The 57,671-nt window shown below is 41.8% G+C and carries 52 protein-coding genes and 1 tRNA gene (2 of these 53 cut by a window edge); 24 read left to right on the plus strand and 29 right to left on the minus strand.

Annotation, left to right across the window (positions count from 1 at the left end; genetic code table 11):
- From LU361_RS16160 to LU361_RS16185, 6 genes are all read left to right on the plus strand, one after another.
- A protein-coding gene (locus tag LU361_RS16160; protein ID WP_233089926.1) for a class II fumarate hydratase crosses the window boundary here: on the plus strand, nt 1-113 show its 3' portion. 1,264 nt of this gene lie to the left of the window's left edge; only the last 113 of its 1,377 coding nucleotides appear in the window; its start codon lies off the left edge, out of view; it ends in the stop codon at nt 111-113.
- Between the two features lie 237 nt (nt 114-350).
- Nucleotides 351-566, plus strand: coding sequence for a hypothetical protein (locus tag LU361_RS16165; RefSeq protein ID WP_233089927.1), 216 nt, complete (start codon nt 351-353; stop codon nt 564-566).
- A 1-nt stretch (nt 567) separates the two neighbouring features.
- Nucleotides 568-1,071 carry a superoxide dismutase, Ni gene (gene sodN / locus LU361_RS16170; protein ID WP_233089928.1) on the plus strand — a complete coding sequence of 168 codons (504 nt, stop codon included), beginning with the start codon at nt 568-570 and terminating at the stop codon, nt 1,069-1,071.
- Nucleotides 1,071-1,361 (plus strand): S24/S26 family peptidase, encoded by a 291-nt coding sequence (locus tag LU361_RS16175; protein WP_286206508.1) that lies wholly within the window; start codon nt 1,071-1,073, stop codon nt 1,359-1,361. Before sodN ends, LU361_RS16175 begins: the two co-directional genes overlap by 1 nt.
- A 267-nt stretch (nt 1,362-1,628) precedes the next feature.
- Nucleotides 1,629-2,273 carry an MOSC domain-containing protein gene (locus LU361_RS16180; RefSeq protein ID WP_233089930.1) on the plus strand — a complete coding sequence of 215 codons (645 nt, stop codon included), beginning with the start codon at nt 1,629-1,631 and terminating at the stop codon, nt 2,271-2,273.
- A 236-nt stretch (nt 2,274-2,509) separates the two neighbouring features.
- Nucleotides 2,510-3,163 (plus strand): SDR family oxidoreductase, encoded by a 654-nt coding sequence (locus LU361_RS16185; protein WP_233089931.1) that lies wholly within the window; start codon nt 2,510-2,512, stop codon nt 3,161-3,163.
- Between the two features lie 89 nt (nt 3,164-3,252).
- Here LU361_RS16185 and LU361_RS16190 read toward each other — a convergent pair whose 3' ends face one another.
- Both LU361_RS16190 and LU361_RS16195 read right to left on the minus strand, forming a co-directional pair.
- A complete protein-coding gene (locus LU361_RS16190) occupies nt 3,253-3,786 on the minus strand; it encodes a carboxymuconolactone decarboxylase family protein (protein WP_233089932.1) in 534 nt (177 codons plus the stop codon).
- Between the two features lie 131 nt (nt 3,787-3,917).
- Nucleotides 3,918-4,862, minus strand: coding sequence for a PDR/VanB family oxidoreductase (locus LU361_RS16195; protein WP_233089933.1), 945 nt, complete (start codon nt 4,860-4,862; stop codon nt 3,918-3,920).
- Nucleotides 4,863-5,460: 598 nt separating this feature from the next.
- Between LU361_RS16195 and LU361_RS16200 the strand changes: the two genes are divergently transcribed.
- Nucleotides 5,461-6,048 (plus strand): helix-turn-helix domain-containing protein, encoded by a 588-nt coding sequence (locus LU361_RS16200; RefSeq protein WP_233089934.1) that lies wholly within the window; start codon nt 5,461-5,463, stop codon nt 6,046-6,048.
- 141 nt (nt 6,049-6,189) lie between these two features.
- Here the strand turns inward: LU361_RS16200 and LU361_RS16205 are convergent, their stop codons facing one another.
- From LU361_RS16205 to LU361_RS16225, 5 genes are all read right to left on the minus strand, one after another.
- Nucleotides 6,190-8,769, minus strand: coding sequence for a TonB-dependent receptor plug domain-containing protein (locus LU361_RS16205; RefSeq protein WP_233089935.1), 2,580 nt, complete (start codon nt 8,767-8,769; stop codon nt 6,190-6,192).
- Nucleotides 8,770-9,435: 666 nt separating this feature from the next.
- The gene (locus LU361_RS16210) at nt 9,436-10,029 is read right to left on the minus strand and encodes a glutathione S-transferase family protein (protein ID WP_233089936.1); all 594 of its coding nucleotides are present in this window, start codon (nt 10,027-10,029) and stop codon (nt 9,436-9,438) included.
- A 432-nt stretch (nt 10,030-10,461) separates the two neighbouring features.
- Entirely contained in the window at nt 10,462-11,208 is a 747-nt protein-coding gene (locus LU361_RS16215) for a DUF1963 domain-containing protein (protein WP_233089937.1), read from the minus strand.
- A 475-nt stretch (nt 11,209-11,683) separates the two neighbouring features.
- Nucleotides 11,684-12,823, minus strand: a complete 1,140-nt coding sequence (locus LU361_RS16220) for a DUF6607 family protein (protein WP_233089938.1) — start codon at nt 12,821-12,823, stop codon at nt 11,684-11,686.
- Between the two features lie 71 nt (nt 12,824-12,894).
- The gene (locus LU361_RS16225; protein WP_233089939.1) at nt 12,895-14,190 is read right to left on the minus strand and encodes an MptA/MptB family glycosyltransferase; all 1,296 of its coding nucleotides are present in this window, start codon (nt 14,188-14,190) and stop codon (nt 12,895-12,897) included.
- A 550-nt stretch (nt 14,191-14,740) separates the two neighbouring features.
- On the opposite strand from LU361_RS16225, the gene LU361_RS16230 reads away from it, so the two are divergent.
- From LU361_RS16230 to LU361_RS16245, 4 genes are all read left to right on the plus strand, one after another.
- Nucleotides 14,741-15,067, plus strand: a complete 327-nt coding sequence (locus LU361_RS16230; RefSeq protein WP_233089940.1) for a hypothetical protein — start codon at nt 14,741-14,743, stop codon at nt 15,065-15,067.
- A 55-nt stretch (nt 15,068-15,122) separates the two neighbouring features.
- Entirely contained in the window at nt 15,123-15,938 is an 816-nt protein-coding gene (locus LU361_RS16235) for a porin family protein (RefSeq protein WP_233089941.1), read from the plus strand.
- Between the two features lie 111 nt (nt 15,939-16,049).
- Nucleotides 16,050-16,805, plus strand: coding sequence for a glycosyltransferase family 2 protein (locus LU361_RS16240; RefSeq protein ID WP_233089942.1), 756 nt, complete (start codon nt 16,050-16,052; stop codon nt 16,803-16,805).
- A gap of 60 nt (nt 16,806-16,865) precedes the next feature.
- Entirely contained in the window at nt 16,866-17,699 is an 834-nt protein-coding gene (locus LU361_RS16245) for a DUF547 domain-containing protein (RefSeq protein WP_233089943.1), read from the plus strand.
- A gap of 65 nt (nt 17,700-17,764) precedes the next feature.
- On the opposite strand, the gene LU361_RS16250 is transcribed toward LU361_RS16245, so the two are convergent.
- Nucleotides 17,765-18,640 (minus strand): CheR family methyltransferase, encoded by an 876-nt coding sequence (locus LU361_RS16250; protein ID WP_233089944.1) that lies wholly within the window; start codon nt 18,638-18,640, stop codon nt 17,765-17,767.
- Between the two features lie 98 nt (nt 18,641-18,738).
- Complete coding sequence (locus tag LU361_RS16255; RefSeq protein ID WP_233089945.1) at nt 18,739-19,695, minus strand: chemotaxis protein CheV; 957 nt, start codon at nt 19,693-19,695, stop codon at nt 18,739-18,741.
- Nucleotides 19,696-19,872: 177 nt separating this feature from the next.
- Here LU361_RS16255 and flgA point away from each other — a divergent pair, with 177 nt between their 5' ends.
- From flgA to LU361_RS20230, 6 genes are all read left to right on the plus strand, one after another.
- Nucleotides 19,873-20,637: a flagellar basal body P-ring formation chaperone FlgA gene (gene flgA, locus LU361_RS16260; RefSeq protein WP_233089946.1), complete on the plus strand. Its 765-nt coding sequence runs from the start codon at nt 19,873-19,875 to the stop codon at nt 20,635-20,637.
- 182 nt (nt 20,638-20,819) lie between these two features.
- Entirely contained in the window at nt 20,820-21,137 is a 318-nt protein-coding gene (flgM, locus tag LU361_RS16265) for a flagellar biosynthesis anti-sigma factor FlgM (protein WP_233089947.1), read from the plus strand.
- A gap of 265 nt (nt 21,138-21,402) precedes the next feature.
- The gene (locus LU361_RS16270) at nt 21,403-21,942 is read left to right on the plus strand and encodes a flagella synthesis protein FlgN (protein ID WP_233089948.1); all 540 of its coding nucleotides are present in this window, start codon (nt 21,403-21,405) and stop codon (nt 21,940-21,942) included.
- 48 nt (nt 21,943-21,990) lie between these two features.
- Nucleotides 21,991-22,066: transfer RNA gene (locus tag LU361_RS16275), tRNA-Arg, on the plus strand.
- 29 nt (nt 22,067-22,095) lie between these two features.
- The gene (locus LU361_RS16280; RefSeq protein ID WP_233089949.1) at nt 22,096-22,827 is read left to right on the plus strand and encodes a 16S rRNA (uracil(1498)-N(3))-methyltransferase; all 732 of its coding nucleotides are present in this window, start codon (nt 22,096-22,098) and stop codon (nt 22,825-22,827) included.
- Between the two features lie 173 nt (nt 22,828-23,000).
- The gene (locus LU361_RS20230) at nt 23,001-24,863 is read left to right on the plus strand and encodes a methyl-accepting chemotaxis protein (RefSeq protein ID WP_350338021.1); all 1,863 of its coding nucleotides are present in this window, start codon (nt 23,001-23,003) and stop codon (nt 24,861-24,863) included.
- An 85-nt stretch (nt 24,864-24,948) separates the two neighbouring features.
- Here the strand turns inward: LU361_RS20230 and hppD are convergent, their stop codons facing one another.
- Together hppD and LU361_RS16295 are read right to left on the minus strand one after the other, a co-directional pair.
- Nucleotides 24,949-25,974 carry a 4-hydroxyphenylpyruvate dioxygenase gene (gene hppD, locus LU361_RS16290; protein WP_233089950.1) on the minus strand — a complete coding sequence of 342 codons (1,026 nt, stop codon included), beginning with the start codon at nt 25,972-25,974 and terminating at the stop codon, nt 24,949-24,951.
- A 576-nt stretch (nt 25,975-26,550) separates the two neighbouring features.
- The gene (locus tag LU361_RS16295; RefSeq protein WP_233089951.1) at nt 26,551-27,120 is read right to left on the minus strand and encodes a GNAT family N-acetyltransferase; all 570 of its coding nucleotides are present in this window, start codon (nt 27,118-27,120) and stop codon (nt 26,551-26,553) included.
- 197 nt (nt 27,121-27,317) lie between these two features.
- On the opposite strand from LU361_RS16295, the gene LU361_RS16300 reads away from it, so the two are divergent.
- Nucleotides 27,318-27,800 carry an FKBP-type peptidyl-prolyl cis-trans isomerase gene (locus tag LU361_RS16300; RefSeq protein ID WP_233089952.1) on the plus strand — a complete coding sequence of 161 codons (483 nt, stop codon included), beginning with the start codon at nt 27,318-27,320 and terminating at the stop codon, nt 27,798-27,800.
- 111 nt (nt 27,801-27,911) lie between these two features.
- Here LU361_RS16300 and LU361_RS20405 read toward each other — a convergent pair whose 3' ends face one another.
- From LU361_RS20405 to LU361_RS16340, 8 genes are all read right to left on the minus strand, one after another.
- On the minus strand, nt 27,912-29,651 hold the full coding sequence (locus LU361_RS20405) for an EAL domain-containing protein (RefSeq protein ID WP_233089953.1): 1,740 nt from the start codon (nt 29,649-29,651) through the stop codon (nt 27,912-27,914).
- 350 nt (nt 29,652-30,001) lie between these two features.
- Nucleotides 30,002-32,161: a hybrid sensor histidine kinase/response regulator gene (locus LU361_RS16310; RefSeq protein WP_233089954.1), complete on the minus strand. Its 2,160-nt coding sequence runs from the start codon at nt 32,159-32,161 to the stop codon at nt 30,002-30,004.
- 38 nt (nt 32,162-32,199) lie between these two features.
- Complete coding sequence (locus tag LU361_RS16315; protein WP_233089955.1) at nt 32,200-32,400, minus strand: DUF2788 domain-containing protein; 201 nt, start codon at nt 32,398-32,400, stop codon at nt 32,200-32,202.
- A 575-nt stretch (nt 32,401-32,975) separates the two neighbouring features.
- Nucleotides 32,976-33,686, minus strand: a complete 711-nt coding sequence (gene trmH / locus LU361_RS16320) for a tRNA (guanosine(18)-2'-O)-methyltransferase TrmH (protein ID WP_233089956.1) — start codon at nt 33,684-33,686, stop codon at nt 32,976-32,978.
- A gap of 18 nt (nt 33,687-33,704) precedes the next feature.
- The gene (gene sohB, locus LU361_RS16325) at nt 33,705-34,760 is read right to left on the minus strand and encodes a protease SohB (RefSeq protein ID WP_233089957.1); all 1,056 of its coding nucleotides are present in this window, start codon (nt 34,758-34,760) and stop codon (nt 33,705-33,707) included.
- A 16-nt stretch (nt 34,761-34,776) separates the two neighbouring features.
- A complete protein-coding gene (locus LU361_RS16330; protein ID WP_233089958.1) occupies nt 34,777-35,430 on the minus strand; it encodes a cation/multidrug efflux pump in 654 nt (217 codons plus the stop codon).
- Nucleotides 35,431-35,440: 10 nt separating this feature from the next.
- Nucleotides 35,441-36,268 carry an NAD(+) diphosphatase gene (gene nudC, locus LU361_RS16335; RefSeq protein ID WP_233089959.1) on the minus strand — a complete coding sequence of 276 codons (828 nt, stop codon included), beginning with the start codon at nt 36,266-36,268 and terminating at the stop codon, nt 35,441-35,443.
- A gap of 12 nt (nt 36,269-36,280) precedes the next feature.
- Nucleotides 36,281-37,984, minus strand: a complete 1,704-nt coding sequence (locus LU361_RS16340; protein ID WP_233089960.1) for a FimL-related protein — start codon at nt 37,982-37,984, stop codon at nt 36,281-36,283.
- Nucleotides 37,985-38,534: 550 nt separating this feature from the next.
- On the opposite strand from LU361_RS16340, the gene nhaB reads away from it, so the two are divergent.
- Nucleotides 38,535-40,064 (plus strand): sodium/proton antiporter NhaB, encoded by a 1,530-nt coding sequence (nhaB, locus tag LU361_RS16345; RefSeq protein ID WP_233089961.1) that lies wholly within the window; start codon nt 38,535-38,537, stop codon nt 40,062-40,064.
- Nucleotides 40,065-40,249: 185 nt separating this feature from the next.
- Here nhaB and sthA read toward each other — a convergent pair whose 3' ends face one another.
- The 10 genes from sthA to LU361_RS16395 all read right to left on the minus strand — a co-directional run bounded on the left by sthA (nt 40,250) and on the right by LU361_RS16395 (nt 50,989).
- Entirely contained in the window at nt 40,250-41,656 is a 1,407-nt protein-coding gene (sthA, locus tag LU361_RS16350; protein ID WP_233089962.1) for a Si-specific NAD(P)(+) transhydrogenase, read from the minus strand.
- A 241-nt stretch (nt 41,657-41,897) separates the two neighbouring features.
- The gene (gene nqrM / locus LU361_RS16355) at nt 41,898-42,140 is read right to left on the minus strand and encodes a (Na+)-NQR maturation NqrM (protein WP_233089963.1); all 243 of its coding nucleotides are present in this window, start codon (nt 42,138-42,140) and stop codon (nt 41,898-41,900) included.
- 8 nt (nt 42,141-42,148) lie between these two features.
- Nucleotides 42,149-43,225, minus strand: coding sequence for an FAD:protein FMN transferase (locus tag LU361_RS16360; protein ID WP_233089964.1), 1,077 nt, complete (start codon nt 43,223-43,225; stop codon nt 42,149-42,151).
- Nucleotides 43,191-44,411 (minus strand): NADH:ubiquinone reductase (Na(+)-transporting) subunit F, encoded by a 1,221-nt coding sequence (nqrF, locus tag LU361_RS16365; RefSeq protein ID WP_233089965.1) that lies wholly within the window; start codon nt 44,409-44,411, stop codon nt 43,191-43,193. The genes LU361_RS16360 and nqrF overlap by 35 nt, the downstream gene beginning before the upstream one ends.
- Before the next feature lie 13 nt (nt 44,412-44,424).
- The gene (nqrE, locus tag LU361_RS16370) at nt 44,425-45,033 is read right to left on the minus strand and encodes an NADH:ubiquinone reductase (Na(+)-transporting) subunit E (protein ID WP_233089966.1); all 609 of its coding nucleotides are present in this window, start codon (nt 45,031-45,033) and stop codon (nt 44,425-44,427) included.
- Nucleotides 45,034-45,036: 3 nt separating this feature from the next.
- On the minus strand, nt 45,037-45,693 hold the full coding sequence (locus LU361_RS16375) for an NADH:ubiquinone reductase (Na(+)-transporting) subunit D (protein ID WP_233089967.1): 657 nt from the start codon (nt 45,691-45,693) through the stop codon (nt 45,037-45,039).
- Nucleotides 45,694-45,695: 2 nt separating this feature from the next.
- Complete coding sequence (locus LU361_RS16380) at nt 45,696-46,457, minus strand: Na(+)-translocating NADH-quinone reductase subunit C (RefSeq protein WP_233089968.1); 762 nt, start codon at nt 46,455-46,457, stop codon at nt 45,696-45,698.
- A complete protein-coding gene (locus LU361_RS16385) occupies nt 46,450-47,646 on the minus strand; it encodes an NADH:ubiquinone reductase (Na(+)-transporting) subunit B (protein WP_233089969.1) in 1,197 nt (398 codons plus the stop codon). The genes LU361_RS16380 and LU361_RS16385 overlap by 8 nt, the downstream gene beginning before the upstream one ends.
- A 3-nt stretch (nt 47,647-47,649) precedes the next feature.
- A complete protein-coding gene (locus LU361_RS16390; RefSeq protein WP_233089970.1) occupies nt 47,650-48,996 on the minus strand; it encodes a Na(+)-translocating NADH-quinone reductase subunit A in 1,347 nt (448 codons plus the stop codon).
- A 544-nt stretch (nt 48,997-49,540) separates the two neighbouring features.
- Nucleotides 49,541-50,989 carry a glyceraldehyde-3-phosphate dehydrogenase gene (locus LU361_RS16395; protein WP_233089971.1) on the minus strand — a complete coding sequence of 483 codons (1,449 nt, stop codon included), beginning with the start codon at nt 50,987-50,989 and terminating at the stop codon, nt 49,541-49,543.
- Nucleotides 50,990-51,262: 273 nt separating this feature from the next.
- Between LU361_RS16395 and mfd the strand changes: the two genes are divergently transcribed.
- The 5 genes from mfd to arsB all read left to right on the plus strand — a co-directional run.
- Nucleotides 51,263-54,709: a transcription-repair coupling factor gene (mfd, locus tag LU361_RS16400; protein ID WP_233089972.1), complete on the plus strand. Its 3,447-nt coding sequence runs from the start codon at nt 51,263-51,265 to the stop codon at nt 54,707-54,709.
- 20 nt (nt 54,710-54,729) lie between these two features.
- Nucleotides 54,730-55,794 carry a CsiV family protein gene (locus tag LU361_RS16405; protein WP_233089973.1) on the plus strand — a complete coding sequence of 355 codons (1,065 nt, stop codon included), beginning with the start codon at nt 54,730-54,732 and terminating at the stop codon, nt 55,792-55,794.
- A 107-nt stretch (nt 55,795-55,901) separates the two neighbouring features.
- Complete coding sequence (locus LU361_RS16410) at nt 55,902-56,246, plus strand: metalloregulator ArsR/SmtB family transcription factor (protein ID WP_233089974.1); 345 nt, start codon at nt 55,902-55,904, stop codon at nt 56,244-56,246.
- An 84-nt stretch (nt 56,247-56,330) separates the two neighbouring features.
- The gene (locus tag LU361_RS16415) at nt 56,331-56,804 is read left to right on the plus strand and encodes an arsenate reductase ArsC (RefSeq protein ID WP_233089975.1); all 474 of its coding nucleotides are present in this window, start codon (nt 56,331-56,333) and stop codon (nt 56,802-56,804) included.
- Nucleotides 56,805-57,671 carry the 5' portion of an ACR3 family arsenite efflux transporter gene (arsB, locus tag LU361_RS16420; RefSeq protein ID WP_233089976.1) on the plus strand. Its footprint extends 150 nt past the window's final position, so 867 of the gene's 1,017 nt are visible here — the first part of the coding sequence; the start codon lies at nt 56,805-56,807; the stop codon falls past the right edge of the window.

Genomic DNA, 57,671 nt, shown 5'->3' on the forward strand with positions numbered 1-57,671 from the left:
CATACGCACAAGGCCGCCCCATTATTGATGTCGCCGAAGAAAATACTGACCTCAGTCGCGCCGAGCTAGAAAAACTGCTTAACCCAACGAAATTAACTCAAGGCGGTTTATAACCAAATAACCTACGTTCACAGGCAATTTTCTTTTCATGCGCTCTGTTTTTGTGAAAAAATGGAAAGCAGTAATTATTGCAGTCAACTGATATCGCGGCAGAAAACTTACGACTCATGTGATTATTTGGTTGCTGCCTTGTGAACGTACAAAAATATTATTTAGGTTTGCGTTTAATTTTGAAAAGGGACTGCTGGCTCCTATAGCCAGTAATCAACACATTAAAAAGGTATGCAATTATGCGTCGAATAGCGTCTTTCATAACCACCAATCTCTTGCTTCTTATTGCATTAGTATCACCTGTTTCAGCCCATCCCGGCCATGATCACAGCCATTGGCTGAGCCCTGCGATGCATTCTGTTTACTTTATTTCTATTCTTCTTTTAAGCGCCTGCCTTGCCTGGGGTGCGGTGTTATTATTCAAAAAAGTCACTGTTAACCGTAAAGGAAAATAATATGAAGGGTTATATCTTACTCAACTTATTGAATAAAGTTTTCAAGTTTGAAACTGTTCAAGCTCATTGTGATATTCCCTGCAAAATTTATGATCCTATTATTGCGCAGATATCAGCGTTAAGTGTGGTTAGATTTTTGGATTTAATTGCAGAATTGGAAAAGAAAGATGAATTAACACTTGCCGATCAAGCTCAATTAAGTCGACTCGTTAAAGAAAAAGAAACTCACGTTGAGCAAGTTAAACATGAGGTTCGCGTAATTTGGGGTGATTACTTCAAACAACCTCAGTTCGATCAATTTCCCGATGCGAGCAAACTCGTTCATGATCTTATGCTTGCCGGTTCTGCGTGTAAGCAACACATCGATCGAGACAAAGGCATGAAACTGCTTGAACTTACCAATCAGTTTGCTGAAATGTACTGGGCTACGAAAAACGTCGCAACCTACAAAGCGAAAAGCCCTTATTTACCCGAAGAACTCGTGGTATACCCAAAGCTTCAGTAATGAAAATAAAACTGTTTAAAGTGAGTGGGGAAAGTATGCTCCCCACTTTTTTTGATGGCGACTACGTGGTTACCTGGCGCAGTCGTTTATCAAAAATAACCATTGGTGATGTCGTTGCTATTGATCACCCAAGTTATGGCTTGATTATCAAGCGAGTTACCGAATTAAACGCCAACGGCTCTTGTTTTGTTGCTGGCGATAACCCCAACAGCACGCCTCAATCTTCGTTCGGATTAATTGATAAAAACCAAGTTTTAGGTAAAGTTATTTATCATTCATCACCGCGTTGATCTCGGTGAAATATCCATCAAACTCTATCAGCCCTTTTCTTACTCCCTTTTTGCATCCCGGTTCTTAATCGACCTTCTCTGCACGCAAAATAATCTATTTGTGCAGCAAAAACTATCAAAACGCAATTTTGCGATAGTCATTGATTAGTAATAGTTGTTGGTTTTTGATAAATCGGATGCTCACCACAGAATCCATCTAGTATAAAAACCTCTGTTTGATTTATACTCACTGGTCAAAATTTAATACCGTGAAAAGCTGATATAACAATGAAAGTACTTTCTATTAATGTGTCACAAGTAAAAACTGTTCAGTATTTGGATAAGGAAGTCACGACCGGATTTTATAAACGCCCTTGCGACGGCCCTGTCACTGTTCGCAAACACAATATTGACGGCGATAAGCAAGCCGACTTAGTCAATCATGGTGGTGAAAGCAAGGCGGTATACGCATTTTCATACCATCACTACGAATACTGGAAAAACGTATTCAATGAAAATGATTTAAGTTTCGGCGCCTTCGGAGAAAATCTAACCGTATCGCATTTGGACGAAAATGAACTGTGCATTGGTGATCAAGTTCGATGCGGCACGGCTTTACTGCAAGTCAGCCAGCCAAGAGTGCCCTGCTTTAAATTTGCAATGGCTTTTAACAATAAACAAGCACCTAAACTGTTTATCCAAAACTTCCATACTGGGGTTTATTTTCGGGTTCTCGAAGAAGGCCTTGTTAATACCGAAGATGAACTCAGTATTGAGCAAAAGCACCCCGACAGCGTAACGGTCAAAACTCTATTTCAAGCGTATTTCGATAAAAATGCCGACGATGCTGAAAATACTCTATTAAAAGCGTACGCAATGCCGGAATTATCTTCGGAATGGAAAAACGACATTAAGCAAAAACTCAAGTTGTGATTACTGACCGAAAGCTTTTCGAACTTAAAGAAGGCTTTTGTTGGTATAGCAATGAAAAATGAATGAAGGTATGGATTATTACAGGAAGTATTTTAACTGTTTATAACACGCTGAAATTCAATGAACATTTTAAATATTAAACGTAAAATATTGTATTAATATTTTAATTAACGCAAATAAAAATTAGGGATGTGTAGAATGCCTTCTTGAATATAAATACAAAAGGATCACTACCAGTGAATGGCAAAAAAGTACTGATTGTTGGCGGAGCTTCAGGTATAGGAAAATCCCTGGCGCTTAAAGCTTCCGAAGCTGGCGCCGAAGTTTACATAGCGTCGAGAAATGCCGACAAACAGGAAATAGAATCTAAAAATACGCATTGTCTTTCGGCAGATGTAACGGTAGAAAGCGATATTTGCGATCTCTTGGGTCAGATTGGCGAAATTGACCATTTAGCGGTAACGGTAAAATCACCTTTAGTTGTTGATGATTTTAAAAATTTAAACGCAGAAGAAACGCGCTCAGCTTTTGAGACTAAATTCTGGGGGCAATACAACATTGCCAAACACGCGCAACACCAAATTCGCAAAGGCGGAAGCATTACCCTAACCTCCGGCACACTTGGACAAAAACCACACTCTGGATTCAGCACAATGAGTATTATCGCAGGTGCTGTTGATTCTCTTTCAAAAGCATTGGCATTAGAACTCGCCCCCATCAGAGTCAATGCTGTGGCACCGGGTTTTAAAACGTTGAAAGAAATGGAAGACAAAGTTCCGCTAGGACTTGGCACCAGCGAACAAATGGCAAACTCGTATTTTTATTTAATGAACGACGACTATATTACCGGAACCACCATTGTCACTGACGGCGGAGCGCTGATTTCCTAAATTGAGCCATCCACAAGTGCACGAATCATCAAAATATTCGTGCACTTGATTAGAAAACAAAAATTTTTATTACGTTAGTACTGAAAGAATTATTTAGAAAAATAGCCTTTCTCAGACACAACTTTTCCTACCATAGCAAAGTGCTCTTCACTGCCTTGTACCCCAAAGACATCAACCAGCCGATTAATCATATTAAACAAGCAAGCCACATTGGTGGCGTCTTCAATGGTTTCTTCTTTAATACCGGCGTTGCGCAATGGAGAAATATCCAATTCTTCCGAGATTTCATGGGAGTTCAGTGTTATTTTTTCCACGAACACTAACAATAGCCTTAAGTTTTCAGAAATACCTTGAATGCCTTCAACTGAATTTTCTAGGCTTGTCAGTAAGGCTTGATCACCACCTAAATCTTTTATGATAGCTTTATGCGCTTGAACACAAAAAGTACAGTGGTTAAGTTTGGAAACGTGCGCAGCAATCAATTCTCTTTCGATTTTAGTTAATTCAGAATTTTCTATCATCGTATTTTGAAGAAATTCCAACACAGGCTGGTAATAATTTCCACGGCGCATAAAAACTTCCATAATTCCTTCGAAGTTTTTTGAATAGCTAAAATTACTCATTCTTGGCAACCCATTTATCTATTTGAATAATCATTTCATTTTGACACTGGGCAACGCTGAAAGAAAAGTAGTTAGATATGAATAATTTCTAACATTTACGCACTAAAAAATATGAAAGCTTTTAATGATTCTTACAGATCGAGCATTAACACACCCGATCGCGCACGCGACACACAAACCAACATTCGATCATGTTTCGATTTGACAGAATCGCTTAAGCACTGATCACGGTGCTCAATAATCCCTTCAATGACGCCACATTCACAACGGCCACAAACGCCCGCTCGGCAACCATTGTCTATCGTAACTCCGGCCCGCTCTAAAACATCTAAAACCGATTCCTCTGCTCCAACTGACAAACGCTTGCCGGTTGAAGCAAGTTCAATCTCGAATGGTTTGCCAGAAGCGTCAGTGGAAAAAGCTTCACAATGAATGTAACCGTCAGGTATTTCCAGATCTAACGCGATTTGCTGTACCGAACGAATAAGTGATTCTGGCCCACAGACATAAAAATGCGAACCCAGTGATTGTTTCTCAAGTAATCCGCGAATATCGCAACGGTGTCCACTTTCAGACAGATATGCAAAGAATTTATTTCCTACGCATTCACGTAATTCATCAATATAGACGCCGGATCGATCTCGATAACTGTAATGAAGTTCAAACTGGATATCTCGAGAGATAAATTCCGGGATGTAAGACAAAAATGGGGTAACCCCTATGCCTCCAGCAATCAATACGTGTTTGCGTGCAGACCAAACAGGCGGGAAAAAATTAGCCGGTGCGTCAATTAATAATTCGTCACCTTCTGCGACAAGATCGTGTAAATACGCTGAACCACCTTTTGAATCATCCTGTTTTCGTACGGCAATGATATAAGTACCGGGTCTCTTTGGGTCGGTGATCAACGAGTAAGCGTTAGCAATTGGCTTTTCACCGGCAATATTAATCACAATGTGCGAACCGGGAGAATACGCCGGTAATGGATGATTGGACGGGACTAAAACAAACTCCTTCACCGCCGATGATAAGCGTCTGATACTTGCCACAGAAACAACATATTGCAGAGTTTTCATTGACGGTAATGCAAACCTATAAGTATTGAGTTAAGGAGCCTCTGATTAAGACAACTAAATAACGAATCAGATTTTTTCTATTTCTAAGATTTATCGGACGTTAAATTTTTACGGTGCCAATTTTAAACAAGAATGAATTTATCTTTTTTAGCTTATGGATTTATTTTTGAATGAGCACTATAAATTTATTGTATTTAACGAGCACTCTTATTTTTATTCATAATTGATGAACAAATATAAGGCAAAAATAGTTTTATTTGTATAAATTAATTGTCGAATTTTTTTGCTTAAATAAGTCCGTGTACTCTCACAAAAGAATCAATTTTTAGCCAATTTTTATGATTCACAAAAATTTCACGTTGGCCGAAAAAATTCAATACATGTTTATAAAATGCTTTAATAGATTATTTTATTCTTAATATAATCAAAGTGTTACGAAATACTTTTAAACAAGCTAATTCACTTCCCGACTAATTTATTCTTCTCAAAACGGTTACTTTAGAGACAATTTCGGCCGTTATTTATTGAACGGTCGATTTGCTAAGCGTATAGAAATACGGCAGAATTTTTATCGCTTTGCACTCTGGAGTTACTTCCGATGAAAGATCCGAAGGACAAGAAATTAGAGTTGGGTCGATACATCGGCATGAAGGTGAAGAAGGCTCGTCGAAACGGCGGCCTTAAATTGGTTGACGTTGCCCGCATTTCTGGCATCAGTCAGGGAATGGTCAGTAAAATTGAAAACGCGCAAGTTTCTACCAGTTTAGAAACACTTGATCGTCTTTGTTCTGCAATAGGATTGTCCATTTCTCAATTGTTCAGCGACTACGACCGACCTGACGGCGACGCTCATTTCACTAAATCCAATCAAGGGTTAGAGGTCGTTCAACGGGGCACCGAAAAAGGCCAGATATATCAGTTACTCAGCTACAAACACGCGACAATCGAACCGTTTATTATTACGTTAACAGACACAAGTGAAACCACCACCACCTTTTCACATTCAGGTGATGAGTTTATTTATTTAATCTCTGGGAAACTTGTTTATCGTCACGGTAACTCGCTGTTTGAAATGGAACCTGGTGACAGCTTAACGTTTAACGGAGAAATACCTCACGGGCCAGAATCGCTCGTGGAAACACCGATAAAATTATTATCGGTAATCAGTGCTCAGGAAGATTCTTAAATATAAGGTTTCTGATGAACCTCAAAAAGTGATCCCAGATTTTCTAGGACCACTTTTTTATTTTAATAAAAAGCTATTAGTGAATAATATTTTTCACTAATTGATGGATTTACGCAAAATAAATCCATCAAGACTAAATTATTAGAATTTAGCCGAACCTCTTATGTACCAGAACGCACCATTAAATCCAAACGGTGAAGTCACCGCAAAACGCTGACCTACAAATTGTAGAACGCCATTTGCTTCGTCTTCAGGGAATTCATCAAAGATGTTTTCGCCACCAATGGTAATTGAATATTTATCTTTAAAGGTAAAGGTAGATTCAATATCCACTAGGATTTCGCCGTCGTATTCAAATGCGTCTGAACCATCGCCTGGACCGAACAAACCACCGGTTGATGCCCAATCGTCGTAACGATTGAAGCGAACACTACCGGTGTAGCTGTCTTGAGAATACTCAAAGGTCAGTACTGAGCGATGTTCAGGAATTTGATTTTCTAAATCGAAAACACGACCGGCGTTGATGGTGTTGTTATCAACGTCAGAAATTTCTTGCTCGTTGTAGTTATGACGTAAAGACACGTCTAAATAACCACTGCCAATATCGAAGGTTGAGGTGATATTAAGATCTACACCAGAAACTTCGGAAGTAAAACCATTCACGAAATAGTTAACGTTGGCGCCCTGCAACAAGGCTGCGTTTTCAACACCGGCATCGTTTAATAACGCTAACTCGTCATCGCCAATGGTGAAGTTACGTAACGCAATACGATCTTCAATCTCGATGTCGTAGTAATCTAGCGTAATGGTGGTGCTGTTACCCAGGCTATACACCAAGCCCAAGGTATAACTGGTGGATTCTTCTGAATCGAGGTCTTCTGCACCCAATGCTCTGGCAATTGGGTTAGCCACTGGGAAAGTACCACTTGGCACAAGGTTACCGCTGGAATCCGAGGTAGTGGTTACATTCAGAGTATTAACCTGACCGGGCGTTGGTGCTCGGAAACCGGTGTTTACGGTACCGCGAATAGCGAAACTGTCGTTAATTTGGAAACGCGAAGAAATCTTCCAATCCAACGTGCTATCAAACTCGTTGAAATCCTCGTAACGCAACGCAACCGCAGCAGACCACCAATCGGTGATATCGCCTTCTAAATCAACGTATGCCGCGTAACTTTCACTTCGGAAGCTGCCTGCAGAATCCTGTGAGAAACCTTGGAAACCGTCAGAGCCGACACCAAATTCGGCAAAGGTTGGGCCCGTTGCTGTGGAGGCAGCATCGCCTGCGCCAATTTTGTAAACCTCTTCGCGCCACTCAACACCAAAGGCGAGGTTTAGCGGTAGATCAGACCAGCTCTGCACGAAGTTTGCGTTAAATCCATTTTCTTCCTGGGTCAAAGTACCTGGACGGAACGTAGTTGGCGAAAGAATACCCAAACTTGGGTTGATGGAATTGCGCAGCAAATATTCAACTTCGTTTTCTTCGGCACGAACACGAACGTCATAGCTTAATTCTTCGTTTAAATCCCCTTTCAGACCCAATACAAACGAGTAATCCGTGATATCAGCACCGAAAGACGGCGTGTAACCACCTGGGAATTGGTCAGCAATTGGGTTTTGCAACACAAAACCGCTAGCGCTGGTAGCACTAGGCGTTAAGTAATCAGCTGGGTTTAAGCCTTGGGCAACAATGCTGTTAACCAAATCTAAGCCCGCATCGTCAGCAATACCATCGGCATTTGCGTCGGTAAACAAGGTGTTACGCGGCGGTAAAGCGATGTTATCTGCCGCTGTCGGTAATACGGGACCACGATAGAAAAAGCTCGAAAGCGTTTCGTTCTCTACGTAACTGAAGTGGCTGTAGACGTCAGTGGTGTCGTTAATGGCAATGCCAGAGTTCGCGAAGAACTTGATGGTTTCGATATCAGGATCACCCCAACGTTGGCCCAAACCATTTTCTGGAACCAAGTCATCGCCAACAATATCGCCTACTGCCGCCGCATCCGGGCGAGCGATACCGCGCGAAGTGACATTCGAAGAAGCGTGTTCAAGAGTGACATTTAAAAAGCCGTTATCACCGAGCGCAAAACCTGCGTTACCGCTCACGGTAAAGCGTTCACCGTCGCCTGAATCGTAACCGCCGTACTGGGAAGACAAACTAAAGCCTTCACTGTCGTCATTAAGAATGATGTTAACCACACCGGCAATGGCATCCGATCCATACTGCGCAGAGGCACCGTCACGCAAAACTTCAACACGCTTAATAGCAGCCGATGGGAAAGCGGAGAAATCAACGCCCTGAGAGCCTTGGTTTACTGTTCCTAGCGGTGCAAGCTGAAGGTTCACGAGTGCAGAGCGATGGCGGCGAGCGCCGTTCACCAGCACCAAGGTGTGGTCTGGCGATAAATTACGCAAGGTAACCGGTCTAACAAACGCGGTGCCATCGGCAATTGGGAAACGCTGGGTATTTAAAGACGGAGAAATTTTGCTCAGGGAGTCCGTCAAATCGAAAGACGCTTGGTTCTGAAGGTCACCACCACCGAGTACATCGATAGGTGAAAGTGTTTCTGTCGGCGATAAACCTTCTTTTCGTGTGCCAGTAACAACAACTTCTTCCAGTTGCTGTGCTAATACGTCACTGGCAATTAAGCTCGCGCCAATACTAACGGCAGCGATAGCTGTTCTAAGGTGTGTGGAATTTTTAGTTCTAAATGATCTCATGAATTAACCTACGAATGAGCTTGCTCTATTGAGTATCACCATTATTTTTTAATGGGTACTAGGCTTCGTTATATTCTTATTTTTCAATATGCAATCGAGTGCACATTGAATTGCGGCGGCGGATTTTACTCCAGACAACGCCCTTTTAAAATATGAAATTGGTCTACCTACCCAAGTTTCGGAAATTGACTATTTCCCACGTTTGCCCGCAAAAAGCAGGAAATACACTTTGAACTGTTATTTTTGAAGTGAATTAACCCATAAAAAAGAACATCTGTAAGACTCGCCAATAACGCCTGTTCAGGCTGTGGCAGACCAATAAATAGACGCTATTTCAAGCAAATAACAAGTAATTTATTCAATAAAAGCAGGATTAGACGTGCAGTAAAAATCGACAAAAATTTTCTGAAGAGAATTCAAACTGAGGTAATTTTGAAAAGACCGAATAAAACTAAACTGAATATTTAGAAGATTTAAATTCCGAATTAATCTGAATGCATTGCAATAAATTTAGAATTTAATTTTGCGATTAGATTAATCGATAATATTGATTTTAAATAATAGGCGGGCATTAAAATAAGAAAATAAAAGCCCACCTATTATTTTAATAGCGGAATAAACACCTTAATTAACAGGATAAAGGTATTTTAACCAGCTTATTTTTATTTACACACCAGGCATAGAAGTGTAACCAGGAAGCTCTTTAATACGTGCAATCCAATTAACAATAGCGGTATAGCCAGAAATATCTACGCCGCCTTCCCAAGCAGTGCCGATGTATGGGAATACTGCGCAATCGGCAATGGTAGGTCGGTTTAGTGCTAACCAATCGTTATTTTCTAGATGCGCATTAACCAACGGCAGTATACGATCACTAACCTCGATAGTACGCTCTTTATTAAGTGCCATACCAAACTTATCAACTAAACGAGCTGCACATGGGCCGTTTTGAATTTCGTTAGAAGCAACCGATAACCACTGCACAATTTCGCCCTGCTCTGCTGGATCTTTTGGCCACCATTGTGTTTTTTCGTATTTGTTAGCCAAGTAAACCAAAATGGCTTGCGAGTCGCGCAGAACAACTTTGCCATCGTCTAATACAGGTAATTCGCCCCAAGGGTTGAGATCAATAACCGGTGACTGCTTGTGAGCACCTGCCAAAAAATCCACCGGGATCAGCTCAATATCGATTCCTGTTAATGCACAAAATAAGCGAACTTTGTAGCAATTACCCGACAGTTCTAAATCGTATAATTTCATGTTTACCCCAAATTCAGTTTTATTAAAATTAAAGTTGTGCCTTAACAACCGGAAAATAAGACAGCGTTGATATGCGTTTGTATCCCAAAGAAAAGCGTTATTATCGACAATAAAGATTGCATTTATTGAAATAGACAATTACTTCTTATGGAATTCAATCGATGTTTTATAAACATCAGTGACTCTACAAAAAATTTTGAATCTAAACACTGAGCAGAAGGTATTAAGCTATAAGTTGCAAAAATAGCAATGCGCTGAATATTTCCTTGAAAATAAAATCGAAAGGTCTGAGCGATAAAAAAGAGCAATAAGAAAAGAATAAAAAGAAATAAAGAAAATAAGGGAGAAAAAAGATCGTGGCGTAAATTGCGCTTACTCAATGTTTATCGTTAGCCAATAAACAAACCCAGTAAACGCAATTAAGCCACGCAATTAGAACGCAGAAAAACCGCTGTCAGAACTGCCGTTTTTAGCGATATGTAAGGTGACATTATTCACAAACTCTCTCTGAGAGTTGTTCAATGCCGTAATTTCTAGAATCACATTTTTCGCCAGTTCTGTAGATTCAGACAGATTCGCGTTTACACTTTTGCTGAGTGTTGGCCAACCAAGCAGTTTGTCTTGAGCAATGGGATAGCCTTTGTCGGATAGCAATTGCGCTTGCTCTGCATCCAACTCACAACCCAACGCTTTCAGTTGCTCGGCGCTCGGAAAATCATCGACAGCTGACCAACCAGTGATTTGTTTTTCTACGTATTGCTTTGCGTGAGGCAAAGAACTTACTGTCGTTAAATCTTGAGTGGCGGGATCCAGTAATCGCACTAATACGCTATTTTCGAACGGATTATCTTGGCTTGCCTGCAGGCCGCGTTCATCACAATAGAACACTTGCAAAATTCCTTGACCAAAAGGCGACGCAGATTCATCGGGCAACTGCTTAGAATTGAGTTGAACCAATAGATGCATTGGTTCATCCGAATCAGGACACGTGGGCCAAGCCTCATTGACTGGCAAAGCAGCCTTACCGGAAAACTTAGAAAAAAGGTAACTGGATTCAGCATCTGTGGTTTCGACAACCCATGCAGTTTTTTTGTACGGAGCAATGGTTTCTTGCAACTCTGCCCATAAGACTTCCGGATCTTTGGGTTTTCTTTTGAAAATATTAAAAATATTCACCACGGGTAACATCCTCTTTATCAACGCCCATTGCTGGTACACAGCCAGTTATATAGAAAAATTCCCAAATCTTGGATAACAAGTCTTTTACAGGAATTGCTTCGTAAAAATGACAAGCCAACCGTTGCAATTTCTATCCCATAGGCAACTGCTAACGATTCATCCGAACAACACCTGATAAAATTGACAGTTATATGGTCAAGATTTTATCAATTGATTTTCTACATCAAATAAATTTTAGATATTTTACTATACGACCTCATCTCCAAACACTGATGTAATCAAGATACTATTTATTGAGGTTATTGATAGTCTTGATAAACAATGCTTAGAAATAACGCAGTGGGCAACATTAAAGTGAGATAAGACGTGGAATCAGCGGCAACGTAGATTGCCGCCGCTTAGGCAGGAGTACCACTCAACAAGTTGCTGAAAAAGTTACTAAGCCAGTTACTGAGTACCAGTCACTGAGTAAAAGTTACTGAGCTAAATAGGATTCAATTGTGGCCCGAGCAAAAGCCTTGCCACTGGCTGAATCATAGGAATCACTACCAACCAGTTTTTCTGCATAGCCAAACAACGGCACAAACAAAGGTAAGCCATCTACCCTCGCATTCAGCGAAATGGATTTATTGTTGCTGATCAATTCATTCCACACCGCACGCACATCAGCCCAGAACTGACCGGCGCTGCTCATGTACTGATCACCCAGGGAAAAGTCGTAATCTGTAATTGCACGATAGCGAGCGATACCAATCTCTTTGCTTAGATAGGAAGATTCACCGGTTTCACCAGAGTTAACTTTCTTCCAGTTTTCTTCTTCTTGGGTCCATCCGAATCGAGAGATGGTATGGCGATTGAAACCTTCTAAAACGTCGTAATCACTGCGCACGCTGCTTTCACGTCTTGGCAAAGGCCGAGCGGTTGTTTGACTGATCCAGCTAGAGAAACTCGGGTTGTGCTGCCAGTATCCGTAAGAGGCGTAACGCGGCGAATCGTCAACTTGGTAAACACTCTGTACCCAAGCGCCCTTTCTCTGGTTTTTAGGGATTTTTACCTTGTGCCAATCGTTACTCTGATCATAAACCAACATTTCTTTGGCTTGATAAGTCCAATCTTGGCGCCAGTGCTTCATCACAAACGGCTCAGACTCTTCGCCATTTTCTTGAAGAAATTTCATGACCATAACATGTTGCAGGCTAATGAAATTAGGCGTGTCTTCAACCACGTATACGTATTCTGTACCCCAAGAGTGGTAAGGCTTATCGCGTGCAAAATCGTCACTAAAGCCAACCACTTCGAGAAAATCAAACGTGACCTTATAACCGCCAGCCATCGCCAAGATTGCGCGTCGATCTTTGTCGAAATCTGACAAGCCAGACTCTTGAAGCGATAACCAACCCGAATGGGGTAATTCAGACTCAACCACTGGCGCACCCACGGTAGTTCCACCGCGTGTATGTTTGCCGCAGCTATGATCAATTGGCCAAGAAAATACAAAATGTTCGTAGGGGTTTTCACAATCGGACGATTGATCGTCAGCCCAAACCGCGCCGCTACCCAATATTAAAAGCCCAAAAGACAGCCAACCTTTCAATGACATATGTTTCAAAGACATATTCGTAAACTCTCATCAAATTTGCATTTAGGGCAGTAATGATTTTCGACTACCGCCCTAAAAAATTTTAATTAACTCTTCAAAATTTTTATTTTCAGGCTTTGTTTTTTGAGTAGCAATTCATAAATAAATAAAGCAATGATCGGCAGATACTCCATCAAACGAGCCCAATGAGGCTGCTGATAAAGCTCTAATCCCGAATCTAGAAGATTATAGCCATTGATGTACGACATCAATATCAAGAAAGACGCCGACCACGCCCAGCGGGTTGGATAAATTGCTGCAAAAACTAAAAACCAAATTAAATACCAGGCGTTCAATACCGGAGCTAAAAAGAAAAATAAACCAAACACCCAATCGCCGCGCGGAATTAACTCTCTATTACGAACAAACACAAACCAATAGATTGCATAACAACTGCAGAAAACAACTGCGCACAGCAGTTTGGCTTGTTGTACCGGTAACCACTGCGTCAATAGCGCAAAAACTGACCCGTTAAATTGCCAATCTTTGGCGAAGGCAAATAATCCGTATAAATCGGCTTTATTTAGCAACAAGAAAGGTGCATAGACACCGGCCACTACGACGGGCAGTACCCACCAAGTTTTCCAGTGGCAGCGAATAGCAATTAAGGGAATCAATAATATCGCAAACACTTTCGCGCAGAAGCTCAAGGCAATAAACACTAGCGCCAAATGCTGATGATCTTTTTTCAAACAGAATAAGCTGGCGACCATAAACACAACTCCGACAATGTCAGGATGGGCCGTAAACGCAAATTCTTTGATAATCAACGGGCTCCAAGCGTACAAAATAACCCCGGCTCTTGGGGCGATTTTAAGCAACAACAGAATGACAACAACGTCCAGCAACAGGTAAATGGCTTGCAAAGCTGTAACTTCGGCGGGAGCTAACCAATAGGCGAGAAGAAAACTGATCTGGGTAATGGGGCCATAAATTGTCGCAATGTCTGGGTTATTAATTCCGTCTAAAATAGGTTGAAATTTATCGGGAATTGTTGGATCACCAAAAAACTGCTCGGGTGCGATACCGTAGGGACTTCCGAAATTGGCGAAAGTGTATCCATCCCATAAAAAGCGATAATGATCGTCTTCAAAAATCGGCCCAAAATACAAGCCGATTAATCGGAAAAGAATCGGCCACCCCAGAACAACACAAAACACCTGGAAATTGCTGAATGTTTTATTCGCTTGCTTATGTGTGAGGGCAACATAAATACTGATTGCAAAAACAAACAATGTAATCGCGTAAAACCATGGTAATGACATATCGCCATCGGGATAACTCAAATAGCCAAGTAAAACAAACGCAGCGGCCGATAAAGCCCCTAAACCATGAATAAGCATCAATAAACCAACGAATTAAGAAAACAGATCAATAACGATATTAAAATACGAAGTGTAAAGAAACTGCCGAGTGAGAGCCAAATTAATCAACGGTGTTTTTAAAAAATTCACCTTTATAGATTTTAGTCATAATTATTAGATACTACGGTAATATAAACCGCAGTAATATTCGTGCAGAAAATTCCGTCAACGATAATCACAAGACAACAACACCTTTTATAAATACCTTTCAAATAATAATGTCATTAAACAGGGGTAAAATGTAAATTTCTGATTCGACGACATTTTTGACAATAATTTGATAATTAACGTTGAACAAAATTCAAAGTTATTAGTCATTATGGTTGCCGGGCAAGTTAATAATGCGGATTCACTGATTTATTCACTTCTGGCTGAATAGTGATACTTTTGTGAATATTTACGTTGCCTTAACCGTTTAGCATAAAGGCCATTATTACCTACTTTTAAACAACAGTGTAAAAATGCGGCAACGAAGTTAGCCTCTAACCACTGTGCTTTTTGAGACTGAACTCATTCTTTGGAGGTTTCCATGATCAACACTGCAATTCGCAAACTCTTCATTTTGCCAGCACTTATTGTTAGTGCGGTATTATTCGCAACTCAAGCTAACGCATCTGGCTCTTACTCTAGCACTCCTGCAACGCCAAAAGTTGATAGCCCTTACGATCAAGGTAAACGTGCTTTTAACCGCAAAGTTGCTTGTAAAAAATGCCCTCTTCCAGGTAAAAAAATCGACGCTGAAAAAGCACGCGCGGTAATCGAAGCGATTCACTCTGATGAAGCTTTCAACAAGTTGAGCGACAAGCAAAGAGAAAACATCACTTATTACTTGGCAAAGCGTTATAAGTTAAAGTAATAAATACAAGAGATACCGCTCTATCGATAAGCATTGCTAGAGCGGTATTAATCCAATGAAATACACTCACTATCATATTCTGCTCCCTCTTTTCTTTTTAGTTTTCAGTCAATTCACCCACGCTCAACACAGTCCTTGGCTTCTCTCTCCAGGAGATAATTTTTTTTCGATCTCTTTGGTGAATCAAAAAGCCGACAAAGCTTTTTTGGGTGATCGCACGAAAAACTTACCCAACAACGGCACCTTAGAGCAAGATACCTACTGGCTAAATTACCAGCGCGGCCTGTTTGAAAACGTCAATATCGAACTCAGCCAAGGTTACTCTATTGCCAAATTTGACGGTCTTAGAAACCAGCAAGACTTCACCGATACAACTGTCGGCCTGTCCTATCAAATTCTTGATGAATTCCTCCAAGACCTCTGGCTACCCAGTATTTCAGTACACCTCTTCTCAACGACTGCCGGTGGTTATCAAACTCAGCGTGTCAACGCCATTGGTGATGGCGCCGACGGCCTTGAGTACAGCGTATCGGCCGGTAAGATTTTCTCGAAATTTGGCATTTACGGGGATTTGGGAATTCGTGATCGACAAGACAGCCTTCCCGACGAACGCTTCTGGAATGTTGGTGTTTTTTACTCATTAACACCTCAATGGACGATTTCTTCTGGCTTTCAATACACCAATGCCTACAAAACCGATCGATCCGACGCTGCGGCGGCTCTGTTAGAAGAAGACACAGAACGATACTCTACAAGTATTCAATATCGATGGGCTCGACACTCGGTAAACTTCGGATTCAGCGAAGTTATTGACGGGCGCAGCGCTCCTAAGAGTGATATTTTTTCGCTCAGTTTCAGCAGCAGTTTGTGATAAAAATGTAACATATTGTGTGTTGCTCTTAAGAAACACTTTCCCGTTTCTTGCCTCTAACACCTTAATCTGACCATTTACGCCCTGTGACATTCTCAATAGGTGATCGCAATGTACGAACAACAGCATATCTCAGTGATAATACCGGTTCTCGACGAAGAATCTGCCATTGGAATAGTTGTGAATGAACTCAATGCGCTCAAAAACCCAGACGGTGAGCGCCTTATTGATGACATCATTGTTTGCGACAATGGCTCTACCGATAACTCCTCAGGTGTCGCCCATACCGCTGGGGCAAGAGTCACCTACCAGCCGGAACGCGGATACGGCGCAGCTTGCCTATTGGGTATTGAGTGTTTGCTCGACACCGACATTGTCTTATTCGTCGACGGCGACCACTCTTGCGTACCAGAACAAGCCATCGGTCTGATTGAAGAAATTCACCAAGGTGCAGCTCTTGCGATAGGGTCACGCTCATTGGGCAAAGAACAAGCCGGTTCGTTAACCCTTCCGCAAAAATTTGGTAATAAACTTTCTACGCTATTGATTCAAATGCTTTGGCGACAAAAAGTAACCGACCTCGGCCCCTTTCGAGCGATTAAATTATCTGCATTAAAAGCATTAAAAATGGAAGACCGACGATTTGGTTGGACAGTAGAAATGCAAGTAAAAGCGATTCAGCTAAAAATGAACGTTGTTGAAATTCCCGTAGACTCACTTAAAAGAATCGGAAAATCCAAAATTAGCGGTACGGTGTCTGGGGTTATTGGTGCAGGTTTAGGCATTCTCGGAATGATTGCAAAATTATGGTGGCGAGAGCATTGTAAAACTGACGAAATTTACCAAAAAGCGCTAAATAAAGCGTAACTTTTAAAACAACTTAGTGTCCTAAGGTTCATAGTTTTAAGCATTACTAAGGATAATTATATGCGAGTAGCAACGAGCAAACTTCTAACCAACCTATTTTTTGCAGCAATGGTTGCAGTAGGTTTTTCTTCAACAACATCCGCTGCCCCAGGTTCTGAATTATTGGATTTTTGGGATGAAAGTGATGACGAAAACACCGCCACTATTGATCATAATCAATGGCAACAAATTCTCGATAAATACCTAATTTCTGATCACGAAAGTGGCATTAATCGCTTCGATTACAAAGCGGTTTCAAAAGAAGACACCAAACTTCTTAAAGACTACATCGGCGGGTTAGAAAAACTCGACCCACGTGATTACTCATTGGCCGAACAAAAAGCTTACTGGATTAATATCTACAACGCATTAACTGTTGAAGTTATTTTAGATAACTACCCTGTGTCTTCTATTACTAAGCTAGGTGGATTTTTCGCATTTGGTCCTTGGGATCAAGAAGTCTCTACTATCCAGGGCGAAGATTTAACTTTGAACAATATTGAGCACGGAATTTTGCGCCCAATCTGGCAAGATAACCGAATTCACTACGCAGTAAACTGCGCAAGCATGGGTTGCCCTAACCTTGCAGGCACGGCTTACACGGCCGAAAATACCGAAGAAATTTTGGAGCAAGCCGCAAAAGATTACGTAAACCACGAACGTGGTGTCACGTTTGAAGGTAAAAAATTAAAAGTTTCCAGCATTTACCACTGGTATAAAGTTGATTTCGGTGACAACAACGATTCTTTGGTTGAACACTTAAAGCAATACGCGGAACCAGAATTAAAAGCAAAATTAGAAGGTTTTGACGGCAAGCTTACTCACGATTACGACTGGAAACTAAACCAGCCTTAATTACAGCAGTTGATGAGCTGGTAATACATTGCCAGCTCATCGCAATTTTACTCAGTTATAAATACTTAGCAAATCGCTCGGTAGACAATCCCAGACTCAAACTGAACCATCTCGAATAAATCTTCAGTCGAAGATAATCCTTCAGAAGCTCCTAAAATTAATATCCCACCTTTTACCAACTGAGTGTGAATCTTTTTAAGAATTTCACGTTTCAACTCAGGACTAAAATAAATTAAAACGTTCCGGCAAAATACAACGTCAAATTTACCCAGTCCGGTTAACGAGTCCACCAAGTTAACGATTTTAAAATTAATAAACTTTTTCAGCTCTTCTTTTACAACCCATTCGCTATCGCTTATTTGATCGAAATATCGATTTAAACGCTGATCAGACAAGCCTCTCTCAACCTCAGACTTGTCGTAACTGCCTTTTTTACATTGATCAATGACTTGTTTGGATATATCCGACGCAACAATTTCAATGGGTTTTGACGTTAGCGCACTGTTTTTATCGTAGGCTTCACTAATCAACATCGCTAAAGAATAAGGCTCTTGCCCGGAAGAACAAGCAGCCGACCAGATTCTGGCCTTACCGATTTTCGAACCTAATAACTGCGGTAATAGCTGGCGTTCGAAATAATCGTAAGGATGACCATCGCGAAACCAGAACGTCTCGTTGGTGGTCATTGCGTCTAAAACAAGCTCTTTTAAATGCCCTTTTGTGGGATTTCCGAGCTGATCAGTCAGTTCTTTTGTCGATTTGAATCCGAACTCATCCAATATTTTTCTTAGACGAATACCGATTAAATAATGCTTACTGTCGGAAAGGTGAATGCCGCTGATTTTTTCTAAAAGATCAGCAAATTCTTTCAACTCAGAAGATGAAATTTGAGTCGTTGAAATACCGTTCTTAGATAGAGTATTTCCATTATCTGAATGCATTATATAAACTCTGGGAAATCACAAAGTTGCTTGTTTGAATGGTTTAAATCTTGTTGACCTATTCATAAACTCAATTAAATAGGCCAACAAGTGATTCGTTACTCTTCGTTTTCCTCAAGTAAACTTTCTCCCGTCATTTGCAATACACGGTCGTTAACCAAGCGCGCAAGATCATCGGGATGAAATTTAGCAACAAAGCTGTCTGCACCCACTTTCTTCACCATTGCTTCATTAAACACACCGCTCAAAGACGTATGCAAAACAATGAATAAAGACGCTAACGCAGGATTAGCACGAATCTCAGCGGTAAAGGTATAACCGTCCATTTCTGGCATTTCAATATCAGAAATAATTAAAATTAATTCTTCCGCAACATCTTTCCCTTCGCTAACTAAAGACTCTAAATACTCCAGCGCCTCACGACCGTCCTTTCTCAACGTCGTTTTAATGCCCATTTGCTCAACGACGCGTTGAATTTGCTTGCGAGCAATCATGGAATCATCAACGATTAAAATGTGCTTCTGAATAACTTTTTCTCCGATACCGTCTTCGATAACACCGGAGCTAATTTCTTCAGATAACGGACTTACCTCTGCCAATATTTTTTCAACATCGATAATTTCAACCATCTGATTTTCAATTTGAGTGACTGCCGTCAGATAGTTTTCTTTACCAACCCCCTTTGGTGGCGGATGAATAGATTCCCAATTTATATTGATAATACGTTCGACTGAACCAACTAAAAATCCCTGAGTCGATCGATTGTATTCCGTGATAATAACAAAACATTTTTCGATATCATCCAACGGACCACGACCGATAGAAAGGTTCATATCCATAACGGCAATGGTACCGCCGCGGATATGCGCCACGCCTCTTACTACAGGATGACGATTGGGGATTTCATTTAATGGGGGGCATTGCAGAACTTCTTTAACCTTAAAAACGTTAATACCGTAGGTTTGCTCCCCTTTAAGCGTAAACAGCAGTAGCTCTAGCCTATTCTGTCCAACCAATTGGGTTCGTTGGTTAACACTATCTAATACACCTGCCATGAGTAGCCTCTAAGGATTAAACTCCTGTCTTCGATCAAAGCATGCTTCGATCGGCATAACGATTGCTTTTTAAGCATAGTCACAAAAAACTTGCAGTGACTGACAATTTTACGGCGTCAAACGGAAAAACTTTAAACCAATCTATTTAAAAGAAAGTAATTACAGAATAGGACAATAATGATCTTCCGACCTGCTGGATTCACGTTATTTTTATCAAGTATTAGATGCGGATTATGGATCTTGCCTGGCCTAGCATTGTTCTTTTTTACGATTGTTCTATCGCAATCAGCACATTCTCAAACCAATAAAACAGAGTCTTTAAAAGAAATTACTGACTTTGTAAAAAATCAATTACAACAATCTTATGAATTTGAACCCCATTATTCAGAAGTAAAAATAATTGTTAATAATCTTGATAATCGGTTACGCCTTCCACGTTGTTCCGATCTCTGGAGTGTCAAAATTCCGTCGAATTTATCCGCGGGCAGAATTACCGTTCCAGTTGAATGCAATTCCGGTCATACCTGGCAGGTATTTGTAACCGCTGAAATAAAGCTAATGATAGAAGTAGTAGTTGCTAAACATTCGATTCGAAGAGGTGAGATTTTGATGGACAATGATTTAATTGATACCGTGATGGATATGTCAAATCTTCGTCAGGGGTATTTGATAGACAAGAAAGACGCTGTTGGCTACGAACTAAAAAGGAATGTAGCACTCGGAGAACCCCTGCGGCATCAGATCTTGGCGATGCCCATGGTAATCAGCCGCGGTGAGATGGTTTCTATATCCGCAGTCTCATCGGCAATGTCGGTTGAAGCCTCAGGAACGGCGTTATCGAATGGCAGAGTTGGAGATCTTATACGCGTTCGAAATAACAGAAGTGGTCGTATAGTCCAGGCGAAAGTAAAAGCGCCCGGAAAAGTAGAGATCACGCTGTAATTTTGAGATTGATCTGAGTCTTCTATCAATTTAAAGTCAAAAAATATCTAAAGTTTGCTACAGCAGTGCCGATACGCTAATGAGAAACCTGTTTTCCTTAATGGAAGGCAGTGATAAACGCTCAATGCCATCAGTACATTTGGAACACCAGCATTGAAGAACCTAAATTATGGTGAAATAGCATGGCTATCAACAACGTAAATGCAAACACGACCGCAGCCAACGCGAGCGTACAGCGGCAAGCTAGCCCAGAAACACAGTCACGATTAGCGTCTAACAACGTGCCTCAAGGCGATCATGAGCCCGTGGGAGCAGGAAATTCTGTCTCCATTAGCTCACAAGCCAGCCGTTTGAGTGAAGCAGAATCTCGGTTATCTTCCGTTAATGAAGTGAACCAAGAGAGAGTCGAAAGTATCCGCGCTTCTATTAATGAAGGTACATTCGAAATTAACGCTGAATCTATTGCTGAAAATTTATTAGAACAAGATAATTTTTTCTAAATTAATCAGAAGTTCTTATATTTTCAACGTAAATTAGCACCGTATTATTTTTATAAATAGCGGTGCTTTTTCCTGCCTGCTTCTTGTGTCTACTTTTCCTTCCTATTTTTTATTTATTTATCCTCAAATTTTTTTGATTTAAGCAGATCATGGCCGGTCAATTGCAAATTCACAGAGTATTTTCAAAGCGGCAAATAATTGTCTCACTCAAAATTAAAAAATTAAACTAACATAAAGTTTATCCTCTGTTTTCAAGGAGCATCACATGAGTCAGTGTCAACATGAAGTACCGCTACTATTACCTTCACATCAACAATTGATAGAGCATTTAGAATCAGAGCTAATTGCGGTCACTCAACTTGCTAAGCTTCTTGATAAAGAAAATTCACTGTTGAAAATGACTCAAGAGGAAATGTTGATTGACCTAAATGAGGTGGTTGAGCATAAACAAGCGTGTATTAATCAGTTAGAAGAAAATGCTCAACAAAGAGATTTATGGACAGAGTTAGCGCAACAACAGATACCAGGAAATAAACCATTAAGCGTCCGTCAAAAACAAGCCATTAAACAAAAACAATGGTTAAAGCTTCTTGATGATGAACTTATAGAAAAATGGAATAAAATCGAACAATTTATTTTAATTTGTAAACGCTTAAACTCAATCAATGGACGTTTAATTGGATTTCGGCGACAACGTAATAAACGAATCGAAGAATTATTGTTTGGAAATTCGCCAGCAACGACATACTCTGCAAGTGGCACAGCCATTAATACACGCGGCTATCAAAATAGTATTAGAGCATAAAGATTAGCTTTTAAAGTCAAAAAATTTAGATATAATCGGTGGCATCGCCTCCCTATAGTTCAACAGGATAGAACGAGGGCCTCCTAAGCCCTAAATCCAGGTTCGAGTCCTGGTGGGGAGGCCAGTTATTGATCTTTTCTATCTGCGCGAATTATGAACCTTCTTTTATTGTCCGATGAGCATTTCCTTTCACCTACAACAGCGAGCATCAGCGGCTACCAATTTCAGCATTTAAAGCAGGTACACAAAGCCGAAATTGGAGATACTGTTAAGGTAGGTAGAATTAACGGTAACATCGGTGAAGGAAAAATCATTGAAATACACGCTGATCACGCTCTGATGGATCTCCATCTGTCGATTACTCCCCCACAACCGATTCCGATCACGTTAATATTGGCATTGCCTCGCCCCAAAATGCTAAAACGCATTCTTCAAACCATAGCAACGATTGGAGTAAAACACGTTTTCCTGATAAACAGCTACCGGGTTGAAAAAAGCTACTGGCACTCTCCTCTTTTGCATGAAGACAAAATCCGAGAAAATTTAATACTCGGCCTCGAACAAGGCGTTGATACGACCTTACCCGTAATAACAACAAAAAAGCGGTTCAAACCCTTTGTTGAAGATGAACTGCCAGCTATATCTGAAAACAACCGAGTGATTGTTGGACACCCTAAAGCGAGTGTTCCCTGCCCCCAGAATTTGACTGAGCCCGTTACACTTATTATTGGCCCAGAAGGTGGATTTATTCCCTACGAAATCGATTTACTCTGCGCCAATGGCGCTGAAAGCTTTAACTTAGGACCTAGAATTTTACGCGTCGAACAGGCAATTCCGGCACTTGTTTATCGCCTTTTAGCGGATCAAGCGCTATCTATTGGCTAATTATAAGAATTGATTTTGTGAATATTAGTAATAGCCGCTAAAATTAATCAGAAAGCACTGAGAAATCTTACCAGTCTTTAAAATTCGGGAACTCAATGAGAAACTGAATAAAAAGAGATACAGATTGAAAAATAGAAAGAGAATGAACTGACCATTGCTATTCGTGTATTTCAGTGAACCATTTAATAAACTTAAAGCGTTTATTACTCTACCTGCTTTTAGTAGTAATTTTAGTAGTAATAGCGTTTACCTCAGTTAACACTTGGTCTAAATCACCTACTCCACTTTCTACGAACACAAATATTAGCAACAACTTAGATACAGAATTAATTCAGCAAGATTATATTAATCATTTAATAACGTTGAATCATGCCCTGCTGTTAGCTTATCAAGCGAGCCATGAAAAAAAACTTCATGAAGGGGTTTCTCAATCACTCTCACATGAGCCAACACTATTTGGAAACAGTCAACCTGATTTTATCAATGCATTAGATACGCTTATCGCTCACTCGGAACAAATTGGCACTATCCCTTATTTTATGAATAAACAGCACAAAAATTTTATTGAGAAAACCTATCTTTTTTATGACAAAACAACACAAAAAAATCAAGAATTCTACAACGACAGCTTTCTACCTACCCTCAAAGAATACATCGCAGAAGTAGCACAACAACTGGAGCTACACTCACTTTTTATAAACTCAAACAATGAAAACAAAAAAGTAATTCATTTAAATAGTTTGAAAAATAAAGAGACAATACTGCTGTTAGACAACTACAAACGCATAACAGATATTTTGTCAGAAAGAACAATCACCATTGAAAAAAGAACCACTTTAATACAACAATCAAAACAACTGTTAAACATCACACAAAAAATCGATCTGTATAGCAATTTCACTGAAGATAAAGTCAACAATACGTTTTCGGAAAGCCCCGCTAGAAATTATTTTTACACCATTCAAAAAAGATTAATCAACGAACCAGAGAAAGTAATTTCTACACTCTACCCTTCGACAGAAGAGTGGTTTGAAAACACCAATGGATTGGTAAAATCACCCGAAATACAGTTCATAAGGAGTTCTCGAAGAGACGCCAATACAACTGAAAAAATAAACAATAAATTTTCTGAAGATGTGCTTAAAAAATCAGTAAAAAACAGCATACCAGCACCAGCACCAGCACCAGCACCAGCACCAGCACCTAATAGCGTAATCCTTACACTCTCTATTTTATGTACTTTGTTGTTCTTTGGTTTATTGTATTTTTTCTTTAGATATACAAAGACAAAAAAGCAGTTTTCAATCAAGGGCAAAAAACAATGCGACGACCATGGCAAACAGGTTGATCAGTTATCGTCAAATATAGAACAGTTAACTACTCATATAACTTTATTGAAATCTGAAAACGAAAAGTCTGAAAAGGAAACTCTCGCGTTAAAAAATCAATCGCTCACTCTACAGCAGAAATTAGAGACTACCGAAGCAAGATTAGCGACGATTGTGCAAAACAGCCTATATGAAGATAAAAAGCCGGACTATCTCATTTCAAAAACATTGGATTCAAATGAATTAAAACAAGAAATCAAACAGTGTTTTTCGAGCATGTTAACGATCATCGATGATGAACATCAATCTTCGACTAAAAACCGCCCTATTATCAAACAAGGGGTTGAAGATATTAAAAAGTTATCGGAAAAAACCAACTTAATTGCTCTTAATGCCGCAATTGAAGCCGCCAGAGTCGGTGAAGCTGGTAGAGGCTTTAGCGTAGTCGCCGATGAGATTAGGGATCTCGCACAAAAAAGCAATGAACTCACAGAAGTGCTCTTCCAACATATAAATACAACAGATTCCGGTGAGCAGAAGATGTCCGACAAAGAGCAGTTATTAGATACTTTAGCCGAAACTCTGGTCATGAAATTCATAGAGCTGCTAGAAGCGGTAGAGTTAGATCGTAGTACTTCCCTAACCGAAAATAACACCAAGGCAATACAAGCCGAAATCTCTGAAATTATCGAGACACTAAAAAATTAAAATCCAGTGCCCGAAATAAAAAAACCACTCCAGATTGGAGTGGTTTTTCGCTTAACAAATACAATTGATTCGAGTGCAAGATAACTCAGATAACGCCACGTCGCTCTTGGTCTAGCTCAATAGAGTCAAACAACGCCTGGAAATTACCTTCACCAAAGCCTTTGTTACCTTTGCGTTCGATAAACTCGAAGAAGATCGGACCAATGCTGTTCTTCGTAAAAATCTGAAGTAACAACCCGCCACCTTGAGCTTCACCACCATCAATCAAAATACGATGCTGTTGAAGAGCTTCCATATCTTCACCATGACCAGGTACACGTTCTTCAACCTGCTCATAGTAGGTATCTAATGTGTCTTGGAAAGGAATACCGTTGGATTTAAGTGAACCAACAGTATCGAAAATATCGTCGCATAGCAGAGCAATATGCTGAATGCCTTCACCGTTGTACTCTTCTAGGTATTCTGCAATTTGAGACTTGTCATCTTTCGACTCATTCAGAGGAATCACAACTCTGCCGTTGGCGCTGGAGACAACCTCACTGAACAAACCCGTTTTTTTGCCGTTGATGTCAAATTTGCGAATTCGACTAAACCCAAAAACATCTTCATAAAATTTACACATACGGCTGACACCGCCGGTGTGCAAGTTATGAGTTAGGTGGTCAACACGAGCCAAGCTATTGGCACTGAATTTATCGCAAGTTTTATCAAATCCAAATTTTTCAAATAGGGTGTGCTCATTAGCCTCATCAACTAAGTATATGATTGCAGCACCAACACCCTTAATAGCAGGAATACCAAGGTCGGCAGCTTCAGCAGGCTCGGCTCCTAAAGACAACGCTAATTCGTAGGTTTTTTGAGAATTGCCCACTTTAAAACCCATGGCGCTGGCGCCACGAACATGCTTATTACGGAAAGCTTCTGCACTACCGCCAGAGGTAGGATTGGAAATAAAATTGATATCCGCGATATTGTAAAAGAACATGCCGTCTTTTTCGCGAACACTGAATCCCATTTGTTTGAATAGATCATCAAGCAATTCTGGATGGCTACCAGAAAACTCGATAAAAGAAATGTCTGTTACTTCTACAAAACTCTTATTTTCTTCCATTATTCGAACTCCCTTTTATACGATCACCATCAAAAATATAACTAATACTCAAAATACTAAAACCAACAACAGGTGAGGTGTAACGTTCACTAAAATTCATTAAACGATAGAATTAATCTAATATATTTAATATTAGTTAAATTTTAATTAATATCGGAATAGACGATTCGTTGAAATTTAAACAACATACCTGTATTCGTTGTTGATACTCATCAAGAAAATGAGGTGCAAATAGCAGCGAACTCTAAACGAATAAAGATTTTAACCATTCAAGAATAAAAGCATATAACTAACGTGCTTAAAGACACCAAAGCACACAAACTGTGACTCATTAAACACTTTTTATGTGATGCAAGCTACAGTTATTCGACAACATTTCTTAAAAAGACCACTATTTTTGAAAAGAAAGTGTAAAGCAGAATAAAAAGATTTAACTGTTAGAACTAGAAGGAAAAACAGTCTGATTTTTAATCAATTTAGTTTTATGATCATTCCATAATACGCGAGAAATAATCACTAAATCAGCGAGAATAGACGGCCTTTAAACGAGTTTTGAATTTTCATTTCATCGACAAACTAAAACAACTTAGTCTTTTCCAAGGACAACCATTCTCTCTTAAGTAAACTATAGCTGACTAAATCGTGATACCGGCCATTTAAAAATTCCCCTTCCCGAATTAACCCTTCGTTAACCATGTTCAGTTTAGTCGCAACCTTCCTGCTGGCCCAGTTACCGACACCAACATTGAGGTAAACTTTGTTAACACGCAAAGATTCAAAGGCAAAATGGATAAGAGTTTTGGCACACAACGTTGTTATATTTTTGCCGCAATATTCTTTAGCTAACCAGTAACCTAAAGTAATTGAATGACTGAGTGAATCGTACGGGTGAAAACCGCAAACGCCTTGTATATTACCATCTATGAATATACCGCAAACTGGGCCCAGCCCCGCGTTAACTTGAATCTGAGTTGCCTCTATAAACTGGATCGAATGCTCTACGCGAGTGTTGCCATCAATCCAAGGCAACCATTCACGTAAATGACTGCGATTTCTTTCGATTAACAAAAATAAATCGTCAGCGTCGCCTTTTTGAAGTGTTCTGAGCATGATTTGCTCATCTAAGGAATGAATTACACTTTCCATATCAATTTAAACTAAATAGTTAAAGACAATCCCAAGGCTTTCAACGAAAGCGTAGGTATCGATAAAAGCATTACCGTTTACTAAACAATAATTCAGTTGAGTAAATATACAAGGAAAGACTCAAATATAATTGACGAAGCGCACACGAGAGATTAGCGTTAGCACACGAATTTTGAAGTATGGAAAATCGAATTTAAATGAACATAGAACACAATAAAGTCGTGCAATTGCACTACACCCTGACCGAAAACAACCAACAGTTGGAAACAACGAAAGACGGCGACCCAGTGCTCTACTTGCACGGCCACAATAATATGCTCGCCGGAATCGAAAATGGTCTTGAAGGTAAACAAGCGGGAGACTCAACAACGATTGTTTTAGAACCCAAAGACGCTTACGGAGAAGCCAAAGAAGCAGCACCACGCCGAATTCCACGCAAACATATTCTCACTAAGGGTAAGTTAAAACCTGATATGATTGTTGACGTTAACACCACCGAAGGTCCAGTTCCCGCCAAAGTGTTAAAAGTGGGTCTGAAAACCGTTGATGTCGACACCAATCACCCCTATGCAGGAAAAACGCTCACCTTTGAAATCGAAGTCATCGATGTTCGAGATGCCAGCCAAGAAGAAATAAACCACGGCCATGCTCACGGCATTGGCGGACACAATCACAATTGAGTTAGAGTGTTTTAAATAATTTATAAATCGAGTTGTAGATATTTATAAGTTATTTAAAACGAAATTATTGTGGCTCCTTTGGCCATTCCAAGAACTGTTTATTCGTTACTGTTATATTCTTCTACGACTGTAAAAAAGATTAGAGCTTGCGCATTTTTTCGCTTCTTTTATTGCACCAGAAGCAAGCTCTTCAACTTGATGATGGGTTGTGCAACGGTATAAATCGGGACGAACCACCCCTACCGCAAGGCTTACCAATGGGAACGTGAACATTTCACCCTGGCGAGAATGTGTTTCAATACCACCAATATCGATATGTTCCTGGAAATAAAAACGATTAACGGAATTATCGAAAGCATCAATAATGGAATGACAACTGACTTGCCAATTTTCACGTTCGAACACCACCACAAATCGATCGCCTCCGATATGACCGACAAAATCTTCGAGCTCACAATGTTGTGATATTAAATCTGCCAAAAATTTAATGAGCTTATCGCCGTCTTCATAACCGTAGACATCGTTATAGGGCTTAAAATTATTTAGATCAAAATGTGCCAGGTAAAACTTGTTTTTATTCTGGAGTAATGTGTCGATGTATTGATAAATCGGTACGTTGCCCGGCAATTGCGTCAGCGGATTTGCGTAACTCGCGTACTGAATTTTTTGATGAGTAATTTCTTGCAAAAGATCGCGGACTGAACCAATGCCTAAATACTCTTGGTTGCGCGTAATAATAAAATGCCACGGTAATTTATCGTCATGACAGGAAAGAATTTTATCCGACACGCTTTCTAAAGATTCGGAAATATCGACAATTACCGTACCTGGCGCTAACTGATCGACCGCTTCTACATGAGTATTGATTGCTCGACCGTGCGGCGTGGATAATTTTTCTAATAAACTGCCACGCCACACCAAACCCAAGGGACGATTCTCTTTCAAAATGGGAATAGAGAGGCGCTTGGAATCACTGTAAAATAAATCCGCTAAAACTTCGGTTTTGGTATCTGCTTCCACGGTCTCTGCTTGCTGTAATAAGGTAGCAACACTTTTTTTGATATTTAACGGTGCACGACGAACTCTGTGTTTGTGCATTAACGTTGACGGAATGGTCGTTTCAGGATTGGTCTCAGGCTTACGCAGGTAATAGCCCTGCCCTAACGTCACCCCCAAATCCAAAAGCAACTCAAGCTCTTCAAATTCCTCAATACCTTCTGCAACCACTTCGGTACTTAAACTTCCCGACAGAGTCATTATGCTGCGCACAAATTCTAACTTTGTCGGATCATTGTGGATATTTTGAATAAAATACTGGTCGATTTTGACGAAATCTGGCTTTATTTCAGACCAAAATCGCAAACCTGAATAACCGGAACCCAAGTCATCAATCGCGATTTTTAGCCCCATATTTTTATAATGCAATAATGCTTTTTGCAGAATTTCGAGGTCTTTTATTGGGTATTTTTCACTGAGCTCTATCACTACCCGCTCGGGTTCAACATTATATTGTTCTAATAGTGATAAGGTTTCCCGACTTGGATGATCGTTATTAACGAAAATTAGCGGATGAACATTGAGAAATAAATACCCCGGTAAATCAAGCTCGGAATATTTAGAGATGGAGGCCCGACGACACGCCATTTCCAAATCAAACAACAAACCTTTTTGCAGTGCGGTAGTAAACAGAATATCGGGGGATCTGAATTTGGAATTATGAGGACCACGAATTAACGCTTCATGGGCAAAAATTTCCGCTTGATCAACGGTATAAATAGGCTGGAAAACCGCTTGTAAACGGTCATGCGCGATAATATCCTCAAGTTCTGCCTCGAATGCTGTACTGTCCACTCACTCACCTAGCTATTGTATTAACGGCGATTTAATCACTCACCGTGTAAACTATTTTTCGTTGCCCTCTAAGCTATTTTCAGTTGATTTTTATGATTATTGAGGAATATCAAGCTTGTGGTAAGGCGTATAGAACTGCAATTCAAGTCCGTTATTTCAAATATCGCAGTTGTTCGCAATTTTACTTGATATTAGGCATAGAAGCTAAAAAATAAATACAAAAATTGGCGGGTTATACAGTATTTTACGAAGGTTAAGGCGCTGAGGCAGCATAATAGCGAACTTATGCTGCTTAAATTATTAAAACAGTGAACGGTTATTTAAAATAAACATAATACTCACACTGAAATTTAGCTGTGAGATACAAGCCAGTGGTCGACCTGTTTTTTCAATTCTTCTTTTCGCACAGGTTTGGAAATTGTATCGTCCATTCCAGACGTTAGGCACATACGATCTTGCCGATCATTTTTCAAAATAGTTAATCCCAATAAAGGAACACGTTTTTGCTCTTCATCGTTAAGCTTGCGTATTTCCTTCGCCATATTGAAGCTTTCACTGCAATCTTCACTACCGCTTAAATGACAAGACATGAAAACCAAATCGTAATCGCGCTGGCTCAGTTTTTTCAGGCCAGAATCGGGATTAGCAGTAACATCAACAGAAAACCCCAAATTCTCAATCATTCCTGAAATGACCATTTGGTCTACTAAATTATCTTCAACTAATAAAATCTTAGCGGAAGGTGCAAAATGATGAGAATTTAGCTTATCCAAAAACAGCATTGAAAAGTTGTTGTACAACTTATCTTGCGTCACCGGTTTTTGAATGACTTTAAGATCGGTATTTTCGCCTAGGTACTTGGTGAATAAACGTGAATCGGACTGCAGTTGGCTGACCACAAGCACTTGGGGTGTATCTTTAAATACCTCGGATTCTTTCAATTTTTGCGATACCGGAATCGCTGTAAGACTGGATTTTTTAGAAAAAATTAAGTTCGCATCAAAAACCGTATTGGTATCACTTTTAGGGGCGAGCATTTCGTCTAATTCCAGTTTGGAATCAGCAAATGTTGCGGATAAACCCCAAGACCGAAAAATATCTTTAAGCTCTTCTTCGATTTTTGCCGGAGCGTCAATAATAAGCAGTTTTTGTTTATCAAATCGGCTTTCGTACTGCTTGAAAAATGACTGCGAGTTAACCGGCGCCAACGGCAATGCCAGCCAAAAAACGGGAGAGTCTTCGTTCTTGATACCAAGATCGCCCCCCATCGCTTCAGCTAATTGCTTACTCATATTCAAACTGAAGCCGTTGACAACACCGGAACTGGATTGGATCGGCTGAGGCGTTTGCTTTCCTTCATCGGCAATAGTGATGTGTAAGATTAACTCTGAACCACCGTGCTGTTCACAGCTGACATTCACGAAAAGATCTGAACCGTGACTCAAGCTAATGGATTGATCGATCAAGGAATTGATCAAATGGCTCGCTCGCATTGAATCGCCGCGAACACGTGACGGAATGTTGTCAGAAAAATTCAGAGAGAATTCTTTGCCGTGAATTTCTGCGTCGATTTCTTTATCGTTAAAGCACTCTTCCAACAGTTTAGGCAGGCTAAAAACGGTGTTTTCAAGCAACAGCTTTTTGGATTTTATTTTCGAATAATCGATCACACTGTTAACGACTTGTAGCTGGCGATCACTGGCTTTTTCAGCAACCGAGATTAAGTGTCGTTGCTTATCGTTAATACTGCTCTCGTGAGTCAGCACCGAAAGAGCACCAATGGTTTCGTTGAGTGAAGAACGAAACTCATCGCTAAGAGAGACGAGAAAATCATGGTTGAGCTGCGCCGCCGCTTCGGAATCGCGCTTTTCGATTTCTAAAGAGTCAGCGCGTTTACGTAAGACAAAATTCGCTTCCAGACGCTCCCAGTAGGACTCGCACATCATCAAGCCTTGATTGCGCAACATCCAAAACAGCAGAATTAGGATGATGGCATACAAGTACCCTTCTATCGAAAACAAGATAAGACTGGTAATTACGATAGGGGCTAATCCCGAGAGTAGATAAGATGTGAGAAATCTGCGGTAAGGCGAAAGAACACCGGTCATGCCGGAATAAAAAACAATGGTGTATAACCACAAGAAGTTAGTTTCGGTGGTAAATCCCAGGGTGTAGGTAATCGTAGAAATGATGATGCCCCACCAACCGGCACCGGCAATGGACGCTAAAAAGAACAGCGTTCGCCAACGCCCGGGCGCTCGTGGGTAGATGGCTTCAAAGCCGAAAACGATAACCCCACGAATAATGGTAAACAGCAACAAACCGGCGGCTAAAGCAAAAGCGACTTTACTGTAATTAGTGAAAAAATCACCAATCCACATGATCAGCACAAATACCGTGACGGTTAGGAGCAATCCTCTACGGCTGTATTTTGCGATCCTAGCGTCAGTTTCGTGGATTAACTTACGATCTTTTTGGACTTTAGATTTTGGTCTGTGAAATGTAAACATCTTAATTATTCAACGGCGAAATTAATCCAGCGATGTATCTAAATATTTAAATACTCGACCAAGACAGTTTTTATTATAAAACCCAGTAACCCCAAACCAAGCGCTGTAAATAAAATGAAAGTTCCAAATTTACCGGCTTTCGAACCCTTTGCAAGATCCCACATAATAAAAGCCATAAAAATAATCAGGCCACCAATTCCGACGTACAACGAAATGGTCTCAAACAGAACAATATCCAAAACGAAACTCGCTAACTCAATATCTAAAATGACTTAAATAAAACCTAGTAAGTTTAAACTATACCGTCGCAGGAAGATAAATTTTTTGAAAAACCTTCTTTAGCACAAGCTTAGTTTTTAAGGTGTACAAATTTTAGTTAAAGTAAAAGATAAATAGTCAGAAAGTTATTTTTTATAATAAAAACAGTTAGTTATGGAAGAAACTTTACTTCCAACTTAAACAAAAATAGGAATTTGAAACCTTGTTACTAGAATGATTCTAATTATTTGAAGCGCTTTAATAGCAAAGAGAAGTTAGATGAAGATAGTTTGATATAGATTTTATTCGGATCAAGCTAAATAAGTATGAAAAATTCGTTTAATAATCGATTGGGATGTACTGGCATTTACCCAAATTTCATCAATACTAAATATGTGGCTGGTTGCATACCCCCCAATATTCAATCAGCCGGGTCTCAACACCCGTGTTAAGGATAATCTCTTAATGGAAATCGCTTAATAGATGGTTCCTTAATGTTTCACTCCTAATGGTCTTGGCCCGACGCTCTCCCCCCAGGTCGTCGGGCTTTTTTATGTCACATCGGCGCTCTATTGGTTGGATTGAGGCTGTTTAATACCGATTGGTACCACTGTGAAGCATTGACTATTTCGCCGTCACTTTCACGTACCGGTGGGTACGCCAGTCCCTTCTCATCGCAAAATTCAGCAACCTTGGGGTGCGCCCACTGGAAAAATCGCTTCTGTTGCAGATCGGACGATAGCTGGTTGGTGCCGTATAAATTAGCGTCGTTTCGCTGATGATAGATTTCCTGAAGGATGACCGCCGTGGCGACAGATACATTCAGCGACTCGACCATACCAATCATTGGAATTGTGATCTTGTGATCGCACAATTCAGACGCCGTATGGCTTAAGCCGTCTTTTTCGCTGCCCAGCAGCAGTGCCGTAGGTTTGGTGTAATCAATGGCTCGATAGTTCACACACTGCTGGCCAACATCGGCTGCGACAATCTGAAAGCCCTGACCTTTCAATTGCTCCAAAGGCGCTACTAAATTGTCGTGTGTTTTCACTTCAACCCATTTATGGCTGCCAGATGCTGTACCGCGAAAGCCGCGATAACCTTTTTGAGGAATTACGGTATGAATGGTATCGATGCCAACGGAATCGCATGTTCGGACAATGGCAGACAGATTCCTGCCCTTGTGGACTTCATCGGCGACAACCGTTAAATCTGGTTGTCGACGACTCAAAGTCTCTAAAATTCTTTGGTAACGCTCGGGGGTCATAAAAATGAGGGGAATAGATTATGCCTGGGGACGAGTTTGGAAGAGTCGAGTCACCCATTTAAGTGCCAATTGATCAACACCGGCGGCCACTGATGAACCCATTTTTTCTACCAAGCTCTTTTTGGAAACGTAATCGACAGCAATAACATCAACGTCTTTCAGTTGATCGGTAATGTAGGAATCACTGGTATTAATTTCGTCGACAAGGCCGATGTCTAGAGCTTGTTGGCCGTACCAGACTTCACCTGTAGCAACCTCAGCGATATCCACTTTTGAACGATGAGACGAGACAAAGGTTTTGAACAAATCGTGGGTTTTCTCAAGGTCTTCGACAAATTTTTCACGACCTTTGTCGGTATTTTCACCGAACATGGTTAACGTTCGCTTGTATTCACCTGCCGTTAGCATCTCAAAATCAACGTCGTTCTTCTTCAACAAACGATGGAAATTCGGCAACTGCGCTACAACACCGATTGAGCCGATGATGGCAAAAGGAGCAGAAATAATTTTATCGGCCACACAAGCCATCATGTACCCACCACTTGCCGCAATTTTATCCACTGATACCGTCAATGGAATGCCTTGCTGGCGAATTCGATCAAGTTGGCTTGAAGCCAGGCCGTAACTGTGGACCATACCACCGCCACTTTCTAATCGAACCAACACCTCGTCGGTGTCACGAGCCAAATGCAGTACTGCAGAAATACTCTGCTTTAGCTTATCGACGTCTGATGCTTTGATGTCACCGTCAAAGTCCAAAACAAACAAACGTTTTTTCTTTTCGTCTTCGCTGTCTTTTGAGGATTTCTTTTTCTTGGCTTTTAATGCCTGCTTTTTCTCTTTCTCTCGCTCTTTAATTTGGTCTTTATATTCCTGTGGGGAAAGAATGGCTTCCTCCACACTGTCGAACATTTCTTGGTACTGCTCGTTTAAATTTGTGGTTTCGATTCGCCCTTTGGTTTGCGAGCGATTGCGTCCTGCCAAAGAACCGATTATTGCCACAATAATAAGCGCGACCACGACAAAGGTGGCGGCCTTGGCTAAAAACAGTCCATAGTGAAAAAGAAATTCCAAAACTTACTCCGATTGATCAATTCCAACGATTAATTGCGCTTTCTGCGGCTTTATTAAAGGGTCTCGCAACAAGACCGGTATTACTCAATGAGACTTCGTACAGAGCACCATCGGCCATGGGCAGATAAGTTGCACTGCCGTAGGTTGCGTCAATTCCGACATCTTTAAGGTTGAGACGTTTCGACCACTCCCAAATATCCACCGAATAATTGTGCTCATCCAGAGGAAACACACTTCTTGGCTCAGTCTGCTCTTTTTCCCAGGAATAATAGCGACCGCTGATTCTCTCTAAACGAAATGCCGGTCTAACACCTACTGCTCCAAAAGCAGAAGGCCATTTGATGATCCTGGCATCTAACTGCCATTGATCACCGTTAATATCAAAATTGTATTGCTTGCCTTCGGAGGTGAGAATTTTCGCAGAAAACTTTTGCTCATCAAGTTGTGAGAATTCTAAGGTTGCGACGGATTTTTCAGAAACCAGTTGTTGGTAGCTGTAAAAATCAACGCCCACCAAGGCGAAGACTGCTGAGCAGAAAAGCAAGCTAAAACCGAGCATGCCTTTTAACCAGCCTTGAAACCACGTTGTTCGGATTAAATAGCGAACGGTGAAAGCCGCGATTACAATTCCTATAGCAATCAGGAGATAAGTCGTGAGTGTGTAAAACATAGTATTACCGTCAACGGTGTTTTCGACTGAATTCAGCGATAAGTTCACCCGCAATCGAAGTCATCGGTGGTATCGTCGGCAATTCATCTAGGCCCCACCACTTAGCGTCAACAATTTCGTCACCATCAACGGTGATATCACCGCTGTGGTACTCGGCAAAATAGCCAATCATAAGTTGATTTGGGAATGGCCAAGCTTGGCTTTTGAAGTAAGATAAATTGTGAACTTTAATACCGATTTCTTCTTGTACTTCACGGTGTACAGCAGCTTCTAGTGTCTCTCCTGACTCAACGAACCCAGCGATACAGCTGTACATATCAGTGATGTAGCGTCCGTGCTTAGCTAATAGAATCTTATCTTTTTTATATATTAACGTAATCACACAGGGTTGAATTCTCGGGTACCAAAGTTTCGAGCAATTAACGCATGTGAGAGCAGTTTCTGTTCGGTGACTGTAGGTCTTTGCTCCGCAGTGACCGCAAAATCGATGGTCATCTAACCAATGATAGAGTTGGATAGCCCGCGCATGAATTTCAAAATCTGAAATTTGCGTCTCGACTAATAACCGTCGGCCAGTGACCCATTTGTATTTGGACGTGCCCATTTGTGAGAGCATGTCGTCATCAAAAAAACCTTCAATGACAATAAGATGAACATTGCGGTCTGCGCTTTCACCAACGAATGTGGAGCGATCAACCTGCTCTTGAAAAGAGCCCGAATCCAATACGTTTAATGTCTCGAACATCGTACAGATGGACTCAACCGACTCCAACGCATGCATTGTCTCGTCGGACTCGGAAACCAGCAATGAACCTTTATTGACAAAAATATAACGCAAGCTACTTCTACCTTATTGACCCGATAATCCTAAAGACTGGAGGCTTTCTTCCGCTATTTGCAAAATACTGTCGTCTGTTGATTTGTCGGATTGTAACGCTGAGATGTAGTATTCCAGACTGATAATACAATCGGCGAAGATCTCCAGTAATTGCAACAGGACCGTCGGGTGTTCATCTGATAACAATTCGGTTTCAACAAAGTGGTTACACAGCTCCAGCACACGAGCACACCGATCGCGGTGTAACAAAGTCATTCCGCCGCGTATGGTTTCAAGGGTTTTACTGACGTTACGAATATGACCGTGATCGAAATTGGATTCTGCGTAAGAGCTCAAGGCCCGTTTTACGAGAGTTAGTCCGGTTTCTGCTTCTTGCAAAACAATTTGCTCTGCTTCGGCAAATTGGTTTTCGGCAATGGTTTGATCGCCATTACCAATACCGTAGCCGGCGGTATTTTTGTACTGGATAACAAAATTTTCTATTTGCAATAACGCATCAGCCACTTCTGATAAAGCAAATTTATCCAACCCTGTAGTGTCTTCAGACATTGCAGCAATCACTTTAGCCTGCTGCTTTAACTCGATGCTGGGCTGCCCCAAACCAACCACGGCAAGGATTTCTGCCAACTTATTAAGAAGCTCGTAGAGCGCTCCAAATTCAGCCGTTGATTGTGCTTGAGAACTGACTTCAAGAATGCTTTTGGCGGTCGAAATTTCTTCTTCAAAAACAGCGATAACGGACTCAATGGTTTGCGCATTGGGCCCTTTTAAAGAATCAAACTCTTTACTGAGATCTTCATCGCTGTATGGAAGACGAGAACATCCAAACTTTGATAAAAACTGCTCGACAGAACTCAGTTTATCGCCGTGGTTTGCACCCACCGCGACCCAATAAACCAGCTCTTTAGTCAAGGCGATGGGAATATTGGTTTTAACGCCAGCGATGTCGAGTTTAATAAGCGACTTTATCTGCTTTTCAATTTCCATGAGCACGCGCTTTTTATGCTGTGTCAGTGGCAGCGACGAATTAACAGAAGAATTTAGCGCGAGAAATACTGCAATCCAAAAATTAGTAATCGGCTTTGACGAATAAATACTGGCCAGACGCTCAATGCACTTTGCCATCATAATCAAAGGCGGCTTCTGTGCTTTATTTTGCAGTATTGCCAACAAAGCAACCTGATACATGTGTCGTAATCTCGACACCAGTGGAAGGTATTCGCTTTCAGCAATTTGGCGTGGATTAATCCAGTCACAGCTAAACGGTTCTTTGGAAATTCTTTTAATGCTGAAAAAGTGACTGGGAGGTAATTGCGACTGATTTAAGATGCCTTTCAGATCGTTAATGTACGGCAACAGAAGCTCAGGATGGTCTTGGCGTGTATTTTCCAAGAACTCAATGTAACGCGGCAGAATAAAAAATGCCGTCGTCAACGATTGAAGCTCATCGTCATCGAGCTTTTGGTGACCCGGTGTTAGCTCTTTAGTAACACTCAACAACATGAAAGCAAGCTGATGGGGACCACGGAGCTGGATAAGCTCTAAAGTGCCGGATATTTGTTGTAAACCGTCAACACACCCTTGAAGACTGGTTTCATCGGCGGTATTTTCAAAAAATTCTTCTAACTGCTTGGCTGATTTTTCAACAGTTGCAAGTAATTCATCGCGAACAAGATTTAGTGAACTGATCGCATTGGTTGGAAGCTCATTGTCCACTCGAGACTCACCTTATAATCATTAGCTGAAACTATTTTTAATTGTCGTTAATCAACTAGGCTAACAAATCTGGTATGTTCCTTCGCGATTATCGATGTTTGAAACGCGAATTAACATCATATTTTACGAATTACACATTTTTAAACTGAAAAACAGTATCAAAACAAACAGTTGTTCAGCCCTTTGTGCGAAAATTACCCTAAAAAAAATAAGATAATTTTGGATTGATGACTCTAACTCTGCGTCAGTTTTCGTTATAATTGCCCGCCATTAATCCCCCATCGGGTTTTCCAGGTACTTTCACGACAAGATACAGCCTAAGAATATACGCAGGCTATCGCAGTTGTCACTTTAAAAGTGGCACAAATGTTATTGAATTAGTTGCATTTTTTCACAGAACACAAAATTTGTGTAGGTCTGGCGAAAAAAGCGTGATTGGTAGGCAAACCAGGCAGTACGTTTAGTCCTCATGACTGCTCGTAGGACGGTTATAACTCCTCCAAAGTCTAATCAGTTTTTTGTATTTATTAACTTTGTTAAGGAAGCAGGCATGGAAACAACACTATCCCAAGCATTTGGGAAGAACTTTCTTGGGCAATCACCTAAGTGGTACAAACAAGCAATTATTGCTTTTTTGATCATCAACCCCCTGGTGTATTTTTTGGGCGGCGAATCAGGACCATTTCTAGCGGGATGGCTACTCATCGCTGAATTTATCTTCACTCTTGCTATGGCGCTTAAATGCTATCCGCTGCAACCCGGTGGTTTACTTGCATTAGAAGCCGTTATCCTCGGCCTCACCAGCACCCATTCTGTCTATCACGAGGTTGAAGCCAACTTAAAAGTTATTCTTCTCCTTGTGTTCATGGTCGCAGGCATCTACTTCATGAAAGACCTGCTGCTGTTTTTATTCACCAAGATTCTTATTGGTGTTCGGTCAAAGCTAGCGCTGTCATTATTATTCTTATTTTCCTCAGCATTCTTGTCCGCCTTCCTAGATGCATTAACAGTAACCGCCGTTTTAATTAGTGTTATTGTTGGCTTCTATTCGGTCTACCATAAAGTCGCCTCCGGTAAGCAAATTCATCACGGTGATCACGATCACGGCGATGACAGCACGGTCATTGAATACCACCGGGAAGACCTAGAAGACTTCCGCTCTTTCCTTCGCAGCCTAATTATGCACGGTGCCATTGGTACGGCATTAGGTGGCGTATGTACGTTAGTAGGTGAGCCTCAAAACCTATTGATTGCTGAACAGGCTGGCTGGAGCTTTTTAGAGTTCGCGACACACATGGCACCGGTTACTGCACCGTGTTTTGTTGTTGGTGTTATTACTTGCATGATCTTGGAAAAAACCAACATGTTTGGTTACGGTGGCAAGCTTCCTGATCCGGTTCGATCGGTTCTTGAAGAGTTCGAAATGAGCCAACGCAGCAAGCGCAAAAACAAAGAAAATGCCGCTCTTATCGTTCAAGCGATCATGGCTGTTTTCCTAATCATTGCCCTTGCACTTCACCTTGCAGAAGTCGGTATTATCGGCTTGACCGTGATTGTGGTCGTTACAGCTTTCACCGGAATCACCGAAGAACACCAGATCGGCCACGCGTTTGAAGAAGCATTACCGTTCACCGCGCTACTGGTTGTATTCTTCTCAGTTGTTGCGGTTATTCACGATCAACACTTGTTTGCACCAATTACTCATGCAGTACTGGAGATGGACGCCGGTGTCCAAGCACCTATGTTCTTCATTGCAAACGGCATCCTTTCGATGATCAGTGATAACGTATTCGTTGCTACCGTTTACATTAATGAAGTAAAAGCCGCTTTGGACAACACTGATCCAAGCCAAATTACCATTACACGTGAACAGTTCGACAAGCTAGCAATTGCTATTAACACCGGTACTAACCTACCAAGTGTGGCAACGCCAAACGGCCAAGCAGCATTCTTGTTCTTGTTAACCTCTGCGTTAGCGCCATTAATTCGTTTGTCTTACGGTCGCATGGTTATCATGGCACTTCCGTACACAATTGTATTATCAATTGTCGGTCTAGCCTGTGTTACCTACCTACTGTAATTGATAGGCCTTTATCCAAGGCGTTATCAAACTGCATTAAAAAGCCCAGCTTACCGCTGGGCTTTTTTGTTCGTGAGTTTGTATCAGTACGGTACTTTTTGAAGACACAAAAAAACCACTAAGCAGTTTTGCTTAGTGGTTTTCAGATAAGTCTCAGCGGTGTCTAAATTAGAAAAGCAACGCGCTTAAGATTTCATTCGGGTAACACGGTTGATGCCGTTTAATGCCGCCTGACGATAAGCTTCTGCCATGGTCGGGTAATTAAACGTGGTGGATGCGAAGTAATTGATGTTATTCGCCTCACCCTCTTGTTTCATAATGGCTTGGCCAATGTGAATAATTTCAGAGGCCTCAGCGCCAAAGCAATGAATTCCCAAAATTTCGTAGGTATCAATGTGGAATAGAATCTTCAGCATACCAACATCTTCACCAGAAATTTGTGCACGTGCCGTGTGTTTAAAGAATGCACGACCCACTTCGTAAGGAATTCGCTGTGCCGTCAATTCGCGCTCGGTTTTACCAAGAGAACTGATTTCTGGCAGCGTGTAAATTCCAGTCGGTACGTCAGAAGCGACTAAATCAGGCTCTTCACCGCGCATACTTTTCGCAACGGCTCGACCCTGGTCAAAAGACGCACTAGCAAGGCTCGGCCAACCAATGACATCACCAACAGCGAAAATATTATCGACTTCTGTACGATACCCCTGATCAACATTAAGCTGACCACGGTGGTTCGCCTCTAAGCCAACAGACGGTAAACTCAACTTGTCTGTGTTACCGGTACGACCGTTACACCACAACAGAGCATCAGCACGTAAACGCTTACCGGATTTCAGAGTTAAGGTTACGCCGCTTTCATCGGCTTTCACCTCAGAATAATCTTCATTGTGACGAACCATAACGCCACCATCACGTAGGTGGTAACTCAAGGCGTCCGAGATTTCGTCATCAAGGAATGACAACAAACGCTCACGGCTGTTGATCAAATCGACTTTGATGCCCATTCCAGCAAAGATCGACGCATACTCACAACCAATCACACCAGCACCGTAAATAATTAAACTTCTTGGTGTGTGTGTCATTTCTAAAATAGTGTCACTGTCATAGACGCGAGGATGGCTAAAATCGACATCAACAGGACGGTACGGACGAGAGCCTGTGGCAATGATAAAGTTTTCTGCAGTCAGCTTTTCCTTTAATCCATCAGCCAACGCAATTTCGACGGTGTGAGCATCGATAAACGTTGCTTCACCGTTGAATAACTGAATTCGATTACGAGGGTAATGTGCATCGTACATCTCAACTTGCTTAGGAATAACACGAGACGCAGCACTTAGCACTTCTGGATAAGTCAGAGTACGGTAATCGCCAACGGAGCGAAAAATTGGATCGTTTTTAAATCGTAGGATTTGCTTTACGACGTGACGCAAAGACTTAGAGGGTATTGTGCCTTTATGGGTACAGTTTCCACCAACCATTGAACGCGCTTCAATCATTGCAGCACGCTTACCACTTTTGGCCGCAGATACCGCCGCAGAACCGCCAGCAGGACCTGAACCAATAACTATTACATCGTAATTATACTCACTCATAGTGATTCAAAACTGCCCCTGTATTCACTGATTAATATTTTATGATTATGAGGTTGAGGCTAGATTGGGTCACATCGAATGTATGCTTTCTTTGACTTTCGAGTTTAACGCCCATGAGAGATTTACAGAGTTAACTATAAATCTCTCAAACTACCTCAGTAACTCGAGTTTAGATCAGCAATTTATTGACTTCAGAATTTCGTCTGAATTTAGTTATGTATCTGTCTATACCCTAAGAATACTAGTGCTTTTTTTCAGTTTTTGCTTCGTACGCCAAAAACGCGTTTTTGCCGCTGTCCTGCTGCGAAAGCTCTTCACACTTAGCTTCATCACCGCCACACAAGTCACAGACGTAGTCTTCTTCACCCAGAGCAGCACCAACACCACCGCAAGAACCGGTAATCGGCTTTCTACCCATAATGACACCGACAGACATCGCGGTAACAACTAACAACAACGCAGCTAAAGTAACAACAAAAGTCATGGTTTCTCCTATTCGTTCATGTATTGAACAAAATCGTTTGAAGGATATTCTTTAAACTGATTTCCTTCTCGAACAACAAAATAACAAGGCCAACGGTTTTTATTACAAATCTCGATGGATTTTTCATAACCCAATACATTCAAACCTGTGGTGAGCGAGTCAGCGTAAGCACTGGATTCATGTAATAGCGTAATTGACGCCAGCTGATGGGTAATGGGACGACCGGTTCTCGGATCGATTGTGTGGGAATATCTCACCCCATCAACATCAAAAAAGTTACGATAATCACCCGACGTCGCAATGGCTAAATCCGTCACTCGTATCGCTTGCAGAGGGTCTGCACGGCCTAAGGTTGGAGCCTCAATGCCTATTTTCCAATCGGAATTTCGACTGTTTAAACCTTTGACAACAATTTCACCGCCAATTTCAACCAAGAAATTTTTGCCGCCAACACTCTCTAAATAATCGGCAACAACGTCAACAGCATAGCCTTTCGCAACCGAAGAGAGGTCAACAAATACGTCAGCATCACGAATAGCAGTGGATTTCTGAGCATCAAGCTGGATGTAATCAAACCCCACTTTCGCTAAAGATTTTTCAATCTCAGCATCGTCGGGAATCTCGCGCTGGTCAATTGGACCAAAGCCCCAGAGATTAACGACTGGACCAACCGTGACATCGAATGCACCATCAGTAATCTCGTATATTTTGCCACTGATGGCTAGCATCTCCATAAGTTCTGGCGATGCAGCAAATTTTTGGCCAATTGGGTGACGATTAAAAGTCATCAACTCAGAATCATCGATGTACGTGGAGCCAATTTGATTAATTTTGGCCAGCAGCTCCATGATATTTGAAGCAACAACTTCAGGGGATTTTGTTAAATCAGTGTCGACAACCGTAATGTTATAGGTTGTACCCATTGTTGGGCCTGAAAAATAAAGAGGAGACTCAGTTTCAGATTCTGAACAAGCTGTAATAAAAATAAAAGAGGTCAAACAAAACAGGGCCCGAATGACGAGCCCTGTTTTTGCACTAGCGTGCTTTGCTTTAGCCACCGAAGTCATCCAGTAGGATGTTTTCATCCTCTACTCCAAGATCCTTCAACATGGCAATAACCGAAGCGTTCATGATTGGAGGCCCACACATGTAGTACTCACAATCTTCTGGCGCTGGATGGTCTTTTAGGTATTCATCATAAAGTACATTATGAATGAAGCCCGTTAAACCTTCCCAGTTATCTTCTGGCTGAGGATCCGACAACGCGATATGCCAGTCGAAGTTCTCGTTTTCTGCCGCCAGAGTGTTGTAATCGTCTTCGTAGAAGAGTTCACGAACCGAACGAGCACCGTACCAGAATGAAATCTTACGATCAGAATTCAATCGACGAAGTTGATCGAAGATATGAGAACGCATTGGCGCCATACCAGCACCACCACCGATAAATACCATTTCAGCATCGGTGTCTTTCGCGAAGAATTCACCGAACGGTCCGAATACAGTAATTTTATCGCCTGGCTTCAAGCTAAATACGTAAGAAGACATTTGGCCTGGTGGCAAACCTTGAGTGCGAGGTGGTGGAGTTGCAATACGGATATTGAACTTAACCACACCCTTCTCTTCTGGGTAGTTCGCCATTGAATAAGCGCGAATGATTGGCTCGGTAACCTTAGACTCAAGGTTGAAGAAACCAAAGTTCTCCCAATCGCCACGGTATTCCTCTTGAATATCAAAATCAGAGAATTTCACGTGGTGAGCTGGTGCTTCCAACTGAACATAACCACCGGCACGGAAGTCAACGTTTTCACCTTCAGGAAGACGCAAGGTCAACTCTTTAATAAAAGTTGCAACGTTAGGATTCGACTCAACAGTACACTCCCACTGCTTAACACCGAATACATCTTCTTCAACATGAATGGTCATGTCTTGCTTAACTGGCACCTGACAAGATAGACGCCAGCCTTCACGGGCTTCACGCTTGTTAAAGTGTGATTCTTCGGTTGGCAACATAGAGCCACCACCGCTGTTAACAACACACTTACACTGAGCGCAACTACCGCCGCCACCACAGGCTGAAGGAAGGAACATACCGCTTTCAGCAAGAGTCTGAAGCAGCTTTCCGCCAGCCGGAACAGTGAGAGTTTTCTCACCGTTTACAACAATGTTTACGTCTCCAGAACTAACTAGCTTGGAGCGCGCGCCTAGAATGACCATCACCAATACTAAAACGATGACAGTAAACATTCCTACGCCAATTACTACTGTTTCCATGCTCTACTCCACCTTATAGATCGATACCACCGAAAGACATAAAGCCAAGTGACATCAAACCTACAGTAATGAAGGTAATACCTAAGCCTTGTAGGCCTGCAGGTACGTCACTGTACTTTAACTTCTCACGAATACCCGCCAACACCGCAATAGCTAATGCCCAACCGATACCCGCACCAATACCGAATACGGTACTTTCAGCGAAGTCGTAATCACGCTCAACCATGAACAAAGAAGCACCCATGATTGCGCAGTTTACGGTAATAAGTGGCAAGAATACGCCCAGTGCGTTGTACAGAGCAGGCACGTACTTATCCAAAACCATTTCCAGGATTTGAACCAATGCCGCAATTACACCAATGTATGAAATCAAGCCCAAGAAGCTCAAATCAACATTAGGTAAGCCTGCCCACGCAAGAGCGCCGTCAGCAAGTAGATAAGTGTAAAGCAAGTTGTTAATCGGTACGGTCAAACCAAGTACCACAACAACCGCTACACCCAAACCAATAGCCGCATCAACTTTTTTAGATACCGCCAAAAATGTACACATACCTAAGAAGAAGGTCAGTGCCATGTTGTCGATGAAAATCGAACGAACGAATAAGCTAAGGTAATGTTCCATTGCTTATACCTCCTTAGGCTTAGTGTTAGCTGCGATTTTAAATTCAGGCTCTTCAAGCTGCTTAGGTTTCCAAGAGCGCAAGCCCCAGATAAGCAAACCAATCAAGAAGAAAGCACTTGGTGGTAACAACATCATTCCGTTAGAAACGTACCAGCCACCATCGGTGGTCAACGGTAGGATCTCAACACCGAACAACTTACCAGCGCCCAACAATTCACGAATTGTCGCAAGAGCAATCAACAGTACGCTGTAGCCTAAACCGTTACCGATACCGTCAAGGAAACTAGGTAACGGTGGGTTTTTCATTGCGAATGCTTCTGCACGACCCATTACAATACAGTTGGTAATGATCAAACCAACGAATACAGAAAGCTGCTTACTGATATCGTAAGCGACTGCTTTAAGTACCTGGTCTACAACGATTACCAACGATGCAATGATCGTCATCTGTACAATAATTCGGATACTTCCAGGTACGAAGTTACGAACAAGTGCAACAAACAAGTTAGAGAAAGCAGTTACCGCGGTTAATGCAATACACATAACCAAGGTTACTTTCAAACTACTGGTAACAGCCAGTGCAGAACAAATACCAAGAATCTGCAATGCAATCGGGTTATTTTCGAATACTGGCTTAAAGAGTAACTCTTTAACTTTCACGATTAAGCCTCCCCTTCCTTCAAGTTGGTTAGGAACTTACCGAACGCAACATCACTCAACCAGAAGCGAACGAGATTGCTCACCCCCTTACTGGTCAACGTTGCTCCTGATAAACCATCGATTTCATGATCTGAATCTTCAGGCGCCTTACCTTTAACAATGTTCACAGCAACATCGCCATTAGAGTCAAACATTTCCTTGCCAACCCAACCAGCTTTCCAGCTTGGGTTGTCAACTTCACCGCCAAGTCCTGGTGTTTCACCGTGTTGGTAAAAACCGATACCAACAACAGTTTTCATGTCAGCTTCAAGTGCTAAGAAGCCGTACAAAGTAGACCATAGACCGTAACCACGGATTGGAAGGATAACCTTGTCAATGCTGCCGTCTTTCTCAACAAGATAAACTTCAGAAACTTCTTCAAGTCGAGAAATTTTGGCAAGATCTTCTGCAGATGATAATGAACGAGACTGAGATGGGTCTTTTGCCGCAACAAGCGGGTCAAAACCATCAGGATCGCCATCAGTGAAAGTGCCAGACTCTAATGAAACCAAGCGAGTGGTGATTTGCGAAAATTGCTCTTCAACACTTTTTTGGCTGTCTAACAAACCTGCTGCTGCAAGAATGTTGCGTTTAAAGTCCAACTGTTTGTTAGCTACCTGAGCAGGCTTTAGCATTACTGCCGCAGCAGAAACGATTACCGAACAAACAATACAAAGTACAAGAGCAACTGTAATAGTGCCCGCTGTAGAATCTTTATTAGCCACGAGCCAATCTCCTCTTGATGTTGTTTTGCACCACGAAGTGATCGATCAATGGAGCAAACAAGTTAGCAAATAGAATTGCCAACATCATACCTTCAGGGAATGCTGGGTTAACTACACGGATAACAACGACCATAAAGCCGATCAAAATACCGAAGTACCATTTACCAGTGCTTGTCATGGAAGCCGACACAGGGTCAGTTGCCATAAACACCATACCGAATGCAAAACCACCGACAACTAAATGCCAGTACCAAGGCAATTCGAACATTGGGTTGGTATCAGAACCGATGAAGTTAAACAGAGTAGAAGTTGCAATCATACCTAGCATTACGCCAGCCATAATTCGCCAAGAGGCAATCTTGGTCCAAAGCAATACCGCACCACCTAAGAAGATAGCTAAAGTAGAGACTTCACCCATTGAACCTTGCATATGACCGATGAACGCATCGTTCCAAGATAAAGAAAGCGAAGTTTGCATTGCTTCTAAACCTTGAGAAGCAGCAACAGACAACGCGGTCGCACCAGTGAATCCGTCTACAGCGGTCCATACGGTATCGCCTGACATAAACGCTGGGTAAGCGAAGAACAAAAATGCACGGCCAGATAGCGCTGGGTTCAAGAAGTTTTTACCAGTACCGCCGAATACTTCTTTACCGATAACAACACCGAAACTAATTCCGAGCGCTGCCAACCATAGAGGAAGTGTTGGAGGACATACCAAGGCAAAAAGGATAGAAGTAACAAAGAAACCTTCGTTAACTTCGTGGCCACGTTTCATGGCAAAAAGAACTTCCCAGAAACCACCAACCACGAAAGTGACTAGGTAAATGGGTAAGAAATACAGAGCGCCGTGCCAAATACAATTCAACACACTGTTGGGATCAAAAGTACCGATAAAAGCATCGCGCCAGTTACCAATCTCAGTTAAACCCATAGCTTCCATATTACTGTTGGCTTGCCAACCGATGTTGTACATACCGTAGAAAACTGCTGGGAAAGTACACATCCAAACAGTAATCATAATACGCTTAAGGTCAACACCGTCGCGAACATGGGAAGTGGTTTTAGTTACAGAACCTGGACGGTAAAACACAGTATCAATTGCTTCATACAGTGCATACCAACTTTGCCATTTTCCACCTTTGTGGAAATTTGGCTCTAAATCATCAAGTATTTTACGTAACGACATTTATTAACCCTCCAGCTCAATACGAGTTAAGTTGTCGCGGAGAATTGGGCCGTACTCATATTTTCCAGGACAAACGAACGTACAGAGAGCTAAATCCTCCTCATCAAGCTCTAAACAACCGAGTTTTTGAGCAGTATCTGTATCTAGTACAATCAACGACCGCAATAATTGCGTTGGCAAAATATCGAGTGGCATGACTCTTTCATAGTTACCTACAGGAACCATAGCACGCTCACTACCGGCGGTAGTCGTATTGAAGTCGAATTTCTTACCTGCAAACAACTTCGATATGTAGATACCCATAGTTGAGAAGTAGTTAAAACCAGGACGCAAATAATGCACAGGCGGACGATCGTCACCTTCGCGCAATGCAGAAACCTGCAAATGATATCGACCCAAGTAAGCAACAGGGCCAACAGCCGTGCGTCCACCAAAAACCGAACCGCTAACGATACGAGACTTAGGCTCGTTCAGTTCACCAGCACTAAGCTCTTGAAGGTTTGCACCAACGCGAGTTTTAACCAAACGTGGCTTATCAACAACTGGACCTGCCAAAGCAACAACACGCTCAACGAACAACTTACCTGTGGTAAACAACTTACCAACGGCAACGACTTCTTGGTAGTTGATTGTCCAGACAGTCTTGTTAACAGACACTGGATCTAGGTGATGAATGTGAGTGCCAGGATTACCGGCTGGATGGATACCAGAGAATTCTTCAACTTTGACCTTACTGTTTGTACCAGTAAATACATCTGCACCGGCAGCTTTACAGACAAAAACACTTCCGTCGGTCAACGCTGATAAAATGGATAGACCGTTGGCAAAATCCTCTTTGTACTCTTGCAAAATAACCGCAGGATCAGCGGCCAATGGATTAGTGTCCATTGCATTTACAAAAATAGAACTTGGCTTTGAATCAACGGCGGGAACTTTACTGAAAGGACGGGTACGAAGTGCTGTCCATAGACCTGATTCAATCAGAGTACTGCGAACCTGCTCATCCGACAAACCGGATAGCTGATCAACAGAATATGATTCAAACTCTTCGCTTTCACCACTTTCGTCAATATCAATAACGATGGATTGGAATACTCGCTTAGCACCGCGGTTAATCGCCGCTACGGTACCGGAGGCAGGAGCAGTGTATTTAACACCCTCGGACTTCTTATCGGTAAACAATACCTGTCCGAGTTTCACTTTATCACCCACTTGGACCAACATGGTTGGCTTCATACCATGATAATCCGACCCGATTACAGCGACGGAAGTTACTCTCGATGCGCTGTCAACGATCTGCTGGGGTGCCCCGGTAATGGGTAATTCCAATCCCTTACGGATCTTTATCATACACCTTGCCTAATCACACTAGTTGGATTGTAAACAGAATCCAATAATGCCCCTAATTCATAAAGGCTGGATGCTGCACGCTTTTTTTGATTTTGCTATTTAAAAATCTGAGATACATACAAGTAAAAGCTCACGCTTTGCTGTATGTCAATGTATACAAGACCAATAGCAATAATTATTGTGAAATGCGCGAAGGCAATTTCGAGCTTATCAGTGGAGAACATGCTGAGGTGAATTCAATCACACCCAGACCTATCACACACATGATTGGGTTAAATTGAACACAAAACGGATGCAGCCGGGCCGCTCCGCACCAAAAAATCCGCGCAATTATAAGTTTCTATGGGCTTTGTTTCCAGAGTGGAAACTATGTTTTTATTACCGTTATTAAAAAAAGTCTTGTAAAGTCAAAAACTTAGGTGAATATTTCAACAGACAATAAAAAGTAACAGGTACTCAAAGAAAGGATATAAGCAAGAAAAGAGAAACCCCCAACCAGCAATCGTTTAACAATTAGCCAGTCAGGGTATTTCTATACAGGACGTTAAACCTGCGGATAGGCTAGATATTCAACACCAGCAATTTTTTCCAAGCAACGAACTACCTGGCAGCTGTAACCGAACTCATTGTCGTACCAGAGATAAAGAATTGCACTTTTACCGTCAACAATGGTTGCTTTAGCGTCGAAAATACACGCTTGTCTAGAACCAACGAAGTCACTTGATACCACTTCCGGAGAATTTGTGTAATCAACTTGCTGTGACATTGGAGAATGCAAAGCGATATATCGCATGTATTCATTAACGTCTTCAGCGGTTGTTTCGTTGTCTAACTGAAGGTTAAGAATAGCCATAGAAACGTTTGGCGTAGGTACGCGAATCGCGTTGCCTGTTAGCTTACCTTTCAATTCTGGTAACGCCTTCGCCACGGCTTTAGCAGCACCGGTCTCGGTGATTACCATGTTTAATGACGCAGCACGACCACGACGCTCACCTTTGTGGTAGTTGTCGATCAAGTTCTGATCATTGGTGAAAGAGTGAACGGTTTCTACGTGTCCGTGAATGATGCCAAATTTCTCGTTCATTGCTTTTAGTGCAGGAACGATAGCGTTGGTGGTACAAGAAGCCGCAGAAATAATAGTGTCTTCAGGCGTAATATCGTTGTGGTTGATACCGTATACGATATTCTTAAGATCGCCTTTACCTGGAGCAGTCAGCAATACTTTGGATACACCTTTACTTTGGATGTGCTGGCCAAGAGCTTCAGCGTCACGCCAAACACCAGTGTTATCAACAACCAACGCGTTGTTAATGCCGTATTCGGTGTAATCGATCTCTGCAGGGTTGTTCGCATAGATAACGCGAATCTCATTGCCGTTGATTACTAGGCTATTGCGCTCTTCGTCGATGCGAATGGTACCTTTGAAAGAACCGTGAACAGAGTCACGACGCAGAAGGCTCGCTCGCTTAACCAAATCGTTTTCTGCTTTACCTTTGCGAACTACGATAGCTCGAACACGCAAAGACTCACCACTACCTGATTTCTCAACCAGAAGACGAGCAACCAATCGGCCGATACGACCAAAGCCGTATAAGATAACGTCTTGTGGCTCACTCAAAGGTGCTTGACCGCCTAGCAATCCAGCCAACTCTTCTGCAGCAAACTTTTCAGCGTCAAAATTTTCACCTGAAGCCATTGCCTTAACAGTCAACTTACCAAGGTCAATTCGCGCGGCACTCAAATTTAATTTTGATAACGCTTCCAAAATTGGAAAAGTTTCAAACTCAGAAAGTTCGTTATCTTCGACTTGGCGAACAAAACGATGAGCTTTCATAATATCGATAACTGAACGATTGATCAGCGGCTTTCCATACATGCTGATTACTACGTTTTTTTCTCGGTAAAGACCGCCGATCAAAGGAATCATTGATTCGGCAAGTGCTTCGCGTTGTTTCCAGTCCTTGAAATAATCATCCGGTTTTGGTCGATTCACGTGAGTACACCTTCCTATTTTGCTTGAAATGGTGCAGAAGAATTCTGCTTTGCCCCAATTGGGAGTCGGTATTATCCAGACATCGCGAGCTGATCGCAATAACTGGGAAAATAGTGTGACTTAATTCTCGTATAAAATTTTGTAAAAATCCCATAAAACAAGGGAAAAACTCTAAACCTGCAATAATTTAATAGAAATTCAGTATTTAAGTACGAATTTATCGAACAAGCCGCTACAATTGCGCCGAAATTTAATCAACTCTAGATTGCTGGTATGTTTTCTGCGCTAAATCCGCCTAAATACGAAAAAAATCAATCCATTTGGAGCAATTTAAATCGAACGTCTCTAGCGTTATCGATAGTTTCCTATGCGACTAAAACACCTGCTCGTTATATTGCTGTCACGCAAGATACAGCCAGCGCGACTTTATTAGAGCAGGAAATTCTGAGCTTTAGTAAAGGAAAGAAAAATTGTCCTTTAGTCGTACATTTTCCCGACTGGGAAACACTGCCCTACGATCACTTCTCGCCTCACGCCGATATCATCTCCGAACGTTTAGAAGCACTCTATAAAATAAGCACGAACGAATCGGTGATTGTTATTATCCCGATTACCTCATTAATGGTGCGGCTGTCTCCGAAGGGTTTCCTAGATGGACGAAGCTTAATTCTAAATTGCGGTGACCTACTCGATATCGAAGCGAGCCGAACTCGCCTTGAAGACGGAGGCTATCGCAGAGTCGACACTGTATTAGAACACGGTGAATACGCCATTCGAGGTTCGATCATCGACATCTTTGCGATGGGTGAAAACGAGCCTTATAGAATTGATTTGTTTGACTCAGAAATTGACAGTATTCGAACTTTCGATCCGTCGACACAAATCACCACAACCAGCGTCGAGAATTTAAAGCTGCTGCCTGCGCACGAATTTCCGCTGGATCAAAATGGCATTAAAATCTTCAGAGATCACTGGCATTCTACGTTTGATGTCGACCACAAATCGTGCCCTATTTATCAAGATATTTGCGACGGAATCTCTCCCCCAGGCATCGAATATTATTTGCCGTTATTTTTTGAAACCATGGGAAGCTTGCTGGATTATTTCCCCAAGCCAACCCAAATTTTCACACTCGGGAATTTAAGCGAAGCCGCCGACGCTTACTGGGCTGAAATTAATGCTCGGTACACAAATTTAAACGTCGATCCAAGACGTCCATTACTCAAACCAACGTCAATTTACTTTACCGTTGAAGAGCTTTTTTCCCGCTTAAAAAGCTATGATTCAATTAATGTCTCCGAAAAAAATAACGGTTTAAAAGCGGCAACCCAACCACTGCCTGCACTGGGAATCGACAATCAATCGGACCGCCCTTTTAAAGCTTTAGAAAACTTTGTAAAAGGTTTTAAAGGCAAATTGTTATTTTGTGCAGACACCGCCGGACGTAAAGAAATATTAATTGAGCAATTACAAAAAATTAGTATTAAACCCGAAACCGTCGACGATTTCTGGCAATGCTTAGCGTCAAAAAATGCAATTAACATCGCTCAATGCCCGATAGAAAAAGGCGTTATTTTAGATGCCGACGACTCCGCCATTGCATTAATCGCAGAGTCCGATTTATACGGAACACGATTAGCACCCACTCGACGCCGAAAAAAATCGGTTGATGCAACAGAACAAGTCATCAAGCATTTAACCGAATTGGCGATTGACGCACCTGTCGTTCATATTGATCACGGCGTTGGGCGTTACCGAGGTTTACAACTCATTGAAAGTGACGGCCAGGCCAGTGAATTTTTGACTTTAGAATACGCTGAAGAAGCAAAGCTGTACGTGCCGGTTGAAAACCTTCACTTAATCAGCCGATACAGCGGAGCCGATCCCGATCTTGCCCCACTCCACCGTCTCGGTTCAGAAGCGTGGAGCAAGGCAAAACACAAAGCTGCAGAAAAAGTTCGCGATGCCGCCGCAGAACTGCTCGCCATTTACGCGCAACGCGCAGCACGTCGAGGTACCGCCTTCCCCGACCCGGCGGAACATTACCAACAATTTGCGGCGAGTTTTCCGTTCGAAGAAACCGAAGACCAGCAAACCGCCATTGACGCCGTCATTGGTGACATGCTTTCCAACCAGCCCATGGATCGCCTCGTATGTGGAGATGTCGGCTTCGGTAAAACCGAAGTCGCCATGCGAGCAGCGTTTATCGCCGCCATTTCAGGAAAACAGGTCGCGGTCATGGTGCCAACCACCCTGCTCGCTCAACAACATTTCGATAACTTTAATGATCGTTTCGCCCAATGGCCCGTCCAAGTTGGCTTGTTATCCCGATTTCAAACCAACACCCAAGCAAATAAAACCCTGGAGCAAGTTAAAGAAGGTACCATTGATATTATCATCGGCACGCACAAGCTCATTCAATCCGATGTTAAATACCGTGATCTAGGCCTGGTGATTATCGACGAAGAACACCGTTTTGGCGTTCGCCAAAAAGATCGCTTTAAATCCCTACGCGCCGAAATTGACGTTTTGGCAATGACAGCAACACCGATTCCACGAACGCTAAATATGTCGATGCAGGGCGTGAGAGATCTGTCCATCATCGCCACACCGCCAGCGAAACGCTTGTCGGTTAAAACCTTTGTTCAAGAAAACCAACCCGGCATTATTAAAGAGGCGATACTTCGCGAAATTTTGCGCGGCGGCCAGGTTTATTATCTGCACAACGAAGTAAAAACCATTGAAAAAGCGGCGCGAGACATCGAAGAACTCATTCCCGAAGCGCGAGTAACCTTTGGCCACGGACAAATGCGAGAACGCGAATTAGAAGTGGTTATGGACGACTTCTACCACAAACGCTTCAATGTCTTGGTTGCAACCACAATTATTGAAACCGGGCTCGATATTCCCAACGCAAATACCATCGTTATCGACAGAGCCGATAAATTCGGCCTTGCACAACTTCATCAGCTTCGCGGACGCGTTGGTCGATCTCACCACCAAGCGTACGCATATTTGTTAACGCCACCGCACAAGAAGCTCACGCAAGACGCAACCAAGCGCTTGGAAGCAATCAGCCAAGCAACGGAACTCGGCGCCGGCTTTACACTGGCAACACACGATTTGGAAATTCGTGGTGCGGGTGAATTACTGGGCGAAGAGCAAAGCGGGCAAATTCAACACGTTGGCTTCTCGCTTTATATGGATATGCTCGATCGAGCCGTCAAATCCATCAAATCCGGCAAACTTGAGGTTGAATCTATCGAAAACCGCGAGGAAACCGAAATAAACTTAAGAATTCCCGCGCTAATCCCAGAAGATTATCTCCCCGATGTTCATTTAAGGTTGATGCTTTATAAGCGTCTAGCCAATACCAGCAGCGAACAGGAATTAAATGACCTTCAAGTAGAAATCATCGATCGCTTTGGATTATTACCGGAACAAACCAAAAATCTCATTCGGGTTAATCGTTTGAGATTCACCGCCGATGCCCTAGGCATTAAGAAAATTGAAGCCAATAATCGTCAAATTAAATTGGACTTTAAAGCAAATACCGAAGTTGACCCGCTAACCATTGTTACTTTAGTTCAGAAGTTTCCAACTAAGTACCAAATGGAAGGCGCAAATAAATTTAAATTCCTGGATACTTTGGATAATCCGGAGTCTAAACTCCGAGGCGCAGAACAGCTTCTGAATACGTTAACATCGAAATCCAAATAGATACGATTAGACAAATATTTATGAAAACACACCAACTCACAAAAACTGCCTGTGACAACAGCCAACAACAACGGCTTTTGAGAAGAAAATCGCCACAAAAATTTGCGCTGCGTTTTCTTCAACTCTCACTCGGTTTTTTATTCGTTAATGGCGACGCCCTAGCGCAATCAGATTCTAACAACGAACGTTGGTATCAAGTTGAATTGCTGGTTTTTTCCCAAACCTTAAATCCAGCAGACGCGGGAGAAATTTGGCCAACCGACATTGCTTTAGCCTACCCTCCCGGAACAGTATTGCTTACCTCCGGTGAAGAAATTCAATTACAGGATTCTGATAACCCAGAAACTACCGCTGGCAATTTACTGGATAATGACGCCAACACTCTCAGTAGCGAGGCGGAAATTAACAGCAATTTATCGTTAAGTAACGATTTAACGTTAAACGCTGAAATTAAACCGCAATTGCCGCAAGCATTTACGCATTTAGCCGAGGATCAACTGTCACTGACTGCACAAAAAAATCGACTTGAGCGCAATAATCAGTATCGAGTGCTGAAACACATTGCTTGGCGACAGCCTATTTCAGAAAAAACCAACGCTAAATCAGTTGTCATTACCGGCGGCGACCAATTTGACGATCACTTCGAATTAGAAGGAACAGTATCGGTTAGCGCTTCACGTTATTTACATTTGCAAACCAACTTGTGGCTTACTCAATTTTATCCAAACCTCGGCACGGACGAATCCACCAACCTGTGGCCAGACCTCCCAGAAATACCAAAACCTATAACTGACACTATTAATCTTGCCAACAGTAACGATTTTTCATTAAATACTGATTCTGAAAATCTTTTTGACCCACTTGGAAATTTTAATTCCGGTTTAAGTGACAATACTTCGTTCGCAAGTTTTGGCACTGGGGAGAATGTATCTCTAAAACCGTATTTAATTGACCAAATTATTTTATTGTCACAATCGAGAAAAATGCGCAGCAACGAGCTGCATTATATTGATCACCCCGCCATTGGGGTTTTAGCAAAAGTTACTCCCTGGGAACCAGAAGCTTCAAACAGTAGTGAATTTTAAAGTTTTACATTGTCGAATTTTGAAAATTTGAATACAAACAACAAAATTATAAATAAAATTGGTAAAACTGGTTTATCGCAGGGAGGCTTACATTAAGGAGCTTAAACGTGGATAACGTTAAATTTTATAAATGCTTAGCGGATGATACTCGCCTACAGTGCATACTGTTGATTCACCAAGAAAAAGAATTGTGTGTTTGTGAACTCACTGAGGCACTCGGCACAATCCAACCTAAAATTTCTCGCCATTTGGCACAGTTGAGAAGTTCTGGCGTATTGCAAGATCGCCGACAAGGCCAATGGATTTTTTACAGCATTCACCCAGAATTACCCAGTTGGGCAAAAGACGTTATTGCCACCACTCACACAAACAGCTTTGACTATTTGCAGGCCTCGACCGAGCGTTTGCGTGTTATGGGCGAACGTCCCGATCGCCAAGCCGCTTGCTGTTAGCGCCTTTGTCCTCACACAGCTATTCACAATATACGTTTTTTCGTATACATTTGACCTATACTTTCTTAGCGTATAGGTCAATTCGTGAAAATCTTATTCATTTGCACCCACAATCGTTGTCGCAGCGTCCTCAGTGAAGCCATCACCAATCACCTTTCTGACGGCTCCTTACAAGCCTTTAGCGCAGGTAGCCAGCCTGTCGGCGAAGTGCACCCACTGACCCTAAAATATTTACAAGAAGCAGGCATTTCTATCGACGGCTTGGCCAGTAAATCCTGGGATAAGTTCGAATCAGACCAGCCTGAGCTTGTGGTCACAGTCTGTGATAGCGCCGCTAACGAAGCCTGCCCAGTGTGGTTTGGAAACACCATAAAGCTGCACTGGGGTTTATCAGACCCATCAAAAATAACCGGCTCAGAAGAAGATGTAGCCGCTGCATTTCGCAGTACGATTAACATCATTCACAATCGAATTAAGGCACTGCTTGCCTTGGATTTAAACGCCCTAGCCCCCGATCAAAAAATCGCAGAACTCAACCACATTGCCGAGATCAGCTAAATGGGAATTTTCGAGCGTTACCTAACCGTTTGGGTCGCCCTGGGTATTTTAGCGGGCGTTGTTCTGGGTAATTTTCTTCCTGGACTCTTTCAAGTCATTGCCGGTTTAGAGTTTGCCCACGTCAATATTCCCGTCGCTATCCTTATTTGGATCATGATCTACCCAATGATGGTTCAAGTGGATTTCACGTCCATCAAAGACGTCGGCAAAAAACCCAAAGGATTAATTTTAACGCTGTCGGTCAATTGGCTGATTAAACCCTTTACGATGGCCGCTTTGGGCGTTTTATTTTTCCATTACATTTTTGCAGACTTCGTCGATCCGCAAACCGCCAACGAATACATCGCAGGTATGATTTTGCTCGGAGTGGCACCGTGTACGGCCATGGTATTTGTCTGGAGCCAACTGACCAAGGGTGATGCGAACTATACTCTGGTTCAGGTTTCGGTGAATGACATCATCATGATTTTCACCTTTGCTCCGATTGCTGGAATTTTGCTTGGCGTTACCGATATCACCATTCCTTGGCAAACGTTAATATTATCTGTCGTCTTGTATGTGGTTTTACCGTTAGTTGCGGGCTTTCTAACACGTAAACATTTTGACGGCAGAACAGACGACTTAAACGCGTGGATTCATAAATTAAAACCGGCATCCATTGTTGGTTTAATTATGACCGTTGTATTACTGTTTGCTTTTCAAGCAGAAGTGATGCTGAAAAAGCCGCTCGACATTGTATTAATTGCCATTCCACTGATTATTCAAACCTACGGTATTTTCTTTATCGCGTACTACGCGGCTAAGAAAATGCGATTACCGCACAATGTCGCCGCGCCCGCGTGCATGATTGGAACATCAAATTTCTTT

It is taken from the genome of Sessilibacter corallicola, from assembly GCF_021290925.1.
GTDB classification, from domain to species: Bacteria; Pseudomonadota; Gammaproteobacteria; order Pseudomonadales; family Cellvibrionaceae; genus Sessilibacter; species Sessilibacter corallicola.

What these genes read in the sequence shown, in the direction of transcription:
- LU361_RS16180 (WP_233089930.1), top strand. Translation starts at nt 1,629, where the DNA reads ATGAAAGTACTTTCTATTAATGTGTCACAAGTAAAAACTGTTCAGTAT.
- LU361_RS16295 (WP_233089951.1), bottom strand. Translation starts at nt 27,120, where the DNA reads ATGGAAAGTGTAATTCATTCCTTAGATGAGCAAATCATGCTCAGAACA.
- flgA (WP_233089946.1), top strand. Translation starts at nt 19,873, where the DNA reads ATGATCTTCCGACCTGCTGGATTCACGTTATTTTTATCAAGTATTAGA.
- LU361_RS16195 (WP_233089933.1), bottom strand. Translation starts at nt 4,862, where the DNA reads ATGAAAACTCTGCAATATGTTGTTTCTGTGGCAAGTATCAGACGCTTA.
- LU361_RS16175 (WP_286206508.1), top strand. Translation starts at nt 1,071, where the DNA reads ATGAAAATAAAACTGTTTAAAGTGAGTGGGGAAAGTATGCTCCCCACT.
- sodN (WP_233089928.1), top strand. Translation starts at nt 568, where the DNA reads ATGAAGGGTTATATCTTACTCAACTTATTGAATAAAGTTTTCAAGTTT.
- LU361_RS16390 (WP_233089970.1), bottom strand. Translation starts at nt 48,996, where the DNA reads ATGATAAAGATCCGTAAGGGATTGGAATTACCCATTACCGGGGCACCC.
- LU361_RS16220 (WP_233089938.1), bottom strand. Translation starts at nt 12,823, where the DNA reads ATGTCTTTGAAACATATGTCATTGAAAGGTTGGCTGTCTTTTGGGCTT.
- LU361_RS16245 (WP_233089943.1), top strand. Translation starts at nt 16,866, where the DNA reads ATGCGAGTAGCAACGAGCAAACTTCTAACCAACCTATTTTTTGCAGCA.
- flgM (WP_233089947.1), top strand. Translation starts at nt 20,820, where the DNA reads ATGGCTATCAACAACGTAAATGCAAACACGACCGCAGCCAACGCGAGC.
- LU361_RS16330 (WP_233089958.1), bottom strand. Translation starts at nt 35,430, where the DNA reads ATGTTTTACACACTCACGACTTATCTCCTGATTGCTATAGGAATTGTA.
- LU361_RS16205 (WP_233089935.1), bottom strand. Translation starts at nt 8,769, where the DNA reads ATGAGATCATTTAGAACTAAAAATTCCACACACCTTAGAACAGCTATC.
- LU361_RS16360 (WP_233089964.1), bottom strand. Translation starts at nt 43,225, where the DNA reads ATGAAAACATCCTACTGGATGACTTCGGTGGCTAAAGCAAAGCACGCT.
- LU361_RS16270 (WP_233089948.1), top strand. Translation starts at nt 21,403, where the DNA reads ATGAGTCAGTGTCAACATGAAGTACCGCTACTATTACCTTCACATCAA.
- sthA (WP_233089962.1), bottom strand. Translation starts at nt 41,656, where the DNA reads ATGAGTGAGTATAATTACGATGTAATAGTTATTGGTTCAGGTCCTGCT.
- hppD (WP_233089950.1), bottom strand. Translation starts at nt 25,974, where the DNA reads ATGGAAGAAAATAAGAGTTTTGTAGAAGTAACAGACATTTCTTTTATC.
- LU361_RS16300 (WP_233089952.1), top strand. Translation starts at nt 27,318, where the DNA reads ATGAACATAGAACACAATAAAGTCGTGCAATTGCACTACACCCTGACC.
- LU361_RS16230 (WP_233089940.1), top strand. Translation starts at nt 14,741, where the DNA reads ATGATCAACACTGCAATTCGCAAACTCTTCATTTTGCCAGCACTTATT.
- nqrM (WP_233089963.1), bottom strand. Translation starts at nt 42,140, where the DNA reads ATGACTTTTGTTGTTACTTTAGCTGCGTTGTTGTTAGTTGTTACCGCG.
- nqrF (WP_233089965.1), bottom strand. Translation starts at nt 44,411, where the DNA reads ATGGAAACAGTAGTAATTGGCGTAGGAATGTTTACTGTCATCGTTTTA.
- nqrE (WP_233089966.1), bottom strand. Translation starts at nt 45,033, where the DNA reads ATGGAACATTACCTTAGCTTATTCGTTCGTTCGATTTTCATCGACAAC.
- LU361_RS16385 (WP_233089969.1), bottom strand. Translation starts at nt 47,646, where the DNA reads ATGTCGTTACGTAAAATACTTGATGATTTAGAGCCAAATTTCCACAAA.
- LU361_RS16165 (WP_233089927.1), top strand. Translation starts at nt 351, where the DNA reads ATGCGTCGAATAGCGTCTTTCATAACCACCAATCTCTTGCTTCTTATT.
- LU361_RS16255 (WP_233089945.1), bottom strand. Translation starts at nt 19,695, where the DNA reads ATGGCAGGTGTATTAGATAGTGTTAACCAACGAACCCAATTGGTTGGA.
- LU361_RS16190 (WP_233089932.1), bottom strand. Translation starts at nt 3,786, where the DNA reads ATGAGTAATTTTAGCTATTCAAAAAACTTCGAAGGAATTATGGAAGTT.
- LU361_RS16235 (WP_233089941.1), top strand. Translation starts at nt 15,123, where the DNA reads ATGAAATACACTCACTATCATATTCTGCTCCCTCTTTTCTTTTTAGTT.
- LU361_RS16405 (WP_233089973.1), top strand. Translation starts at nt 54,730, where the DNA reads ATGAAAACACACCAACTCACAAAAACTGCCTGTGACAACAGCCAACAA.
- LU361_RS16200 (WP_233089934.1), top strand. Translation starts at nt 5,461, where the DNA reads ATGAAAGATCCGAAGGACAAGAAATTAGAGTTGGGTCGATACATCGGC.
- nhaB (WP_233089961.1), top strand. Translation starts at nt 38,535, where the DNA reads ATGGAAACAACACTATCCCAAGCATTTGGGAAGAACTTTCTTGGGCAA.
- LU361_RS16310 (WP_233089954.1), bottom strand. Translation starts at nt 32,161, where the DNA reads ATGTTTACATTTCACAGACCAAAATCTAAAGTCCAAAAAGATCGTAAG.
- mfd (WP_233089972.1), top strand. Translation starts at nt 51,263, where the DNA reads ATGTTTTCTGCGCTAAATCCGCCTAAATACGAAAAAAATCAATCCATT.
- trmH (WP_233089956.1), bottom strand. Translation starts at nt 33,686, where the DNA reads ATGACCCCCGAGCGTTACCAAAGAATTTTAGAGACTTTGAGTCGTCGA.
- LU361_RS16280 (WP_233089949.1), top strand. Translation starts at nt 22,096, where the DNA reads ATGAACCTTCTTTTATTGTCCGATGAGCATTTCCTTTCACCTACAACA.
- LU361_RS16225 (WP_233089939.1), bottom strand. Translation starts at nt 14,190, where the DNA reads ATGCTTATTCATGGTTTAGGGGCTTTATCGGCCGCTGCGTTTGTTTTA.
- LU361_RS16210 (WP_233089936.1), bottom strand. Translation starts at nt 10,029, where the DNA reads ATGAAATTATACGATTTAGAACTGTCGGGTAATTGCTACAAAGTTCGC.
- LU361_RS16240 (WP_233089942.1), top strand. Translation starts at nt 16,050, where the DNA reads ATGTACGAACAACAGCATATCTCAGTGATAATACCGGTTCTCGACGAA.
- LU361_RS16250 (WP_233089944.1), bottom strand. Translation starts at nt 18,640, where the DNA reads ATGCATTCAGATAATGGAAATACTCTATCTAAGAACGGTATTTCAACG.